Source organism: Actinoplanes regularis, from assembly GCF_900188005.1.
In the GTDB taxonomy this organism is placed as follows: Bacteria; Actinomycetota; Actinomycetes; order Mycobacteriales; family Micromonosporaceae; genus Actinoplanes; species Actinoplanes regularis.
In genome coordinates, this window is record NZ_FZNR01000019.1 from 55,478 (window position 1) to 110,909 (window position 55,432).

Here is a 55,432-nt window from a genome sequence, read left to right on the forward strand (position 1 = left end):
CTGCACCGCGACCGCGACGTGCTGTGGTGGATGGACGCCTCCGGCGTGTGGGACCAGCGCTACGACGAGGTCGACGACCTCACGCGGGCCCGCCGGCTTCCGTCACCGCAGCTCGCCGGCACCCCCGAGCGGGCGACGCTCGACCTGAACGCGCTCACCGGCCTCGGTGTCGAGCTGGTTGGGCGCCTCGCCGCCGTACGCGATGATGTGCTGCTCTTCTCCGGCGGCCTGCGCAACGTCTGTTCCCTCGCCGATCTGAAGATGCGGCGCCTGCTGGCCGGCTTCGACGAGTGGGCCGGCCTGCGACCGGAAGCGGAACTCCCGCCGACCCGGGTCCCGCCCGCCGCGCGTCTGCGGCTCGACCTGGGTCGCGGCGAGATCGCGACGATCGTGTGGGCGACCGGGTTCCGGCCCGACTACAGCTGGCTCGACGTGCCGGTTGTCGACGAGAAGGGCCGGTTGCGCCACGAGGGCGGCGTCGTCGACAGCCCCGGGCTGTACGCGCTCGGCCTGCCGCTGCTGCGCCGCCGTCGCTCGACCTTCCTCAGCGGCATCGAGGACGACGCCCGCGAGGTGATCGGCCACCTCGCCGCGGCTCCGGCGGTCAGAGGGTGATGACGATGCCCACGGCCGCCGGGCGCTTGATGTGGAAGACCCGGGTGAACCAGCCGCCGATGCGCGCGGAGACGTAGCGGCTCTCCATGAGGCGGCGCGCGTTCTCGGTCTCGGTGAGCGGCAGGAGAACGGCGGTGCCCCGCACCGATCGGGCGCCCGGAGCGACCTTGCCGCGGATGTCGCAGGCGGTGACCTCGACCTGCGGGTTGTTGCGGATGCGCTTGACCTTCCACGCGTCGGCGCCCGAGACGGTGGTCAGGGTGTTGCCCTGCACCACGTGCCAGACCGGGGTCGGCACCGGGGTGCCGTCCTTGCGGTAGGTGGTCAGGTTGATCTGCTTGCTGGCGGTGATCTCCGCGGGGACGCTCATGGTCCGATCCTATTGCCGCTAGCCCGATGTGGTGAAATGCTGGCAAATGCCAGTTTCATCCTGGTCTGCTCTGCTGGAACTCCCGACACTTGATCAAGCGCGGTCGCCGCGCCGCCGGTCCGGGTTCGCGGAGGAGATCGAGTGCGAGATTTTTCCTGGAAGAGACTGCGGCGGCCGGTGGCGCTGGCCGCACTCTTCGCCGGAGCGGGCCTCGCCGGCCACGTCCTGGCCGGCCCCGCCCAGCGCGGGGCGGAACCGGGCCCGGAAAGCGTCACCGAACGGGCGCGGCAGATCGATCGGGCGCTGTCGGCGACGCGCCCGCCGCTTCCCGAGGGCATGCCCACCGCCAAGCCGAGGATCGGCAAGCCCTTCGACGCCCTGACCCCCGGCGAGATCGGCTACGCCCGCTGGCTCGCGGTGCGGCACCAGAAGAACCCGGGCCGGCGGGTGGACGGCTCGACCGGCTACGAGTTCCTCGCCGCCGCGGCCTCCGCCGAGCCCGGCGGCCGCAAGGTCGCCGTCACGTCGTACGACTACGCCGCGAACGTGCAGGTGCTGCAGGTCGCCGACCTCGTCACCGGCGCCGTCACCGAGCGCACCGGCGGCGGGGTACAGGCCCCGCCGTCGGGGACGGAACAGATCCACGCGCTGCACCTGCTGCTCACCTCGCCCGCCGGCGCGCCGATCCGGGAGGCCTACCGCAGGTCCACCAACCGGAACCTGACCAGCCCGGCGCAGCTCGACGTGAACGCGGGCGCGCTGCTCAACCCGCCGGCGACCGGCGACGGCGCCGCGTGTGCGGTGGACCGGTGCGTCACGTTCCAGGGCCGGGTCCGCGACGGCGCCTGGCTGTACTTCGGGGACCTCGCCGTCGACCTGACCGCCAGGACCGTCCGGGTCCTGTCATGAGCGAGCTTGCGAGCGAATCGGTTGGCTCAGTTGTTGGCTCATGTCGGCGCCGGAGCGAAGCGGAGGTGGCGGCATGAGCGGGCACGGGATGCGACTGCTCCTCGCGATCGTCCTGGCCACCACCGGCCTGGTCGTGGCGGACCCGGCCGGGCGGACCGCGCATGCCGGCCCAGCCTCCGTCTACTGCTCCGGCGACTCCCTCGTCCACAGGAAGCTCGCCGCCGGCACCGGCTGGCAGATGTGCTGGCACATCGACGACTACAAGGGTCTGGTCCTGGAGAAGGTCGCCTTCCAGGGCCGGAAGGACCCGGCGCCGATCCAGGTGCTCAACTCGATCGCCCCGGTCCAGATGCAGGTGCCCTACGACATCGGCACCGCCGAGTTCGAGGACCTGATCGGCTACGGCTTCGGCCGGCGCGCCAGCGACATGACCGCCGCGGAATGCCCCGGCGGCGAGATCCTCACCGCCCACGGCGGCCACACCGACCTGGACGGGCACTGGGTGGAGAGGGACCAGCCGGTGCTCTGCGTCCGGGAGATGACCAAGGGTCTGGCGTACCGCTCCAAATGGCACACCGCCGCCGAGCAGCCGCTGCTCACCGCGCAGAGCACGGTCCTGATGGTCAGCTTCATCTCGGCGGTCGGCAACTACGAGTACGAGACCAACTACCAGTTCGCCGACAACGGCCAGATCGACGTCGCCCTCGGCGCCACCGGCGAGGTCAACCCGAGCATCTGGACCGACGGGCTCGCCCGCATACAGGCACGCAACTACGGCTGGCCGCTCGGCAGGGGCAACCGCGACTACTCCGGATCGCACTACCACAGCGCCGTCTGGCGGGTGGACTTCGGCATCGGCGGCAAGAACGACCAGAAGATCGAGCAGAGCGACACCATCTGGACCGGCGCGCGCGGCGGCCAGTCCGCGGTCCTCGTGACCCGGCGCACCACGATCCGCAGGGAGTCGCTGCTGAACCTCGCCGGCCGCCGGGCGTGGCGGGTCTACAGCCCGTCCAGCCGCAACGCCGACGGGCATCCGCGCGGCTACGACATCGTCTTCGGCAAGAACGACACCTACCCGGCACATCCCAGTCTGCGCAACGCGCTGGCGTTCACCACCCGCAAGACGTGCGAGCAACTGCCGATGTACAACAACGACGTCTCGTGCGCCAACGAGACGGTGATGGACTACGCGAACGGTGAGCGGCTCGTCCATCCGATCGCCTGGGTGAACGTCGGCTTCCACCACATCGTCCGGGACGAGGACCAGAGCCCCATGCCGGTGCACTGGCAGGGCTTCACCCTGTATCCGCACGACTTCTCCGCCCAGTCCCCGCTGACCCCGCCGAGCCGCGAGCACCGCAACGGCTTCGTCGCGGCCGAGCGGGAGAAGAACGGCGGCGTCACGCCCAGCCTGGGCTCCAGCACCACCCTCGAGCTCGCCGGCGCCACGGTCCCGGCCGGACGCCGTGTCGTCATCAGGGTCGCGGTGCGGCCGGAGGACCCGCGACAGATCGCCGAGGGAGTCCTGACGGTCCGGGACGGCGACCGGGTCGTGGCGATCTCGAACATCAGGAAGACCGACCACGGGCGCCGCACCATCAGACTGCGTGCCCTGCCCGTCGGCCAGCACACGCTGACCGTGGCGTACGGCGGTTCGGCGAGGGTCGACACCAGCACCTCGGCGGCGGCGATCCTGACGGTCGTCGAGCCCGCTCCGTCGGGAGGCCGGCGATGACGGCGCGCGATCTACTCCGGACGGCCGGACGCGATCTTCTCGGCATGGTCGGGTGTGTGGTCCTGCTCGCCGCCCTGCCGGCGTGCGACGCGCCCGCGCCCCGCCCGGCGGCCGTGGCTCCCGGATCCGTCGGCTCGGCCGTGGCGGTGCCGGCGCCGATGCCGGTGGAGCTCGCCTACGTCGCCCACATGGCCGAGCACCACCGGCAGGCGCTGCGCCTGGTGCGGATCCTGCACGAGCGCGGCGGGGTGCCGTACCGGACCGCCAATCTCGCCGACCACATCGCCGCGACGCAGGCCGGTGAGGCCGCCGACATGACGGAGTTCCTGAAAGCGTGGGGGGCGGGGAAGCCGGCGGGGCACGAGCACACGTCCGCCGTACTCTCCGAAGCCCAGATCCGCTCCCTGCGGCGGTCCTCCGGCGCCGCGGCGGGCCGGTTGTTCCTCCAGCTCATGATCGTTCACCATCGGGGCGCGGTCGAGATGTCCACCCAGATGCTCCCGATGGCCGACAACCCCTGGGTGATCAGCCTGGCCCGGCACGTCATCGCCGATCAGCGGGTCGAGATCGGCTCCATGCAACGAATCCTCGACACCCACGAATGACCCGGGCTGGACTCACCGCATCAGTCGTCCGAGTACTTCTTGACCGTGGCGGTGATGATCGATTCTTTCGGAACCTTCGTCCCGGCCTTCGGGTCCTGCGACAACACGACCCAGTTCGAATCGATGACCGGCAGGCGATGTGCGCCGGTGGCGTCTGTGGCGGGAGCGACGATCAGTCCGGCCGCTCGCCACAGGTCCTGAGCGGACTGGTAGTCCAGTCCGACCCCGTTGGGAACCTTGACAGTCGACGCGGCCGCCGGGGCAGGGCTCTTCTTCGCAGGAGCGGCGGAAGGGGAAGCCTGCTCCCGCTGCTCCTTGGCGGGAGTCGTTCGAACCGCGGAGGGGGCGTTCGTGGATTCCTCCGCCGGACCGGCTCCGGAGCCGCATGCCGACGTCAGCGCGAGGCCCAGCGTCGCTACGACGACGACGCCGGCTGTCCTGGCCGCGAAACCAGCTTGGCGACCGCGCATCGGTGCTCCCACGTCCTAGTCGTTGATTCCCGTTCAACGCCCCGATCGGTCGACCGGCGCGGCGAGTTAAGAAGACCGGAGCCGGATCACCCTGTCGATACCCCCGCTGAGTGACTCTCTTTCGTTCCGCTCTGGCGGGACGTGCGACGGCGTCGCTGTCGAGGGCGTCAGCGACGGTACCCGACCCTTCGGGCGCGGGGTGCGAGCGCGTCCGGGCAGCAGGAGCGGAGTGGCGAGCAGCAGAAGACCGGCGATCGCGATCGCGAGCCGCGGGCTGGTGACGGCGGCCAGCAGGCCCCACAGTGCGGTCATCGCGGCGATGACGGCGTTGCTGGTGATCGACCAGGCGGACAGGGTGCGGGTGACCCGCTCCGTCGCCGTCTGGTGAAGGCGGTAGGTGGCGAGCACCGGATTGAACACGCCCACGCAGGCGACCAGCCCGAACTGGACGGTGAGGACGAGGACGAGCCCCGCCGTGCCGGGCCCGACGAAGGCGAGCCCGATCGGCCAGAACGCGCGCAGTGACCCGGCGGCGAGCAGCACCCCGCGCTCTCCGAACCGCGTGACGAGCGGGTGGGCCAATCGTGAGCCGATCAGTCCGCCGACGCACGGCACGCCGAAGGCGAGGCCGTACTGCCAGGGTGCGAATCCGAGCTGGTCGAGCATGAGGACGGCCAGCAGCGGTGCATTCGCCATGATCAGGCCGTTCACCAGGACCGTGTTGAAGAACAGCGGGCGTAACACCGGGTGGGTGCGGAGGTAGCGCCATCCGTCGAACAGGCCACTGTCCCGCCGCTGTGGACGGTCGCTGCGGTCGGGATGCGGCTCCCGCCCTGCGATCGCCCGGATTCCCAGCGCCGAGAGCAGGTAACTCGCCGCGTCGACCACCACGGTCGTCACCGGACCGAACAACCCGATCGCGGCATTGCCGAGCGGCGGTCCGACCACGGTGGCCGTCCAGGTGGTGGCCTCGAAACGGCCGTTCGCGACGAGCAGGTCCGCGCGGGGGATCAGACCTTTCAGGTACGCCCCACTGACCGCCCGGAAGGTGATGTCCGCCGCGGCGGCGACGATCGACACGAGCACCAGCTGGGTGAAGGTGAGCCATCCGAGGGCGAACGCGGCGGGGACGCTGATCAGCGCGGCGAACCGGAGCAGGTCCATCGTCACCATGACCGGCCGCTTGCGGCGGAACTCCACCCACCGGCTGAGCGGGATCGCGACCACCGCCCCGACCGCCGGCCCCGCGGCCGACAGCAGCGACACCTCGATCGGCCTGGCGTGCAGCACCAGGATCGCGGTCAACCGAAACGCGTCGAAGCCGAGCCAGGTGCCGAAGGTGCTGATCGTGAACGCCGCCCAGAGCCATCCGAACGGCCGCCCCAGCGATCTTCCGGTCATCATGCCCCAGCCCTTCGCGATCTCGAACCAGACAACTTCGAGTTGACTGGACGAGATCCAAGCAGGCGGACGAACTGCTAATCAAACAACCGCCACGCCGAAGAGAAACAACCTCGAGTTGTGCGGGTAGGGTCCGCGATGTGGATTTCGACGCCGTACGCACCTTCGTCGCCGTTGCCGAAGCGGGCCAGTTCCAGGAGGCCGCCGCCGAGCTGTCGATCACCCAGCAGGCCGTCTCCAAACGCGTCGCCGCGCTGGAGCGCAACCTCGGTGTGCGACTGTTCGCCCGCACACCGCGCGGCGCTGAACTCACCATCGACGGGCAGGCCCTCCTCCCGCACGCCCGCGAGCTGCTGCGCGCCGCCGAGCGCGCGATCGCGTCGGTACGCCCCGGCCACCGACCGCTACGCGTCGACGTGATCGCCTCCCGCCTCGCCACCTCCGGCCTGATCCGCGGCTTCCACCGGGCGCATCCCGAGATCGAGCTCGACGTGATGAAACTCTTCGACGTCGAGACGGCCGTCGCCGCCCTCCGGTCCGGCGCCATCGACGTGTCCTTCCGCGCCGTCGCCATGCCGGGCCGCCCCCTGCCCGAGGACGTCGAGTCGGTCCGGGTGCTCGACGAGCCGCTCCAGCTGCTCACCGGCCCCGCTCACAGGCTGGCGTCAGCCAGGTCGGTGACCGTCGCCCAACTCGCGGGGCACCGGATCTGGATGCCCGGCATCGCCCCCGGCACCGAGTGGGCCGCCTACTACGACGACCTCGTCGCCGAGTTCGGCCTCACCATCGAGGCGACCGGCCCCAATCTCGGCGCCGACGATCTCCTCGACACCGTCGCCGACACCCCGACGCTGGCCACCTTCATCGGCGAACAGACCCGCCTCGTCTGGCCCACCGGCCACGGCCTGCGCCGGATCCCGGTCACCGACCCGACGCCCGTCTACCCGCACTCGCTCCTCTGGCACCGCGACAATCGCCATCCGGCACTGGCCACCCTCCGCGGCCACCTCGGCGCCAGGCCGGTCGGCCACGACACCGCTCGAACCTGGACACCGAACTGGGCCCGTAACTATTAAGAGTGTTGACAGTTTGCCGTAACATCTATCACGCTCGATGTAATTTTCGAGCAGGGGAGATGTTATGAGACGTTCGTACCGATGGGTGGCGCTGGTCGCGGCCGCCCTGACCGCCACCGCGGGGATCATGACGTCGCCCGCCGTCTCCGCCGAGCCCGTCGGCTCGATCATGGTGGCGTGTGCGGCTCCCGCCTGGGCCGAGGGCACCAGCTACGCCGTCGGTGCCCAGGTGACGTACTCCGGGCGCCTCTATCGGGCCCGGGTCGCGCACACGCCACCGGTCGGCGCCGGATGGAATCCCGTCGCGGCGGCGTCCCTCTGGGAGGATCTCGGCGCCTGCGACGCCACCACGCCGCCTACTACGCCGCCCACCACCGGGCCGACCTCACCGCCACCGGCGACGGCCGGGCTGCCGCATGCCCCGTACGTCGACATGGGCGCGTGGCCGACGCCCAGCCTGCCCGCGATGGTGAGCAGCGGAAATCTCAAGAACGTGACGCTGGCGTTCATCACCGCGTCCGCCTGCAAGGCCATGTGGTTCAACGCTTACGACCCGCGGCAGGGCTGGGCGCGCGACCAGGTTGACGCCGTCCGTGCCGCCGGCGGCGACGTGAAGATCTCGTTCGGTGGCGCGACGGGCATCGAGCTGGCGCAGGCGTGCACCACGGTGTCCGCGTTGCAGGCCGAGTACCAGGCCGTGGTGACCGCGTACCACCTGAAGTACATCGACCTGGACATCGAGGGCAGTGCGACCGCGGACCCCGCCTCGGTGACCCGGCGCTCGCAGGCGCTGGCGGCGCTGCAGCGTGCCAATCCCGGGCTGCGGGTGTCGTTCACGCTGCCGGTGCTGCCGGAAGGTCTGACCGCCGACGGGCTGAACGTGGTCCGCTCGGCGCGCGACGCCGGTGTCACCGTGGATCTGGTCAACGTCATGGCGATGGACTACTACCGCAACGGCGATTACGGCAATTTCGCCGTCGACGCCGCGAACTCGACGTTCAACCAGCTCAAGTCGCTCTACGCCGGTCGTTCCGACGCCGAGCTGTGGAAGATGGTCGGGGTGACTCCGATGCTGGGCGCGAATGACGACGGCCACATCTACGACCAGGCCGACGCCCGGCAGTTGGTCACCTTCGCCCAGAACAAGCACCTCGGGATGTTGAGCTTCTGGGAGCTGGGCCGCGACAAGAACGCTTGCACCGGGGCGTTGTACATGTGCACGAACATCCCCCAGCAGCCGTACGAGTTCAGCCGCATCTTCGCCGCCTACCGGGGCTGAGCCCGCGCTCCTCCGGCCGGCCGGTACCGATGGTGAACCGGCCGGCCACCGGACGGATCAGCCCGAAAGGTCCGGAGCCCTCTATGGCCGGCTCGGACCGGTGCGGATCGTGGGCGTGGCGTCGACGGTCCACGGAAGCGCCGGTCCCATCTGCGGAACCGTCGCCAGCAGGATCGACAGGTCGCCGCCGGTCGACGCTGCCGGCCGCCGGAACGCGAACGTGTGGGTGACGCTGCCACCGGCCGCGGGCGCCGCGACCGTCACGCTGAACGAGTCCGGCTCGGTGGTCACCGCGGGCCAGTCGTCGCCGGTGCGTTCCAGGCCGGTGGGCGGGTAGAACGACAGGGTGACCTTCTCCGGGTGGGTGCCGCCGACGTGGGTGACGGTCACGTCGACGGTTCCGTAGCGGTATCCGCCGGTCGGCTGTCCGAGCACCAGGTCGCCGGTGCTGATCCGGGTGTCGGTCACGTGCGGGTTCGGTGGCATCCGGGTCGGGCCGCTGACCTGTTCGAACCGGTCGCCGCGCAGGGCGTACCCGCGGGTCTGCCAGGTCTGCGGGGTCCGGTCGTCGCAGCAGCGCTGGTAGTCGGCGACCCGCGCGGTGACGACGCCGGAGCCGCTGACCCGGACGCTGTCGTCGCGGAGGTCGCGGACCTGGCCGGTGGTGACGGCCACCCGGCCGAGGGAGACGATGTGGCCGGCGGTGTCGCGGTCGTACGCGACGATCTGTTTGCTGCCGCCCTCGATCAGACAGCCCAGCACGACGATGGTCTCCTCGGCGCCGTCGTGGTCGACGTCGCCGTAGGCGACCGACAGGATGATGACGGATTCCCCGTACGGCGGTCGGCCGTCGGGCACCGCGCGATGCGGGATCGGCACCGAGCCGTCGTCGAAGCGCAGCGGGCCGGACGGGCCCTGGACGTCGTCGGCGGGCCAGGCCGGCACGTCCAGTGTCGCCTCCCGCAGCGTGGCCAGCGGGATGTGTCCGTCAGGCGCGCTCTCCGACGCCGCGGACGCCGCGTGCAGCGGGAGTACGCCGAGCGGCAGGGCCAACGCCAGGGCGGCGAGCAGCGCTAACGATCGCGGGGGAGTTTCCATGGTGCAGACATTCTGCGCCGGAGAGTCCTCCCATGAGCGGATTTGGTGCTGAATTCACCCGTTTCAGGACCCGGTCATCGGGGGCTCGAACTCCTCGAACACCAGCAGCGTCCGGGTGTTCACCACGCCCGGCATGCCCTGGATCTCGTCGAGGACCAACCGGCGCAGATCGGCGTTGTCCTTCGCCCGGACCAGCAGGATCACGTCGAACTCGCCGCCGACCAGCGCGATGTGCACGACGCCGGGCAGCATCCGCAGCCGTTCGCCGACCGGGCGCCAGTCCGCCTGGTGCAGGTTCACCGTGACGTACGCCGACGTGCCCATCCCGGCCGCGACGTGGTCGACGTCGGCGCGGAACCCTTTGATCACATTCGTCTCGCGCAGCCGCTGGACGCGGGCGTACGCGTTGGCGCGGGAGATGTGCAGGGTCTCGGAGAGTTTCCGGATCGGCATGCGCCCGTCACGGCTGAGTTCGGCCAGGATCCGCCGGTCGATGTCGTCGAGTGCGTCGGCCACCTGTCTTCATCTCCCTTCCCGAACGCCCGTTCAGTTGGACGTTTGGCCCTCTGAGGTCGTACCCGGAGCGCAATGTTCTTGATCTTTCTCAGATTATGGAACAGGAGTGTCCTGGGCCACACCATTACCGCATGACGCCTGACTCCCGTCGGCTGCTGCCGTCCGACGCACCTGTGACCCTCATCGACGCCACCGGAGAAGCGGTCGGCGCCGTCCCGGACGACGCGACCCTGCTCCGCTCCCTCGGCGCGCTGATCACCGCGCGCCGGCTCAACGACCAGGCGTACGCGCTGGTCCGGCAGGGCCGGCTGGCCGTCTACCCGTCCTCGCACGGGCAGGAGGCCTGCCAGGTCGCGGCGGCGCAGGTCCTCGACGCGGCGGACTGGCTGTTCCCCACCTACCGCGACACGGTCGCCGCGGTGGTCAAGGGCGTCGATCCGGTCGAGGCGCTGAGCCTGCTCAAGGGCGACTGGCACTGCGGGTACGACCCGTACGAGCACCGGGTCGCGCCGCACGCGACGCCGCTGGCGACCCAGCTGCCGCACGCGGTCGGGGTCGCGCACGCGGCCCGGCTGCGCGGCGAGCCGACCGTCGTCATGGCGATGTGCGGCGACGGCGGCACCAGCGAGGGCGACTTCCACGAGGCGCTCAACTTCGCCGCGGTCTTCCAGGCCCCGGTCGTCTTCTTCGTCCAGAACAACGAGTACGCGATCAGCGTCCCGCTGTCGCGCCAGTCCGCGGCGCCGTCCCTGGCGCACAAGGGCATCGGGTACGGGATCCCCGGTGAACGCGTGGACGGCAACGACATGGCGGCGCTGCTCACCGTGCTCGGCGCGGCCGTGCAGCGGGCGCGGGCCGGGGAGGGGCCGCAGCTGGTCGAGGCGCACACCTACCGGATGCAGGCGCACACCAACGCCGACGACGCGAGCCGGTACCGCGATGAGGCCGACGTCGAGGCCTGGGTGCAGCGCGATCCGATCACCCGGCTGCGGGCCTACCTGCGCGACCGGGGTGCGCTGACCGACGACGTGGACGCGGGGTTCACCGCCGACGCCGAGCGGGCGGCGGCGCACCTGCGCGACGGGCTCAACCAGGACATCGAACCCAACCCCGAAGACCTTTTCGCGTACGTCTACGCGAGCGCGACCCCGCAGCTGAGGGAACAGGCAGCGCTGGTCGCGGATGAACTGAGCCGAGAAGGAGCCCGGTGATGATCGACGTACACGAGAAGCTGTCGATGGCGCAGGCGCTCAACCGGGCGCTGCGCGACGCCATGGCCGACGACCCGTCGGTGGTCCTGTTCGGTGAGGACGTCGGCGCGCTCGGCGGCGTCTTCCGGATCACCGACGGGCTGACCGCCGAGTTCGGCGAGGCGCGCTGCTTCGACACGCCGCTGGCCGAGTCCGGGATCGTCGGTATGGCCGTCGGCATGGCGATGAACGGCATGCGCCCGATCGTGGAGATGCAGTTCGACGCGTTCGCCTACCCGGCGTTCGAGCAGATCGTCAGCCACGTCGCGAAGATGCGTAACCGCACCCGCGGGCGGGTCTCGCTGCCCATGGTGATCCGGGTGCCGTACGCCGGCGGCATCGGCGGCGTCGAGCACCACTGCGACTCCTCGGAGGCGTACTACGCCCACACGCCCGGCCTGCACGTGGTCGCGCCGGCGACCCCGGCCGACGCGTACGCGCTGCTGCGCGAGGCGATCGCCGCCCCCGACCCGGTCGTCTTCCTGGAACCCAAGAAGCTCTACTGGAGCAAGGAGGAGATCGAGTTCCCGGTACGGGCGCCCGGCATCGGCACGGCCGTGGTGCGCCGCGCCGGCACCGACGCCACGCTGATCGCGTACGGCCCGTCCGTACCGGTGGCGCTCGAAGCGGCCGAGGTCGCCGCCTCCGAGGGCCGCAGCCTGCAGGTCGTCGACCTGCGCTCGATCGTGCCGTTCGACGACGAGACCGTCTGCGCGGCGGTCCGCTCCACCGGCCGCGCCGTGGTCGTCGCCGAGTCCGCCGGCTTCGCCGGGGTCGCCGCGGAGATCGCCGCCCGGGTCACCGAACGCTGCTTCACCAGCCTGGCCGCGCCGATCCGCCGGGTGGCCGGGTTCGACATCCCGTACCCGCCGCCGAAGCTCGAGCACTTCCAGCTGCCCGGCGTGGACCGGGTGCTCGACGCCGTCGACGACCTGCAGTGGGAGCAGTGATGATCTTTCGTTTGCCCGACCTCGGCGAGGGACTCACCGAGGCGGTCGTCGTGCAGTGGCTCGTGGCCGAGGGCGACATCGTCGCCGTGGACCAGGGCATCGCCGAGGTCGAGACCGCCAAGGCGGTCGTCGAGGTGCCTTCGCCGTACGCGGGCCGGATCGCCACCCTGCACGCGAGCGCGGGCAGCACGCTCGCGGTCGGCGAACCGCTGATCACCGTGGAGACGGTGGCGGCCGCCGCGGCCGTCGCGGCCGAGGCGTACCGGGAGGAGGAGCAGGCGGGCTCCGGCAACGTCCTCATCGGGTACGGCACCTCGGGCACCGCGGTCACGGCCCGTAAGCGCAGGCCGCGCGCCGCCGCGTCTCCGGCCGCCGTCGTCTCCCCGGCCGCCGTCGCGTCTCCGGCCGCTGTCGTCTCCCCGGCGGCTGCCGTTTCCCCGGCCGCCGTCGCTTCCTCAGCGGCCGTTGCCTCCCCGGCCGCCGTCGCGTCTCCGGCGGCCGCCTCGAACGGGTGCGCCGGAGTGCGTCCGCCGCAGGTCATCTCGCCGCTGGTACGCAATCTGGCCCGCAGCAACGGCGTCGACCTCAGCAGGATCGAGCCGACCGGGCGCGGCGGCGTGATCACCCGCGCCGACGTCGAGCGAGCGCTGACCGAGCCCGCGGCGCCGGTCGCGGGGGAGCGGCGGGTGCCGCTCACCGGATTCCGCAAGGCCGCGGCCACCACGCTGAGCCGCAGCCGCGCCGAGATCCCCGAGGCGACCGTCTGGGTCGATGTGGACGCGACCCGGCTGTGGCAGCTGCGGGAGAGCAACCCCGGCGGGCCCGGGCTGCTCGCCTACCTGGCCCGGTTCGTGGTGGCCGGACTGCGCGAATACCCCGTGCTCAACGCCCGGTTCGACGCCGACCGGCAGGAGATCGTCGAGTTCGACCGGATCGACCTCGGCATCGCGGTGCAGGGCGAGCGGGGCCTGGTGGTGCCGGCGGTGATCGGCGCGGAGACGATGACCACCACCCGTCTCGGCGAGGAGATCCGCCGGCTCACCACGGTCGCCCGTGATGGCCGCGCCACGGCCCGCGAACTGTCGGCGGGCACGTTCACGCTGAACAACTACGGCAGCCTCGGGGTCGACGGCAGCGCCGCGATCATCCCGTACCCGCAGGTCGCGATCCTGGGTTTCGGGCGGATCATCGACCGGCCCTGGGTCGTCGACGGCGAGCTGTGCATTCGCAAGATCACGCAGATGAGCTTCGTCTTCGACCACCGCGTCTGCGACGGCGGCACGGCGGCGGGCTTCATGCGCAGCGTCGCCGACGCCATCGAGAACCCGGCCACGGCGATCGCCCGGATGTGACAGCCGGCCCTGGAGGGCTGCCTCCTCCAGGGCCGGCCTCGGCACAGTTCGCGGGTTACGCGTCCGCCGGTCGCTCAGTGGTGCCGGGATAGACGACTGACCAGGGCCGCGCAGGGCCGATCGCGTCACCGGCCGTCGTGGCCGGGGTGCCGTCCGACAGCACGTCCGCTGCCAGCTCCGCGAAGCTGGACAAGTCCGGGTGGCCGCCGCGGCCGGCGGTTGGCGGATGGGTGCTGGCGCTCGCCAGCCACCGTCCGTGTCTGGTCGCCGTCCCGGCCGCCGCCGGCGGTTGGCGGATGGGTGCTGATGCTCGCCAGCCACCGTCCGCGTCTGGTCGCCGTCCCGGCCGCCGCCTGCGGTCCGGGGTGGACGCTGGCGCTCGCGGCCACCGTCCGTTTCGAGTCGCCGTTTCGAGTCGCCGTTTCGGGTCGCCGTTTCGGCTGCGGCCGGCGGTTGGCGGATGGGTGCTGGCGCTCGCCAGCCACCGTCCGTGTCTGGTCGCCGTTCCGGCCGCCGCCTGTGGCTCGTGGGTGGGCGCTGATGCTCGCCAGCCACCGTCCGCGTCTGGTCGCCGTTCCGGCCGCTGCCTGCGGTCCGGGGGTGGGCGCGTTTGCTTTCCCAGGGGTACGGCGGGATTGCGGAAACTTACGGTCCGGCTGGTGCTGATGGTCGTGTCTCGGCCTGGGATACAGCCGCCAGACCCAGCCGAGCGACTTCGGCTGGGCCACAGCGACGTAACAACCGCGTCGACGCGACCATGACGACCAGCCGGACCCTGACGCGAGCCGACGCCACCGCGAACGCGGAAACTTTGCACGGGACCCCGGGCCGAGCACCGCGCAAACCCGAGATGTCGCCGCAACGGCCCACCTACCAGGACCACCCACCCGCATTCCGGGACGACCCCGCCCCGCCGCCCACCGCGAGCGGCGTGACCGGCCGCAACCCGCCGACCCTCGCCGCCTACTGCGGGCGGCGTGACCGGCTGCAACCCGCCGACCCCCGCCGCCCACTGCGAGCGGCGTGACCGGCTGCAACTCGCCGACCACACCGCATGGCGACCAATCACAGCTATCCACCCGCAAGCAATCCCCGAGAGGCCCGCCTACCGCCGCACCTAAGATCAACTTGAGGTGAGTGGTATTGGAGAGGGCTCGGCTGGCGCTGAGCGATCACCACACACAGCGCCAGCGGGACCGTGAGTTTCCGCGGTCGGTCTTCCTGGTATCGGGCGGCCTCGAAACCACGAGCGGTCTTTGTCAGCCGCAACCCGCCCCGCCCGATGCCCGGACAGCAGTCCATCCGACATCGGGCCTGAGATCAACTCGGGCCGGATGGCCGCTGCGGGTCATCGGCTTGGATCAGCTTGTTCACCCCGGATCGGGTTGGGCGAGCCGGGGGTTGACCCGGGCGGCCGCGGGGCGTGGCGCCGGGGGTCGTAACGGCCTGCCGAACGTGAGGCCGCGCAGGAGGCGGCCGAGGACGAGGCCGATCGGCACCGCGATGAAGATCATGACGATGTCCGAGTCGGCACTGTTGATCGGCGGGTTGTCGGCCAGCGCGGTGAACACGTTACCGAACGGCAGGATGATGAACATGTACATCAGGGGCATCATCATCACCGGCAGGGTGACCGCGCCGACGGCCAGCGCGGCCGGATAGCGCAACCAGTGCTGCCAGGTTCTCGGGCGCGGTCCGGCGAGGACCACGACGGCGAGCAGCAGCAGCGCGGCCAGGACGAAACCCCCGTAGTACCGGGCGTCGTTCGGTTGCGGGTAGCGGTGACGCAGCGCCCAGGGCGCCGCTGCCAGGGCGACCCCGATCGGCGCCGCCACGACGGCACGCAGCACGCTGACGGAGCCGGCCGCGCGTACCGCCGCGACGACGGCGACCGCGGCCAGCATCGAACCGACCGCCGCGCTCCCGAGGTTGAGCGCCGGCTCGGTGTCGGTCGGCGACTCGTTCTGGGTCGCCATGACGGACATGATCGCCGCGACGGTCGCCACGGTCAGCAGAGCCCGCGGACGGGGTACGACCGGGACATCGCCCGCGACGGCGCAGGCGAGGACCGCGACGACGGCCGCGCAGATCGCCAGTCCGACAGTGCCGGAGGTCGGATCGATCCGGTCGAGGCAGATGTCGGCCGCGAGCCACGCACCGCCCCCGAGCAGCACGCCGCGGGTGGCCCGCCGGTCGCCCCGGACGTAGACGAGCAGGAGGAGAATCCCCGCGATCAGCGCGCCCCAGCGCAGCTCCCGAGCCCAGTACGTGTTGTTCTCACCGTAGGCGTCCGGGCCCGTCGGCTCGCTCAGGGGCTGAAGCACCGTCACGCCCAGCGCCCACACCACCGCCGAGGTGGCGGCCAGTGACACCAGCACGACCCGTTCCACGGTCACCCGCCACCACCGGATCGGCTCGGCAGGCGTCAGGGCGGTGTCCGTCTCGGCCTCCGGTTGAGGCTCCGGCCGGTCGTGGACGGCCGGTGTGGACCAGAGCCGGACCGTCGAGCGACCGAACGCGACCGCGCACACGCTCCAGGGCAGCAGCAGGAAGGTGACGTTGACGATGTTGGTGAACAGGTAACTGTGCAGGCCGGGAAGGTCCTGCAGGAGCAGTGTGACGGACGACGGCGCGGCGGCCAGCGGGCCGACAGCCCCGGCCGCGACCCAGGACCAGGCCCGGGCGGGCCGGCCGACGCTCGCCGCCCGTACCTCCCTTGCCGCCAGGGCGCCGGTCGCCGCGGCCCAGCAGACGGTCGTCACCAGGCACAGGACGAGTGTCATCTCGGTCAGCATGGCCAGGACGAACGGGAACAGCGGGGCCAGTGGGAGGACCACGGTGGCGGCGACTCCCAGGCTGCCGGCGGGCCCGGCCTGCGGTGCGCCGCGTGAGCCGGCCCACCGGCCGATCACGACGGCATAGGCGGTCATCAGCGCGGTCGTCACGATGCTGGCCAGCATCCATTGGTTCACGTCGCCGATGGCCTGTTCGGGCAGCAGACCGCCGACGACCGAGCGCATGGCCATCGTGGTGCCCACTCCGAAGGCGCCGGCGACCAGGAGCCGCGACACCGTCCGAAGTGTCGCTCCGGCCCGCATCCACTCCCACCGGCCGCGCGGTGCGCCGCCCTCGTCGATGATCAGTGGAGTGGTCGCGAGGCTCAGTGCGAAGGCCAGGCGCTGCCAGCCGGTGCCGCCCTGCCGTTCCAAGGCGCTGAGCTCGGCTGCCCACTCCTGGGCCATGTCGTCGCGGACGTCGGCCGGCCACCGCCGGGTCGCGGCGCGCAGGCAGGCGGCGATGATCCGGTTCACGAGGCCCATGTCGGCCTCGCCTTCACGCCCGAGCCCGTCGGAGCGTTCCGCTGCCGGTATGCGGCAAGCTCGGTCCGGGCGGTTGTGACGCCGTCCGGGGAGAGGCGGTACCAGCGGCGGGCCGGTCGTCCGGCCGCCACCGGGTCGATCTCCTCCCAGTGCGCGGTGAGCCAGCCGGCCCGCTGTAGACGGATGAGGATCGGATAGACGGTGCCGCTGGGGTAGCCGGTCGCCTGCATGATGTCGAGGCCGTACCGTTCGGCGGCCGGATCGGCGAGAAACGCCTCCAGCACTCCCGCTACGGCGGCCGTCACACGAGGGGATGACGCCATGCGGCAAAACTCTACATAGGGTCGAGGGATTTCGCTACATAGGGTTTCAACTGCGATCCTGGAGAACGTGAGCACTCAGCTCGGCGGTCGCGGCGCGAAGCTGGGCCAGGTTCAGGGCGACCAGGCGTCCGTCGCGCTTGACGATGTGTCCGTCCACCAGGACCGTGTGGACGTTCGCCGGACCGAGTGAGGTCACGACCGCTCCCGCGAGTTCGACGGTGCCGAGCAGGTGCGTCAGGCCGTCGAGCAGGATCAGGTCGGCACGTTTGCCGGCGCTGACGGCGCCGACGGTGTCGCCGAGGCCGATGGCGTGTGCGCTGTCGGCGGTCGCGGCGGCAAGGATTCCGCCCGCCGGGTACATGGCGCCGGTGTGGGCGCGGTGGGAACGCAGGGTGTCACGCATCGGCTCGAACAGGTCCGGCGGAGCGTTGACGGCGACGTCGGTACCGAGGCCGGCTCGGCCGCCCGCGTCCGCGAACCGGCTGTAGGCCGAGGCGCCATGACCCATCGTGCCCTCGACGACCGGGGTCACGGTGACACCGGTACCGGTGTCGGCGAGCAGCTTGGCGTCGTCCGCGGTCATGGCGTTGACGTGCACGAGTTGCAGATGCGGGCCGAGCAGCCCGGCGGCGTGCAGGCGGCGCAGCGCCGAGCCGGGGCCGCCGCCGGCGTGCATGGAGACGACGAGGCCCAACTCCCGGCCGAGTTCGATCTGCCGTACGGCCTCGTCCCAGGGCCCGTAATCGGCGCCGAGGATCGCGAGCGCGCCGGTGACGCGGCCACGGCGGTCCGCCAGGCGCCGTACGTCCCGCTCGTCGTCGGGGTTGCCGTGCGCGACGACGGCGCGGAGGCCGGCCACGGTGTAGGCGTCCAGCACCGCGTCGGTGTGTTCCGGCGTCCGGGTGGTGTTGCTCCAGTCGAAGACCGTGGTGATCCCGGCGTCCAGCGCCTCCGCGGCGCCGAGCAGCGTGGCGAGGTGAGCCTCGTGTGGTCCGTAGGCGCTCAGCGCCCGGCCGAGCACGGCGGTGAAGTAGTCGGGCAGGCTCAGGTCCGCGCCGGTGCCGCGCAGCGGCGCCTGCCAGACGTGGCGGTGCCCGTCCACGAAGCCGGGCGCGACGACCAGCCCGTCCGCGTCGATCACTTCAGTCGCTTCCGGGGCCGGGACGGCACCGACCGCGACGATCTCGCCATCCCGGACGAGGACGTCGGCACGGTGCCCGGAAATCAGATGGCCACCTTTGATCATGAGATTCATCTGCGCCTCCAAAGCTTTCTAAAAAGCTATCTATAAAGCTTTCTGCCGCGCAAGTATGATTCCCGGGTGGGCAGGGACACGGTTGACGAGATCGCCGAGGCGTGGGATCGGGAGTTGCCCGGCGTGGTCGGCGCCGAGCTGGAGCTGGGCAAACGGGCCGCGCGGCTGGCCGCCCTGCTCACCGCGCCCGCCGAGGTGCAACTCGCCCGGCTCGGCCTGACCAAGGCGGAGTACGACATCCTCGCGATCCTCCGGTCGACCGGAGAGCCGTACCGGCTGCGCCCGTCGGTGCTCGCCCAGCGACTCGCGCTGACCTCCGGCGGCACCAGCAACGTGCTGCGCCGCCTGACCACGGCGGATCTGATCGAACGCGACGCCGACCCGTCGGACGCGCGCAGCTCCTGGGTGCGGCTCTCCGCCCGCGGGGTGGCGGTGGCCGAGGAGGCGGTCCGGGCGGCCAGTGCCGCGCAGGCCGCCGCGCTCCGCGACGTGGCGCCGGGTACGGCCCGGGCCGCGATCGATGCCCTTCGGGAGGTGCTGGTCGCGCTCGGCGACACGGTCCAGCCGTAGGCGAGCCGCTTACGCCGGATGGACCCCGCTGAACGCGACCGGTAGGTGGGTGGGACCGCGCAGGATCGGGCTGATCCGGTACGGCGGCGGGTCGGCGATCAGGCGCGGGTCCCGTAGTCGTTTGGCCAGCTGCGTCAGCGCGAGCTGCGCCTCCAGCCGGGCCAGCGGGGCGCCGACGCAGTAGTGGATCCCGCTGCCGAACGCCAGGTGCATGTTGCCGGTGCGGTCGGGGTCGAACCGGTCGGGGTGCGGGATGAATTCCGGGTCGCGGTTGCCCGAGGCGAGGACCAGCACCAGCGGGTGTCCCTTTTTGATCGTCGTGCCGCCGAGCTCGATGTCGGCTACCGCGCTGCGGTTCGGCAGGAAGTGCACCGACGGCTCGTACCGCAGCAATTCCTCGACCAGCCGGATGCTGAAGTCGGGCTCGGTCCGCAGCCGCCGCAACGCCTCCGGATGGCGCAGCAGGGTGAGCCAGCCGTTGGCGATCAGATTGACCGTGGTCTCGTGCCCCGCGATCAGCAACAGCACCAGTGTGGCGAACAGGTCACCGCCCTCCAGACGCCCCTCGGGGCCGTCGTCGGTGACCAAGCCGGAGATCATGTCCGGGCCCGGGTCGCCGCGCCGTTGCTGGGCCAGGTCGAACATATACGCGGCGAGCTGTTTGAACGCGTCGGTCCGTGCCCGCCAGCGCTCGGGCGTCGGATCGCCGAACGCGTTCACGATCGGCTCGACCCACGCCTGGAAGCGCGGCGCGTCCTCGGGCGGCACCCCCAGTAGTTCGGTGATCACCTCGACCGGGAACGGGTACGCGATGGTGTCGACGATGTCGGCGTCGTCCTTGCCGGCCAGGCCGTCGACGAGCCTGGTGACGATGGCTTCGAGGGTGGGCGTGAGCTCGTCGATCAGGTCGGGCCGGTGCGGCGGGCCGAACTGGCGCATCGTGATGCGGCGCAGCGTGTCGTGCCGGGGCGGATCGGTGCGGATCAGGGCGTTCGGCAGTTCGCCGGGCGCGTCCGGGGGCGGGGCCTTGTCGGCGTACTCCGGCAGCAGGTTGGATGGGTCGGAGCTGATCCGGGGGTCGTGCAGCAGTGCGTCGATCTCGCGGAAACCACCGACCACGAACGTTCCGTCGGCCTCCTGCCACACCGGCTGGGCGCGCAGCTTCTCGTACAGCGGCCACGGGTCGGCCCGGTTGGCGTAGTCGACGATCTGCTCGAACGGGCTGGCCGCGGTCATGACCGGCTCCCCGATGCCGCCGGGGAGGAGTGGATCAGAGTGGCCTGGCGCTCGCTGGGATCGTGGCCGGTGACGACGACGGTCGCGTCGCGCGCGGGCAACACCCGCTCGGGGAACTCGGCCGGGACCGGCGAGCCGTCGACCGGCGGGTCGGTCACGTCGTACGGCAGGGGGAACGGCGCCGCCTGTTCGATCAACCGGTGGTAATGGTCGAGCCATCTGCCGTGGTTCCAGCTCACCGCACCGACGAGCCGGCCCTTGTAGCCGTATGCCGCGACGAACCGCCGGTTCTGCACGGAGCCCTGGGTGACGGCGATCTGGTCGGCGATCGGCGGCACCCCCACCGACTTGATGTTGTTGCCGAACTGCACGGACCAGAAGACCGGGATCTCGAGGTGCGGCCAGCGATCGGTCTTGTCGCTGATCATGTTGTGGGCGGCGACCCGGGCCTGGGTCACCGCGTTGCCCCAGTGCTCCATCGCCAGGAACTGGTAGCCGAACACCGGCTGTGGTTGCCGGGCCACATCGCCGGCCACGAACACGTCCTCGGTGACCAGGCCCGAAGCGTCGAAGGCGCGGCATCCGGCGTCGCAGGCCAGCCCCCACATCCCGACCGCGAGGCCGGAGCCCTCCAGCCATTCGACGTTGCGGATCCCGCCCAGCGCGACCACGGCCACGTCGACGTCGATGGTCGTTCCGTCCGACAGCAGCGCGCGGCGCAGTCGCCCCTGCTCGCCCTGCAACGAGGCGACTCTCGTGCTGGTGCGCAGGTCGACACCGTGCTCGCGCATGATCTCCGCCGAGATCCGGCCGATCACGCCGCCCAGCGCGCCGATCAGAGGGCTGGGCCCGGCTTCGGCCACCGTCACCGGGACGCCCAGTTCGGCGCAGACCGACGCCAGCTCGGAGCCGGTGAATCCGGCACCGATGATCAATACCCGGCGCGGGCCGGCGTTCAGGCGCTCGCGCAGTACGGCGGCATCGGCCCGGGTACGGACCGTGAACACCCCGTCCAGATCGGCCTCGGCCGCCACCGGCCAGGGGCGGGCCCGTACGCCGGTGGCGACGAGCAGGCGGTCGAACGCGACGTCCGTGCCGTCGGAGAGGCTCACTGTGTTGTGTTTCAGGTCGAGCGCGGTGGCGGCGACGCCGAGCCGCCAGTCGGCGTCGATGTCACGACGGCGGGGCAGCGTGGTGTCGGTCGAGGACGCCCAGCCGGTCTGCACCTGCTTGGACAGCGGCGGCCGATCGTAGGGCTCCGCCGGCTCGTCACCGATCATGGTCAGTGAGCCGGTGAAGCCCTCTTCGCGGAGCGTCTCGGCGGCCGTGAGCCCGGCCAGTGAGGCGCCGACGACGACGATGCGGCCTTCGCCGCGTGCCCGATCGCCCCCGCTGGTCCGCGCCGGTTCGATCGGCGGCACGGGCACGTCGTCGGCCAGGTCGACCCGGAGCGCCTGCACCGGGCAGGCGGCCGCCGCGCGCAGCACCTTCACCCGCTGCTCGTCGGAGGGGACCGGGTCGAACAGCAGTGCCTCGTCGCCGACCATCCTGAAGACCTCGGGGGCCAGGAACGCGCACTGCGCATACCCCTGACATCTGGTCAGGTCCACTACTACGCGCATGATTCCAGTCTTCCCGTCAGGGGCGACCGATCACTGCGAATCGGGCAACATGTGCCGGCTCAGCCGGGGAAAAGCCGGTCGAGGTGGGCATCCAGTACGGCCAGCGCCTGCTCCGCGGTGTACTGCCCGCTGACCAGGTAGAGGCCCAGTCCTTCCATGAGCGCGAGCAGACCGCCCGCGGCCTCGTCGGCGCCGGGGCCGGGGAGCAGGGAGGCGACGAACGACCGCAGCTGGGCGGTGTCGTCGCGCAGCGCGGCGGCGGCCGCCGGGCGTACCGCGGCGTAGGCGAGGAAGGCCAGCGCCACCTTGGCGGTGTCGCCGCTCTGCTCGTCGAGCGGCAGCAGGGCGGCGATGAACGTACGGATCAGCAGCCGCGGCGGCGGCTCGGCGCCCAGCCGGGTGACCGCCGCGGTGACCCGGACCTCGCCACGGTCGCGCACGACGGCCATCGCGAACGCCATCATCTCGTCCTTGGTGGCGAAGTAGTGCTGCACCATGCCCGCCGAGACGCCGGCCTCCGCCGCCACGTGCCGCAGACTGACCGCCTCCAGCCCGCGCTCCGCGGCGACGCGCATCAGGGCGTCGGCGATCAGCGTCCGGCGTTGCAGATGGTCGACCTTCTTCGGCATGGCACAGATGGTGTCATTCAGGCCGCTGTGACGGCTTCCGGGCCGCGCGGGAAGCCGTCCGCGTCGTCCGCGTACAGCCGGATCTCGTCGACGGGCTCGCCCGAACCGTTCGGCAGCGGGAACGTCATCGGGCGGCGCAGCCGTACGTCGATGCTGGTCTGCTTGCCGACCCCGACGTTCAGCACCCGGCGCTCGCCGTCCTGCTCGAACTGCACGGACCTGTTGGTGGGCAGCGAGCGGTAGCACTTGCGGACGGATTCGACGTCGTCCCACGCCACGGTGAAGTCGACGGACGCGCCGTGGCGCACCCGGATGCCGCCGGCGCCGACGACGTGCGGGTGGATGGTCATGGTGGCCAGGAAGCCGAGCATCCAGAGCAGGCCCCAGACGCCGAGCACCAGCACGATCCAGCGGGCCGGCCGCCACGGCACCACGTTGGTGACGATCAGGTCGAAGACCGGGACCTCGATCGCGGACAGGACGATGAAAACCATCAGGATCGGCTTGATCACGCCGACGTATCCGAACGGTTCGTGGCCCGGCGTCGATACGCGGTGCCGGCCCCGCAGCCAGAGGTACATGCTGCGCCAGGTGGCCCGCTCCATCTCGGCCGCCCGCTGGAGCAGGGTGCCGGCGCTGCTGCGGGCGGGTGTACTCGTCTCGCTCATGGTCGTCCTGTCCGGGGGCATCACAATGCAACTGTATGGCAAAAGCGTAGCGCTTTTACGATGCAACTGCAATGTTTCATCGTGGGCTCGGTCGGCCCGACGCTCCATCGGCATTCCGTACCGCTGTCATGAGCAAGCGCCAGAAGGCGTCGACGTCCAGGTCCACCGCGACGTCCGCGTTCGGGCTCCGCGCGGTACGGCGATGGAGATCCACAACGGTCGCGCCGCGGGTGAGGGCCCCGCTCAACTCCACGGCGACCGGGGCCGCCACCGTCCGGACGATCGACGGATCGATGACCCGTGCCACCGCGACCGGATCGTGCACCGGCGGATGCTCGAAGCCGAACACCCGGTGGTACGTGCTCGCGAAGTACGTCATCAGCTCCGCGCAGATGCCGCCCAGCCGGGTGCCCATCGCGTGGAACTCGGCGATGATCTCCGTGGTCGCCAGGGCCCGGTGCGTGACGTTCAACCCGATCATCGTGATCGGCAGCCCGGAGCGCAGCACGATGTCGGCCGCCTCCGGGTCGGTGACGATGTTGAACTCGCCGTACGGCGTCGTGTTGCCCCGCTCGGTCGAGCCACCCATGAAGACGATGCGGCGCACCTGCGACGTGACCTCGGGATGCCCGCGCAGGAGCAGGGCGACGTTGGTCAGCGGCCCGGTGGCGATCAGGGTGACCGGCTCGGCGGAGCCGGTGATCAGCCGTCGCGTCAACTCGACCGCGTGCACGCCGGAGACCTCGGGAACCGGCACGTCGAGGTCCGGTCCGTCGAGCCCGGACAGGCCGTGGATGTCCTCGGCGACGGTGAGGTCGCCGAGCAGTGGCCGGTCGCAGCCGGCCGCGACCGGAACGCCGGTGATGCCGGCCAGGGCGAGGATCCGCAGGGCGTTGCGCGTCGTCTTCTCGAGGGTCTGGTTGCCGGCGACGGTGGTGACGCCGAGCAGGCGCAGCCGGGGGTCACCCGCGGCGAGCAGTAGGGCCAGTGCGTCGTCGTGTCCCGGGTCGCAGTCGACGATCACCGGGCGGGCGGTGGGTTCCCTCACCCGGACGACGATAGTTTCCGCGGCTTGTAAAGTGACCTTCTTGAATCCGTGGGAGCGCTCCCGTAATCTTCGGGCGACGTCCGGCGCCCCCGGACCGCACCCTCATCGCCCCCTTGGTCGCCGATGACCTCTCGGGGAAACGCCGTACCACTTTCCCGGCATTGACGTCGTCCGAGAGGAATCAGCAAATGAAAATGGCCCGATGGTGGCGGTCGGCGGGAACCGTTCTCGCCGCCGCCCTGATGTCCGCCGGGATCACCGTGGCCGGCGTCGGACCCGCGTCCGCGAGCGCCGCTCCACCAGCCCCGACCGTGGCAGCGGGCTACGCGCACACCTGCGCGATCCGTTCCGGCGGGGCGCTGTGGTGCTGGGGTAGCAACGGCCGGGGCCAGGTCGGTGACGGCACCACCACGAACCGGACCATCCCCACCCGGGTCGGAGATGCCACCACCTGGACCACCATCGACGCCGGGACCAGCCACACCTGCGCCGTCCGTACGGACGGGACACTGTGGTGCTGGGGCAGCAACAACCGGGGTCAGCTCGGCGACGGCACCACCACCAACCGCAGCGCTCCGGTCCGGGTCGGAACCGGAACCACCTGGGTCGTCGTCAGCGCCGGCGACGCGCACACCTGCGCGGTCCGTACCGACGGAACGCTCTGGTGCTGGGGTTTCAACCGCCTGGGGCAGCTGGGTGACGGCGCCGTCGTCTACACCGCCACCAGCCCGCTGCAGGTCGGCACGGCGACCAACTGGGCGAGCGTCGCGACCGGCTTCGCGCACACCTGCGCGACCCGCACCGACGGCACCCTGTGGTGCTGGGGCGACAGCACGGCCGGCCAGCTCGGCCTCGGCATCCTGAGCTACCAGACGACCCCCGCCCGGGTCGGCACCGCGACGACCTGGGCCGCCGTGACGGCCGGCTACACCTTCACCTGCGCGGTCCGCACCGACGGCACCCTGTGGTGCTGGGGCGACAACGGGTACGGACAGCTCGGTGTCGCCGGCACGTACCAGACCGCACCGATCCAGGTCGGCAGCACGGCCACCTGGACCGGCGTCAGCGCGGGCTTCGACACCGCCTGCGGGACCCGCTCCGACGGAAGCCTCTGGTGCTGGGGCAACAACACCGCCGGACAGGTGGGCGACGGCACCACCACCCACCGGTCCACCCCGACCCGGGTCGGCAGCGCCACCACCTGGACGAGCAACGCCGCGACCGGCTACCACAACTGCGTCCTGCGCACCGACGGCGGCCTGTGGTGCTGGGGCAACAACGCCGCCGGCGAGTTGGGCGACGGCACGACCACCCAGCGGTCCGCCCCGCAGCAGGTGACCCTGCCGAGCTGAGGCACGGGACGCGCCCGCCGGCACCGGCCGGCGGGCGCGCCTGGCGGATCACAGGCCGAACGCGCCACCCTCGACGAGGATCAGCAGGCCGATGCCGATGAGCACGATCGGCAGCAGGATGTGACCCCACCTCGACAACGCCTCGGCGATCACCGGCCGGGTGGCGAAGAACCGCCCCGCGGCACACCACACCGCGACCCCGATCAGGAACACCGACACGTAGACGACCATGCCGCCGGCCCCGGCCACGGCGAAGACCGGCACGTACACGCCGATGTTGTCGCCACCGTTGGCCAGCGTCACCGCCGCGACCTGCAGGATGCCGGGCCCACCGGCCGCGGCGGGTTCCGCGGTGTCGTCCTCACCGTCGCGGCGGCCGCGCCATACCCGCCAGGCCGCCCGCAGACCCAGGAAGAGCGGAACCAGTCCCAGGTACGGGATGGCCTGATCCGGCAGCAGCCCGGCGCCGAACGCCCCGGCGATCGAGGCGACCAGGATCGCCAGAAAGCCCAGATACTGTCCGAGTACGACACGCAGCACGCCGAGTCGGCCCGCGCCGGCGGCCTGACCGAAGAACAACGCCAGGATCAGGATGTCGTCGATGTTCGTCACCGCGAACATCCCCACGGCCTGACCGACCAACCCCAGATCCACTCCAGCCTCCACCATCCGAGTCGGCATACCCTAGTCGGCGCTCGGCGGGCGGACGTCGCGCCCGGTGCTGAGTGCGGGAAACCAGGTGATGTCCACGGGGGTGCCGTCGTCGCTGTTGGCCATGTCCGCGACTCGCTTCGCCGCACCGCGCGTAGCAGAGCCAGCTGTGGCGGCGGCCGCTGTCGAAGCCCAGAAACTCGAAGCCGTGAATCGTGCCGGGCGGGGCCGCCGTGGTCCAGTCCTTTCCGGCGGTGCTCCAGCGGAAGCCGGCCAGTACGCAGGTCTCGGTGCCCGTCACCTGATCATCGTCGGTCGGGTCGGCGCCGCGAGGTGTCCGGGGGCTAGCCTGCCCTCTATGGCGAACGCTGAGCTGGAGGAGCTGATCGTCGCAGACGCCGAGGCGCTGCGCGCGTGGTTGCTGGATCACCACACCACCTCGGCCGGGGTGTGGCTCGCCCTGACCAGGAAGGGTGGCACCGTCACCACACTGACCTGGCAGCAGGCGGTCGACGAAGCCTTGTGTGCCGGTTGGATCGACGGACAGGCCCGCAAGGGCGATGCGGAGACGTCGTGGATCCGGTTCACCCCGCGCCGGTCTCGCAGTTCCTGGTCGCGGCGCAATGTCGAACATGTCGCCAGGCTGGAGGAGCAGGGGCGGATGCTGCCCGCGGGCCGCGCCGCCGTGGAGGCCGCGAAGGCGGACGGGCGGTGGGCAGCCGCCTACGCGCCGCCCTCGGAAGCCGAGGTGCCCGACGATCTCAAGGCCGCGATCGCCGCCGAACCGGCCGCCCAGGCCATGTTCGCCGTCCTCACCAAGAGCAACCGCTTCGCGTTGATCTACCGCGTCAACGCCGTCAAACGGGCCGAGACCCGCGAGCGGAAGATCGGCGAGTTCGTCGCGATGCTGGCCCGCCACGAGACGATCCACCCCCAGAAGGCCAGACCGCAGCCCAGCCCCCAGTGAGCCGGTCAGCGGCGTGCGACCAGGTCGCGTACCTCGGTCCGGGAGGAGACGCCCAGTTTGCGCAGGATGTTCGAGACGTGGACGGCGGCCGTCTTCGGGGAGATGTAGAGGCGCCGGGCCAGCTCCGTGTTGGTCAGCCCGTCACTGATCAGCACCGCCACCTCCCGCTCCCGGGGCGTCAGGGCGGCCGGGCCGCTGATCGCGGGCGCCGCGTCGACGGGCGTGATCCCCAGCCGGGCGCGGACCTGGTCGAGTTCGGTGACCCGCCAGCCACCCCAGCCGGCGAGCAGGGTCGCGGCCGCCGCCAGTTGCTCGGTGGCCTCTACCCGCCGGTCGGCCGCGAGCAGGCAGCGGGCGGCGTGCACGCGTACGGTGCCGCGGGTCTCCGGGCCGAGGATGTGGGCGTCGGTGATGGACAGGTAGCCGGCCAGCGCCTCGGCGTGCCGGCCGTGCGCCTCCGCGAGCTGGGCGTCGATGAGGGTCCGGTGGGCGTCCCAGACGTTGGCGTCGAGCAGTTCGGCGCCCATCAGGTCGAGCCGGTCCGCCGGCAGGCCGAGCTCGATCGCGGCGGAGATCAGGTCGTGGGCGTGCTCACCGCTGCGCCACGTCTGTTCCCGTACGACCGCGATGACGTCGTCCAGGGCCGCTTCGGCGCGCGGGAGGTCGCCGAGGCGGCAGGCGAGGTGGAACGTCAGGCCGGGGATCGTGATGGGCAGGTTGCTCGGTAGCGGTGTCAGGTCGGTGATGAGCTGCTCGACCCGGCCCAGCTCGCCCGCCTCCAGGTAGAGGCCGGCGAGGAAGACGCCGTGGTAGTCGGCCCAGCGGCCGCTGCGCTGATAGCCGCGGTTCTGCTCGCGGCCCTCCTCCAGCGCCGCGATCGCGGCGTGCAGGTCACCGGCCCGCTGGGCGAGCCGGGCCCGGCCCTGGAAGTACGTACCGACGGCGAGCGACTCGAAGCCGGCCCGCTCCGCGTCGACCCGCATCCGTTCCAGGATCTCGGCGTGCTCGACCGGGGAGGTGGGCGGCTCGCCGTGGACGAGGACGTTGAGGGCGCGGGCGGCCAGCACCCACTCGCCCGCGTTCTCCGCCTCGTCGACCAGGCTGGAGAGGATCTTGCGGCCCTCGGCCGCGGTCCGCGGGCGCTCGGCGAGCGTCGAGCCCTTCTCGACCAGGGCGGCCAGGCGGACGGCCGGCAGGTCGAACTCGTCGGCCAGCGCCAGGGCGTGATCGGACCAGAGCAGCGCGGCGTCGAGCTCATCGCGCAGGTAGGACGACTGCGCGATCGCGGTCATCGCCCGGGCCTGATCGGCGCCGGGCGGGAGCTGAGCGATCAGGGTCTCGATGTCCTGGGTCAGGGCGCGCATCTCGCCGGTGTCACGGGACTCCCACGCGATGCGGACCAGCAGGTACAGCGATTCGGCCCGATCGGTCGTGGTGCCGGCGAGGTCCCGCCAGCGCCGGCCGTGCCGCAGCGCGTCGTCGAGCAGCCCGGCCAGCCAGGCCGCCCGGGCGGCGCAGGAGAGCAGACCGGGGTCGTCGGGGACCTCGTCGAGCCCCATCTCCGCCAGTTGCAGCGCCTGGTAGGCGGAGCCGATGGAGAGGTAGAGGGCGGCGCCGTGGCGGGCGGCGGCGATCATGTCGTCGTAGCGGCCGGCGCCGCAGGCGTGATGCGCCACCATGGCCGGGTCGGAGGCGCCACTGTTCAGCAGCACGTCGAGCGCCGCCTCGTGCAGCCGCCGGCGCTGCCGGCCGAGCAGCCGGCCGCCGATCGCCTCCCGGACCAGCGCGTGCCGGAACGCGAACTCGTCCTCACCGGACTCGACCAGGACGCCGCGGGTGACCAGGTCGCGCAGCACCGTGATCAGCTCGTCCTCGCCGGTGCCGGTCACGTTGGCGAGCAGGTCGAACGGGATCCGGTGGCCGAGCACGGTGGCCGCCTCGACGATCCGGTGGCTGACCGGATCCAGATCGTCGACCTGGCGGCGCAGCACGTCGGCGAGGCTCCAGGGCAGGGGCTGCTCGACGAGCGCTTCCACGTCGTACCCGGGAAGGGCACGTAGTAGTTCTTCCAGAAAGAACGGATTTCCGCCGGTACGAAGGTGGAGCGCCGTCGCGGCGCGCAGCGGCGCCGGGGCGCCGGTCGCGGCCGTCAGCAGCGCCGCGGTCTGCACGGGGGTCAGCCGATTGAGCCGCACGTGGGTGACGGTGTGCCGGCGCTCCAGCCGGGCCAGCAGCCCGGCCACCGGCTGCCGGCGGGTCACCTCGTCCGGCCGGTACGTCCCGAGCAGCAGCCGCGGCCCGTGCTGGTCGGCGATCCGCTCGAAGAGCGCGGCGCTCTCCGAGTCTGCCCAGTGCAGGTCCTCGAAGAGGATGACCGCGGGGGCGTCGCCGATCAGCTCGGCCAGCACGGCCAGGCCGGTGTGCAGCCGCTCGACCGGGCTGCGCCGGGGGTCGGCGAGGGCGGCCAACTGCTCCTCGTCGACCTCCGGGCGGCCGTCGAGCGCGTCCAGGAGAACCTCGTACGGCCGGGACAGCGAGCCGGGCTCCGCCTGACCGATCAGGACCACGGTCTCCGGCGGCACGGTCGCCAGCAGCTCCTGCACCAGCCGGGTCTTCCCGATGCCCGGTTCGCCGGCGATGATCGCGACGGCCGGCTCACGCGCCGAGGCGAGCCGTGCCAACCGGCGCAGCTCGCTCTCCCGCCCGATCATCACCGGGCTGGCACCGCCACGGAGGGTTCGCACGACGCCAGGGTACCGGTGGGGTGTCCGCGTACGGCGGTGGCCTTCTTCGATCGGCGCAGCCGCAGGACGCTTGCCAGCAGGCGCTCGCGGTCGGCCTCGGCGATCAGCTCGCGCCGGCGGTCGTTCGCGAGGGTCAGCATCAGTTCCGGGTGCATCATCATGGCTTGTCTCCTTGTTCGCCGTCGATGGATGAATCATCGATCGGCGGGGGAGCGGCCACATCGGAAGCGTTTACCTATCTTCGCTGGTCAGCATGGTTTAGAGGCGGTGCTCAGGGCGTCTAGGTATACCTATCCACGCCGGCTGTCGATTACTTCCGGGGGCGTTCGTAGTCCTAATGAGAGACCGGCGCAGGGCCGGTCCGTGCCGCACCGGAGGATTTGCGATGACCGCCGTACGTACCGATGCCCCGACCGCCGCCTTCCCGATCCGCCGGATGCTCCTCGCCGGTCTCGCCGCCATCGCCGTGGCCGGCGCGGCCACCTCCGCCGCCGCGGCCGGTGGTCGCGCGGCGGGGATCAGCCTCGACGTTTCGGGTGAGTCCATCCCGGTGGCCGGGTTCGCGATGCTGACCGCGGTGTTTTCGCTGGTCGGCCTGGTGATCGCCGCGGTTCTGGCCCGTTTCGCCCGGCATCCGCGCCGGGTCTTCGTGCGAATCACCGTGGCGCTGACCGTGCTGTCGCTGGTGCCGGACCTCATCGCGGACGCCGCACCGGCCACCAAGGTGCTGCTGATGGCGACGCACCTGATCGCCGCGGCGATCGTCATCCCCGTCGTCGCGCGCCGGCTGTCCGCCTGATCCGCCGGCCGGTGCTCCCGGTGCGGAAAGGTACCCGGGCCAGGGTCGACCGGCCCTACTGCGGAACCCGGGTGCGGATCATGGTGGAGGCACGCCCGTCGGACAGCACGGACGATGACATCGAGGAGGCGACCGTGACCGTCATTGATCTGGTCCTCGAGCCGCAGGTGCGCGCCTACGGCGAGGTCACGCCGGAGGCCGAGGATTACGCCCGCGAGAAGGTGATGGTGGCGCTGCGGCATGCGCCGGCCCCGGTGCTGCGTGTCCGGCTGACGATGGATGGCGCGGCTTACGGCGACCGTATCGACGCGCATGTCGATCTCAGCGGGTTCGGCGTCCACGTGCACGCCGTCGGGGAGACGATGCAGGAGGCGACCGACCGGCTGCAGGAGCGGCTGCGCTCGCGTCTGCATCACCTGACCCGCCGTCCCGCGCAGGGAGCCCGGCGCCGGGTCGCGTGACTCCGGGCCGGCGGAGGCGACGAGGGGGTCCGGGGCGAGGACTCGCACCGGCCCCCCGGCAATTGATGATTGGCGATATGGTGGCGCGATGCGACTCGCCGCATCGATCGCCGTCATCGCCGTCCTTCTCACGCCCTCGGTGGCTGCCGCCGCGCCGTCGACCGATCCGCCCGGCACGCAGCCGGTTCATGATTACGCGCAGGCCATCCGGGAGCAGGTCTGGGTGCAGACCGGGGTCGACAGCGACTCCGACGGCAAGCCCGACCGCGTCGCCGTGCGGATCATCCGGCCCGCGACCACCGAACGGGTGCCGGTGATCTTCCAGGCGAGTCCGTACTACGCCGGGCTCAACGACGTACCCAATCATGACGACATCGACCGTGGTGGCGCCGCGAGTGCCGCGCGGGCCGTGACCGCCGACCGCGCCGCGGAGATCTACTTCGGGGGTTACCTGGACAACTACTTCGTGCCGCGCGGCTACGCGGTGGTCTTCGCGGACAGTCTCGGCACCGGCGGCTCGGACGGCTGCCCGACCACGGGCGGGCGCAACGAGACGCTCGGCATGAAGGCGGTCGTCGACTGGCTGAACGGCCGGGCCAAGGCGTTCGACGCGGACGGCGGGCAGGTGCGGGCCGGCTGGTCGACCGGGCGGACCGGGATGATCGGCGTGTCCTACAACGGCACGCTGCCGAACGCGGTCGCCTCGACCGGGGTGCGGGGCCTGGAGACGATCGTGCCGATCGCCGGGATCTCCAGCTGGTACGACTATTACCGGGGCAACGGCGGGGTGGTCGCGCCCGGCGGTTACCAGGGCGAGGACGCCGACGTGCTGGCCCGGGCCGTGCTGACCAGGGCGAACCCGGAGGTCTGCGCGGGTGTCATGGACGACCTGGAGCGGGAGCAGGACCGGGAGACCGGTGACTACAGCGCGTTCTGGGCCGAGCGTGACTACACCCGCGACGTGGACAAGGTGCGGGCCAGTGTCCTGCTGGTGCACGGGCTGCACGACGACAACGTTCGCACCCTGCAGGCCGGGCAGTGGTGGGACGCGCTCGCTGCGCGGCACGTCCCGCGGAAGATCTGGCTGCACCAGGCGGGGCACACCGACCCGTTCAACATCCGCAGGGACGTGTGGCTGTCGACGCTGCACCGCTGGTTCGACTACTGGCTGTACCGGATCGACACCGGGATCATGCGGGAGCCGATGGCCGACGTCGAGGTCGCCCCGAACCGGTGGGAGACGGCGCGGACCTGGCCGATTCCGGACAGCCGGCCGGTGTCGCTGCGGCTGGGCGACGGGCCGCGGCAGACGTTCGTCGACAACCCGGCACGCACCGCGGACGATCTGGCGGCCGACGAGACGGCGGCGGATCCGAACCGCTTCTCCCACGTTTCCGCGCCGCTGACCCGCGAGACCCGGGTCTCCGGGACGCCGCGGATCACCGTGCGCGCTGACCTGGCCGGTGACTCGCCGTATCTGACCGCGCTGCTGGTCGACTACGGTCCGGCCGAACGGTTCGCCGGGGTGCGGACGCTCGCCGTGCAGGACTGTGTCGGCCCCGGCATCACGGGCGATCCGGGCTGCTTCAACCGGCGGGAGTACGTGACGGCCAGCACGCCGTACGAGATCGTGACCCGTGGCTGGCTGGACGTTCGTAACCGCTTCTCACCGGCGCGGACCGCACCGGTCCAGGCCGGCCGGGCGTACACGTTCCGGTGGGAGCTGCAGACGACCGACCACGTGTTCGCCGCCGGTCACCGGATCGGTGTGGTGATCATCTCCACCGACCGGGACCACACGCTGCGCTATCCGGCTGGCACTACGATCGGTGTCCACCCGGCCTTCTCGAAGCTGGACCTGCGCCTGACGCCGGGCCGCTGAAAAGCCGCGAACCCCAACTTCAACCCCTTTCTTCCGGTACGACCGGTGGAGCCCCGCGACCAGGCCTTTCGGCCGAGCCCCGGGGCGGTCCCGCGCGGGATCGTCACGTGACTCGGCTTGTGGCCTGGTCGCGGGGCTCCGTCGGTCGTACCGGAGAAATAGGGTGAAGAGGGACCAAAGGTGACCGGGAGCTGGAACTATGAAGCCGAAGGCGACGTGGGTCTCCGCTTGTTCTGTTCTGAGACGGTTCGCCCAGGTAGACGGAGAACACATTTTACCTATCGGATTAGTGGGTTAAGGTGATCATCTTCCGAGTCCACCGGTAACCCTCCGGAGCAATGTGATGTCTGTGCCGACACCGTCCGATCCGAATCAGTCCGACGAGCCGCGCCTGCCGGCCCGCCAGCGCAGCCGCTGGCCGTGGATCGCGGCGGCGGCCGCGGTCGTCGTCGCGGCGGGGGTGACCATCGCGATCACCACGGGCGGTGACGAGGGTGGCGACGACAAGGCCCAGACCGTGCGGATCGGGGTCGTCGACGCGTCGCAGCCGTACTGGAAGACCTACACCGACCTCGCCGCGAAGCAGCTGAACGTCACCGTGACACTGGTCAACTTCACCGACTACAGCCAGCCCAACCCGGCGCTGCGGCAGAACCAGATCGACCTCAACCAGTTCCAGCACATCCAGTACCTCGCGGACTACAACGTCACCGCGAAGGACGACCTCCAGCCGATCGGTGCCACCGCGGTCTACCCGCTGCCGCTGTACTCGCTGAAGTACAAGTCGCCGGCGGAGCTGCCGGCGAACGCCAAGGTCGCCATCCCCAACGACGCGATCAACCAGGCGCGCGGCCTGCTGATCCTGCAGTCGGCCGGGCTGATCACGCTGAAGAACGGCGGCAGCGCCTTCTCCGGCACCGCCGACATCGAGACCAAGAAGGTCGACGTGGTGGCGCTGGACGCGTCGCAGACCGCCGGCGCTCTGCAGAGCGGCTCCGTGGCGGCGGCGATCGTCAACAACAACTACGCGACCAGCGCGAAGCTGCCCCAGACGGCGGTCGTGTTCAAGGACGATCCGGCCAGCACCAGCGCGGCGCCGTACGTGAACATCTTCGTCGCCCGGGCCGCTGACAAGGACAACGTGACGTACCTGAAGCTCGCCGAGCTCTACCACGACCCGGCCGTGGAGAAGGGCGTCCAGGAGGCCAACGCCGGCGCCGCGGTGCTGCGCACGGTGCCGCCGGCCGAGCTGCAGTCGCTGCTCAAGACGGTGCAGGACCAGGCCGTGGCCGCGGGCAAGTAGAGCCGGCGCGCACGTGTCACACGTACGTCTGAGCCAGGTCACCAAGTCGTTCACCCGGGGCCGCAACGGGCCCCGGGTGGTCGCCCTCGACGATGTCAGCCTCGAGGTCGCCAAGGGCGAGGTGTTCGGCGTCATCGGCCACTCCGGCGCCGGCAAGAGCACGCTGATCCGGCTGATCAACGGCCTGGAGACGCCGACCAGCGGCCAGGTGCACGTCGGCGACCACGAGATCACCGCCCTGTCCGAACGCGACCTGCGCGGGGTCCGCCAGGACATCGGCATGATCTTCCAGCAGTTCAACCTGTTCCGGTCGCGCACGATCGCCGGCAACGTCGCCTACCCGCTCAAGGTGGCCGGCGTCGCGAAGGCGGAGCGGGACCGGCGGGTGGCCCGGCTGCTCGACTTCGTCGGGCTCCTCGACCGCGCGCACGACCACCCGGAGCAGCTGTCCGGCGGGCAGAAGCAGCGGGTCGGCATCGCCCGCGCGCTGGCCACCGAGCCCTCGCTGCTGCTGGCGGACGAGGCCACCAGCGCGCTCGACCCGAAAACCACGGCCGAGGTCCTCGACCTGCTCAGCCGGGTGAACCGGGAGCTGGGCGTCACCATCGTGCTGATCACCCACGAGCTCGACGTGATCCGGGCGGTGGCCGGCCGGGTCGCGGTCATGGACGGCGGAAGGATCGCGGAGACCGGCACGGTGTACGACGTCTTCGCCCATCCCCGCAGCACCGCGGCGGCCGACTTCGTGCGTGGCGCCCTGCGCGACCGGCCGTCACCGGAGACCGTGGCGCGGCTGCGCCGCACCCACAGCGGGCGGATCGTCACCGTCGGGGTCCAGGACCGCACCGGTTTCCAGACCGCGCTGGCCAGGACGTTCCTGGAGCACGGCGTGGCCGCGGGCGTCATCTTCGGCGGCGTCGGCGAGCTGCAGGAGCGGGCGGTCGGCAGCCTCACCTTCGAGCTGACCGGCCCGGCCGAGGGGATCGACGCGGCGCTGGCCACCCTGCGGGCCGACGGCGTCGACCTGACCGAGGAGGAGGGCTGACGTGGACGAGTTCCTCACCAACCTGCCGGAGTTCCGTGCGGCGATCTGGCAGACGTTCTACATGGTCGGCATCTCGGTGGTGCTCGGCGGCCTGCTGGGCCTGGCCCTGGGCCTGGTGCTGTACGCGACCCGCCCGGGCAGCCTGATGTCGAACCGGGCCGTGTTCGTCGGCGTCAACATCCTGGTCAACGTGGTGCGGCCGATCCCATTCGTGATCTTCCTGATGGCGATCCAGCCGCTGATGAAGGCCATGATCGGCACGACCATCGGCACCGACGCGGTCACCTTCGCCCTGACGCTCGCGGCGGCGTTCGCGGTCAGCCGGGTCATCGAGCAGACCCTGATCGCGGTCGACCCGGGCGTCGTCGAGGCGGCCCGCGCCGCCGGCGCCCGGCCGCTGAGCATCCTGCTGACCGTCGTCGTCCCCGAGGCGCTCGGCCCGGTGATCCTCGGCTACACGTTCATCTTCGTCGCGGTGGTGGACATGTCGGCCCAGGCGGGGCTCTTCGGCGGCGGCGGGCTGGGCTCCTTCGCGATCACCCACGGTTCGCAGCGTTACAACTGGGTGGTCGTCTACATCACGGTCGCGGTCATCATTCTGATCGTGCAGGCGGGGCAGTTCGCCGGTAACGCGCTGGCCCGTCGCGCGTTGCGCCGCTGACGGTCAGGTCTCGGCCTTCCGGGCCCGGAAGGCGACCATGTTCATCCGGTTCCCGCAGCGGACGGTGCAGAAGCGCTTGGACCCGTTGCGGGACAGGTCGACGAAGAGGCCGGTGCAGTCGTCGGCCGCGCAGACCCGCAGGCGACCCATCTCGTTCATCCGGATGACGTCGATCAGGGCGAGCGCGGCCTCGACCCGGATCCGCTCGGCCAGCGGAGCGTCCGGCTCGGTGGCGTGCATGTGCCAGTCGGAGTCGTCGTGCCGGGTCAGGTAGGGCAGGGCGCGGGCCTCGCGCAGCATGCGGTTGACGACCTCGACCGCCTCGTCGCGCCCGAGCGTCCAGACCTCCCGGATCTGCGCGCGGGCCTTGCGGACCTCGCGCACCTCGGCCTCGTCGCGGTCGATGCGGCCGGTGAACGTGTTGTGCCTCAGCAGCTCCTCCAGGTGGGCGACGGTGGCGAGCTCGTCCGTGCCGGAGCGGGACGCGCCCGGCTCGGTGTTCGCGAGCACGACCGCGAATTCGAGCGCCTCCTCGGTGTCAGGGGCAAAAAGCAATTTGACTCCTCACTTGACCCACCTTAGCGTCAGGGGCATATCCAACTTAGCCCATGACTGAGGAGCCGTCGTGAAGCTCACCCCGCAGTCCGCCGGGCTGGTCGCCGCAGTGACGTCGGCCGCTTCGTTCAGCACGTCCGGAGCGTTCGTCAAGCCGCTGCTGGAGGCCGGCTGGTCACCGGCCGCCGCGGTCACCGCCCGGGCGTTCAGCGCGGGTCTCCTCCTGCTGCCGGTCGTCCTGCTCTCGCTGCGCGGCCGGTGGCACGCGGTGTGGCGGGGCCGCTGGCGGCTGCTCGCCATGGGCCTGCTCGCGGTCGCGATCACCCAACTGGCCTACTTCGCGGCGATCCGGCGCGTCCCGGTCGCCACCGCCCTGCTCATCGAGTTCCTGGCGCCCCTGCTGCTGGTGCTCTGGGTCTGGGTGACCAGCCGGCGCCTGCCACGACCGGCGGTGCTGCTCGGCTCGGTCCTCGCGATCGGCGGTCTGATCCTGGTGATCGGCCCGGGCGCGCTGCAGGCCGTCGACCCGGTCGGCCTCGCGCTGGCCTTCGTCGCCGCCATCGGATGCGCCGTCTACTTCGCTGTCGCGGGTCGCCCCACCGACGGCCTTCCGCCCGTCGCGCTGGCCGGCATCGGTCTCCTGATCGGCGGCGTCGTTCTCGGGCTGACCGGCGTGACCGGCCTGGTCCCGATGAAGGCGGTCCTCGGCGACGTGACCCTGTTCGGCTCGTCGGTGCCGTGGTGGGTGCCGCTGACCGTGGTCTCGGTCTTCGGCACCGCGATCGCGTACGCCACCGGCATCTTCGGATCGAACCGGCTCGGCTCCCGGCTCGGCTCGTTCGTCGGCCTGCTCGAGGTGGTGTTCGCCTCCATCCTCGCCTGGCTGGTCGTGGGGGAGCAGCTCACCCCGCTGCAGATGCTCGGCGGCGTGCTGATCCTCGCCGGCATCGCCGCCGTCCCGGCCGAGACGCCGCCCCCGGTCCCGTCGGAAGCGGCCGAGCCCGCGATCCGTCCCGAGTTCGTCGTCACACCCGCGGGACAAGACCCCCTGATCGGGTGAAATGCTGTTGACTGAGCAAGCATCTGTCTGAACCTTGGAGGAACGATGCGTACCGTCAACGCAATCGCCGCGACCTCGGCAACCGCCCCGCTGGTGCGGACCACCGTCGAGCGTCGCGATCCGGGGCCGCGGGACGTCCTGATCGAGATCCGGTACGCCGGGATCTGCCACTCCGACATCCACACCGTGCGTGGCGAGTGGGGTGAGGTCGCCTACCCGCTCACCGTCGGTCACGAGATCGTCGGGCACGTCGTCGAGGTCGGCGCCGAGGTCACCAAGCACGGGATCGGTGACCGGGTCGGCGTCGGCTGCATGGTCAACTCCTGCCGGGAGTGTGAGAACTGCCGGGCCGGGCTGGAGCAGTACTGCACCGGCGGCAACGTCGGCACGTACGCGAGCGTCGACCGGGACGGCACCATCACCCAGGGCGGCTACTCGACGCACGTCGTCGTCGACGAGGACTTCGTGCTGCGCGTGCCGGAGAACATCCCGATCGAGGCCGTCGCGCCGCTGCTCTGCGCGGGTATCACCACGTACTCGCCGCTCGCGCACTGGAACGCGGGTCCCGGCAAGAAGGTCGCCGTCATCGGCATGGGCGGCCTGGGCCACATGGCCGTCAAGATCGCCGCTGCGATGGGCGCCGAGGTCACCGTCCTGTCGCAGACGCTCAGCAAGAAGGACGACGGGCTGGCGTTCGGCGCCGAGAACTACTACGCGACCAGCGACCCGGCGACCTTCGAGGCCCTGGCGAACACCTTCGACCTGATCATCAACACGGTCAGCGCGCAGACCGACATCAACGCGTACCTGCGGCTGCTGCGCCTCGACGGGACCCTGGTCAGCGTGGGTGCCCCGCCGGAGCCGCTGCCGGTGCGGGCGTTCGTGCTGTTCGGTGCCCGGCGCTCGTTCGCCGGTTCGAGCATCGGTGGCATCGCCGAGACCCAGGAGATGCTGGACTTCTGCGCGGAGAAGGGGATCGCGCCGGAGATCGAGCTCATCGACGCCGACGCGGTGAACGAGGCGTACGAGCGGGTGGTCGCCTCCGACGTGCGGTACCGGTTCGTGATCGACATCGATTCCCTGCGCTGATCGCCGAGCGTGAGCGCCCGTCCCCGGGCGCTCACGCGGCGTCCCCGGGTGCGCGCAACCCGGGGACGCCGGTCGGAACCGTGCTCGGTCAGTGGTGGTCGCCCTCGTGCGGGTTGATCGCCATCACCTCACCGGGCATCACCACGAACGGCCGCATCATGCCCTCGTCCTCGTGCTCCAGCAGATGGCAGTGGTAGACGTAGCGGCCCGTGCCACCCTCGAACCGCCCTGCGACGGTGACCAGCTGATTGCCGTCGACCCGGATGGTGTCCTTCCAGCCCTGCTCGTTCGGATCGAGTGTGCCGGCGTGGTCGAAGGTGGCGATCGCGTTGTCGGGATCGGCGAGGTTGATCGAGTAGATGTCGCGGCGGATCGCCTGGAATCGGACCAGGTGGATGTGCATCGGGTGCATGATGCCCGGCGTGGCCAGGTTGATGAAGTTCCATGCTTCCCAGGCGCCCGCCTCGACCATGAAGTTGAGTGTGCCGTTGAAGCTGGTCGAGATCCGCTCGAACACCCGCGTCCCGTTGTCGGGGTCGGTGATCGTGACGGTCGGCTCGGTCGCGTCCGCGACGCTCGGGATCTGGCGCAGCTCCCACATCTCGGGATGCGGTCTGGTCGGACCCGGCATGGTCAGCGCGATCCACCGGTGCCCGTGATCCGCCGGAAGGGTGTCGTGGGTGATCCGGGTGAACGAGGTGGAGGTCCGGGACGGCAGCGTGAACCAGTCCCATACCGGGAAGACACCCACCCGGAACTGCATGACCGGCGTCGGTGGCGCCGGCGGCGCCAATGGTGTCCCCAACGTGTTCAGCAGACGCAGCTTCTTCCCCCGCTGCCCGCTGAAATCGATCAGGATGTCGGCCCGCTCCGCCGAAGCCAGGGTCAGCTGGGTGAGGGGGATCGGTTCGGGCAGCAGTCCGCTGTCGGTCCCGATCTGGTACATCGCGCCGGTCACCGGCGCTCCGTCCTTGTCCACCAGGGCCAGCTGGTAGGTGCGGGCGTTGGAGGCGTTGAGCACCCGGAAGCGGTACCAGCGCGGCTCGACGTCCAGGTACGGCCAGATCACGCCGTTGACCAGCGTGTACGGTCCGGCGAACGGCAGGGTCACATCGGCGTTGGTACTACCTGGCGCCCCTACCACTTTGTGCAGCAACTGCCCGGTCAGCTGACCGGTCGCGTCGGTGTCCAGGTTGCGGTCGGCGATGATCAGCGGCACCTCGTGCGAGCCGTCCGGCAGATGCAGCGCGTCCTCCTCCGCGTCGCGGATCAGGTACATGCCGGCCAGCCCGGTCATCACGTTCCACCGGGTGATGTCCATGGCGTGGTCGTGGTACCACAGTGCGGTGGACGCCTGGTCGTTCAGGTATTCGGCCAGTTGGGCGTCGCCGGGCGAGATCCCGTTCTCCGGCCAGCCGTCGCTGCCACCGTCGACATGCGCGCCGTGCAGGTGCACCACCGTCCACGGCGGAAGCGCGGCGACCTCCGGGATCGGCGTGGCGCCCTCACGTCCGGGACGGTCGCTCGGTGACGGATCGCCGGGGTTCGGTGCGTCCACCTTCACCGCGACCACCGGGAATCTGCCGCTCAGATCGTTGCGCCAGGCCACCCGGAGCCGCTGACCACGACGGACCTCGATGGTCGGTCCTGGGGAGACGCCCTCGTAGGCCCAGAGCAGGGTAGGCGGCAACGAGGAGTGCAGACGGGTCCACACCGGTCGCGCGGAGATGGTCAGCAGACTTGCGGAATCGGTGCCGGGCCGCCGCATCGGCGGAATCCGTAGTGGATCGACATATGGCACCAGACTGGTGACCGCGGACAGGGGTAGCGTGGATGTCATCGATGTCCCCTTTCGGTGTCTCGACGCCGGCCATGCCGTTCGGGGGTCGTGGCATTTGGGGAGCAAAATGGACTGCCTGGCCATGTGAGCCCCGTGGTAGGCGAATCCGGCCGACTCATCGATGGCAACACGCCACTTCGGTCATAGCCAGTCTTTGGTCTCGATCGGGTCGTTCATCCGCCTGTTCGGGTGCGGCGCTTACCACGTACGAAAAGGGCGTCGCGCATCGGCGGATCAGATTCTTGTCCGCCGATGCGGGTCCGCTGCGCCCCGACGTCACGCTGGTCCGGGCGGGTATCTTTACGACCGGTCGGTCTTTTTGTTAAGGTCAGGGCATGAGGCAGGACGGCAGACTGGCACGCGGGGAGCGCACCCGCACCGCGGTGCTCGATCAGGCGCTGGTCCTGGCCACCGTCTCCGGGCTCGACGGGCTGTCGCTGAGCCAGGTCGCCGATGCGCTCGGGGTCAGCAAGTCAGGGCTCTTCGCGCACTGGCGCTCCAAACTTCAGCTGCAGCTCGCGGTCATCGATCACGCTCGGCAGCAGTGGACCGACCTGGTGATTCGTCCCGCTCTCGCCGAGCCGGCCGGGGTCCGGCGGCTCTGGGCGGCGCACGATCGCCGGCTCGCCTTCTACGAGGCGGGGACGCTGCCCGGCGGCTGCTTCTTCGGCAACGCGCACTTCGAGTTCAACGCGCGACCGGGGGTGATCCGCGACCGCCTGGCCGAGGAGCAGAGCGCGTGGATGACGTTCCTGACCGGGGTCGCCACCGAGGCGCTCGACCTGGGCGAGCTACGGGCCGGGACGGATCCGGCGCAGCTGGCCTACCTGATCGAGGCGCTGGGGGTGTGCACCGTCATGCGGCCCGAGCCCGCGAGTTTCCGGTACGCGCGGCTGGCGCTGCACGCTCATCTTCGTACCGTCGCAATTGATCCCGATAATCTTCCGGAGCCGAAATGACAACCGCGACCCAAACCCTTTCCATCGCCTTCGGCGACACCGTCCGGATGCCGATCCATTTCGACGATCTGGACGCGATGGGAGTTCTGCACAACTCCCGGTACGCCGTTCTGGTCGAGCGCGCGACCGCCCTCTGGTGGACCGAGCACGGCGTCTCGTTCTCCGGCGGCCGACCCACCACACCGGACGCTTTCAATGTCGTCCGTGAATACGGAATCACGTTTCACCGGCCGGTCACCGGCACCGGCGACATCACCGTGCATTTCTGGATCGACCGGCTCGGCACCAGCAGCGCGGAGTACGGATTCCGGGTCACCTCGCTCGACGGCGCGACCGTCTTCGCCGAGGGGCGCCGGGTGAACGTCCGCGTCGATCGGGCCACGATGCGTCCGGCACCGTGGACCGACCAGGGCCGGCGCATCGCGGCCACGCTGCTGCGACCGGACAGTGCGTCCTGATCCGCTGGTCAGACGACTCGCACGGTCGCCTGGACGCGGGTGCGGCGACTGAAGCCACGTGAGGGAGGCCGGGTGCTTCCCGCACGGGTGACGACCTCCGCGCTGGAGATCCCGGTGTCCGACTTCGTGCGGTTGACGGTGCGGCGCAGGGTCGGGTGCCGGGTCTCCCAGGCCTCGCGGACCTTGGAGGGCAGGTGCAGGTCCCGCCAGACCTTGCGCAGCATCGACGGGTTGATCAGATCCTGCACCTCGTTGCAGCCGGCGGCCTCGCAGAGGACCTGTTCGTAGGCGTGCCGAAGCTGGGCGGGGTCATCGAGATCGTATCGACGGCTGCTGGCGTGCCCGCAGGCCATGTGGTGCGGCACCTCGAGGACACCGACGCTGTGGCCGTGCAGGTCGTCGATCCGGTCGGGGACGGCTGGGGCCCGGGTTCCGGCGCTACGGATCTTGCGGCCGTCCCGGGTGGCGACGTATGACATCTCCTCAGGCTAGGCGCGCCGACGGCGGCTCCCCCCGATCTCCCCGCGACCGGTGACGCGGGTCCGTTGGAGTGCCTGGTGAGACGGCCCCGGCGGGGTGTCGCCGCCGGGGCCGCACCGGGTCAGCGGTTGATCATCCGCTGCATCTGCTCCGGGTAGCGGTCGCCCTGGACCTGGATCCGGGCGGCGGCCTCGGTGATCTCGGTGAGATCCTCGGCGGTCAGCGCGAGGTCGGCGGCGGCGACGTTCTCCGCGAGCCGGCCGGTGTTGCGGGTGCCGGGAATCGGGACGATCCACGGCTTCCGGGCCAGCAGCCAGGCCAGCGCGACCTGACCGGGCTTGGCGCCCCGGCGGGCGGCGACCGCGGTGAGCAGGTCGACCAGGGCCTGGTTCGCCGCGCGCGCGGCGGGTGCGAAGCGCGGCAGGCTGCTGCGGATGTCGCCCGGGGTGAACTCGGTGCTCTGGTCGATCTTGCCGGTGAGGAAACCGCGGCCGAGCGGGCTGAACGGCACGAATCCGATGCCCAGCTCCTCCAGGACCGGCAGGATCTCCGCCTCCGGCTCCCGCCACCACAACGAGTACTCACTCTGCAGGGCGGTCACCGGCTGGACCGCGTGCGCCCGCCGGATGATCTCGACGCCGGCCTCGGAGAGACCGAAGTGCCGCACCTTCCCTGCCGCGATCAGCTCCCCGACGGTGCCGGCGACGTCCTCGATCGGGACCTGCGGGTCGACCCGGTGCTGGTAGAACAGGTCGATCGTCTCGACCCCGAGCCGCTTGAGCGAGGCGTCGGCGACCTGCCGGATGTGCTCGGGCCGGCTGTCCAGGCCGCCGCTCTGCCGGACGCCGCCGTCGATGGCGAAGCCGAACTTCGTCGCGATGACGACCCGGTCCCGGTACGGCGCGAGCGCCGCCCCGACGACCTCCTCGTTCACGAACGGGCCGTACACCTCGGCGGTGTCGAACAGGGTGACGCCGGCCTCGACGGCGGCACGGATGACGGCGACGCCGTCGGCGTGCGAGGCGGCCGGCCCGAGACCGTGGCTGATGCCCATGCAGCCGAGCCCGAGCGCGGAAACCTCGAGACCATTACCCAGGGTGCGGGTGTGCATTGTCGTCAGGTCCTTTCGGTTCTACTGTCTACCGTCCCGACGCTACGTCACCGGCGGCCACGACTTGATCGCGAACGGCGCGGAGCATGGCGCCGAGCAGGAATTTCCGCACACTGAGACCCATGACACAACTCACCGATGTGCTCATCGTCGGCGCCGGGATCTCCGGGATCAACGCCGCCTACCGCATCCGTCAGGCCCGCCCCGACCTGACGGTGACGATTCTCGAGGCCCGCGACACGATGGCCGGCACCTGGGACCTGTTCCGCTATCCCGGGGTGCGCTCGGACTCCGACATCTTCACCCTGGCGTTCCCGTTCCGCCCCTGGCAGGGCCGGGACGCGATCGTCGGTGGCGAGGAGATCCGCGAATACGTCCTCCGGACGGCGCGCGAGACCGGGATCGACCAGCTCATCCGGTACGGAACCCGGGTCACCTCGGCGGACTGGAACTCCGCCGAGGGCCGGTGGCACGTCGACGGGTACTCCGCCCGCTTCCTCGTGCTCTGCACCGGCTACTACGACTACGAGAACCCGCACGACCCGGAGATCCCCGGGACCTCCGACTTCGCCGGGGAGATCGTGCACCCGCAGCTCTGGCCCGAGGACCTGGATTACACCGGCCGCCGGGTCGTCGTCGTCGGCTCCGGCGCGACCGCCGTCACCGTGGTCCCCGCGATGGCTGGGCGGGCCGAGCACGTCACCATGCTGCAGCGGACCCCGACGTACGTCCTCGCGCGACCCCGCCGCGACGTCGTCGCCAACGCTCTGCGGAAACTTCTTCCGGCCGGTACGGCCCATCGGGTCGCCCGCGCCAAGAACATCCTGGGCCAGTGGCTGCTCTACCGCCTGTGCCGCCGCTACCCCGACCGGATGCGCGCGCTGTTGCGCAAGGGCGTCGTCGCCACCACCGGATCCGCCGAGATCGCCGACCGCGACTTCGCCCCGCCCTACGCCCCGTGGGACCAGCGGCTCTGCATCGCCCCCGACGGCGACCTGTTCACCGCGATCAGGAACGGCTCGGCGTCCGTGGTCACGGCGAGCATCGATCGGTTCGTACCGGAAGGGGTCCGCCTCGAGGACGGCCGCGTCCTGCCCGCCGACCTCGTCGTCACCGCGACCGGCCTGCGCCTCAAACTCCTCGGCGGCATCGACGTACGCCGCGACGGCGCGCCCGTCGACCTGTCCGAAACGGTCACCTGGCACGGCACGATGCTCAGCGGCCTGCCCAACCTGGCCGTCTGCATCGGCTACATCAACCTGTCCTGGACGGTACGGGCCGACATGACCGCCCGGCTGATCGCCCGCATCCTCGGCCACCTGGGCGAGGCCGGCATGGACGTCGTCGAGCCGGTCGCCCCGGCGGACCTCGGCGAACTGGCCCCGTTCATGGACATGCAGTCCGGATACCTGCGCCGCTCCGCGCACCTGATGCCCCGCGCGGCCGGGCACTACCCCTGGTCGATCCGGCAGGACGTGATGGCCGACGCCCGCGCCACCAACCACGCCGACCTGACCGACGGCCTGTGCTGGTCCAAGGTGTCCCAGGGCGTGCGGGCGTGAGAGCCGTCGTCGTACACCAGACCGAGCTGTCGGTGACCGAGGTCCCCGACCCGCGGCCCGGCCGCGGCCAGGTTCTGCTCAAGGTGCTCCGCACCGGCATCTGCGGCTCCGACCTGCACGTCCGGGCGGACGCCGACGGCAGCGCGGACATCGCCGCCGAGGTCGGCTACGACCACTTCATGCGCCGATCACATTCGGTCGTGCTCGGCCACGAATTCGTCGGCGAGATCGTCTCCTACGGCCCGGGCTGCCGGGCCCGCCGGCCACCCGGCGCCCACGTGGTCGCGCTGCCGCTGCTGCGTGTCGACGGCGAGGTCCACATGATCGGTCTCTCCGAGGCGGCCCCCGGCGGCTACGCCGAATACGTCCTGGCCGACGAGGACGCGCTCCTGCCGGTGCCGAAGGGGCTCGACCCGGACCTGGCCGCGCTGACCGAACCGCTGGCCGTCGCCCACCACGCGGTCCGGATGGGCACGGTCCGCCGCGGGGACCCGGCGGTCGTCGTCGGCTGCGGACCGATCGGCCTCGCCGTAATCCTGATGCTCAAAGCCTTCGGCGTACGACATGTCGTGGCCAGTGACTACTCACCCGCCCGCCGCGCACTCGCCGAGCGCTGCGGCGCGGACGTGGTCGTCGACCCCGCGGTCCGGACCCCGTGGGCCGAGCTCGCCGGCCGCAAAGGCGTGATCACCAGCGCCCCGGCGTACTACGGCACCGGCCTGGAAACCCTGCACGCCCTGCGCCGTAGCCCTCTGATGCCGTGGCGGCGGATCATCCGGGCCGCCAAACGCCTCGGGGTCGCCCCGCGCGGCCCGGTCGTCTTCGAATGCGTCGGCGTTCCCGGCGTCATCGAGCAGATCGTCTCCGCGGCCCCGTTCCTGTCCACGATCGTCGTGGTCGGCGTCTGCATGCGGCCCGACACCTTCCGCCCCACCATGGCCAGCAACAAGGAGCTGCAACTGCGCTTCTCGTTCTGCTACGACCCGGCCGACTTCGACGAGACGCTGCACATGATCGCTCGCGGGCGGATCGACGCCCGGCCCCTCATCACCGGCGTCGTCGGCCTCGACGGCGTCCCGGACGCCTTCGACGAACTCACCGCGGGCCGGCAGGCCAAGATCCTCATCGACCCCGCCCGGTCATGATCCAGGTCTGTCCGTTCGGCCGATAGCGACAACCACTCCGCACTCGTCGTGCACCGGAAGGGGGAACGGACGACCGTGACGATGGTTCTCGGCTCGGGAAGACCGGAGCCTGCACCCGTCGTCGAAGGGAACCGCCATGACCGAGCTGTCCGCCACCATCACCCCGGCGCTCAGCGTGGCCCGGCCACGTCCCGCCGTGCCCTGGGCGCAGGCCGGCCTCCCGCGAGTTCGGGTGGAGGTCACCGAGGACCCGATCTACCCGTACGTACTGCAGGTCGGTGACCTCGCCGCCACGCCGATACCGATGACGGTGCCCGCCGTGGGCGCCCTGCGCGACGCGTTGACCGCGGCGCTGACCCAGGCCGTACCGGGGAAGTCGGAGGACTTCGTCGCGGACTGGGCCAGGACGCACGGGGCCGCGATCGTGTCACCGACCGTGGAAGGGTAGGTATCGCCATGAACACCGCGACCGTGGAACACCCCGTGGTCCCGGCACCGTCCGCCGGAGCCACCCAGCGGTACGCCACGCCGACCGGCGCGCCGTGTCCGTACACCCTGCGTTCCGACGGCTCGGTCGACGGCGACGGTGCCTGCCGTGGTTGCGGAGCCTGCCTGCTCGGTGCGGGCTGGGAAGCCTGAGTCCGTCTCCTTCTATGCTTTCCGGTCATGAGCCTTCTGGACCGGAACGCCGGGAATCCGCCGTGGTGAGCCGTCTCGTGACACCCCGGACGATCCTGCGCGAGTGGCAAGAGGACGACCTCGACGCGTTCGCGAGGATAACCGCGCAGCCGGAGGTCATGCGCTGGATCCGCGACGGCCGGACGCTGGACCGTGCCGGCACGGCCGAACGGATCGGCGCGTTTCAACAGCACTGGGCGGAGCACGGTTTCGGACTGTTCGCTCTCGTCCTGCGGGAGACCGGTGAACTGGCGGGGTTCACCGGTCTCGCCGTGCCGACCTTCCTGCCCGAGATCATGCCGGCCGTGGAGATCGGCTGGCGGCTCGGCCGGGAACACTGGGGGCGGGGCCTCGCGACCGAGGCGGCGCGGGCCGTCGTCGACCACGCGCGCGCCGATCTCGGCCTGAAGCGGCTGGTCAGCATCCATCAGGTCGGCAACGACGCCTCCGCCCGCGTAATGATCAAAATCGGCATGCACCTCGACCGCGAGACCGTCTCACCGGACAACGGGCGATCCGTCCGGGTCTACGCCATGGACCTCGCCGACTCATGATTTTGCCGCGTCCCGGGCGAGTTTCAGGGCCTCCCTGCTCTTCTCGAAGCGGGGATGGCCGGCGCCGAGGACGCGTTCGACGTCGGAGATGACCCGCTCGAACAGGTCGATGGACTCGTCGAGCCGTCCGGCCGAGCGGTACACGTCCGCCAGTTCGGCGCGGGAATACAGCGTGTGCGGGTGGTCCGGACCCAGCACCCGTGTCCGGACGGCGATGACGTGCTGGAGCAGGTCGATCGCCTCGGCTGTACGGCCCGCCGACCGGTAGGTGGCGGCGAGATTCGCGCGTGAGCCGACCGTGTCCGGATGTTCCGCACCCAATACCCGGTCGCAGTCGACGACCAGCCGCTGGAACATGTCGATGGCCTCGTCCAGCCGTCCGGCGGAGTGGTATGCGGCGGCGAGGTAGTCCCGTGAGCCGAGAGTGTCCGGATGACCTGTTCGCACGGAATCGGCGAGGACCTGTTCGAACAGGTCGACGGCCTCCGCCAGACGGCCCGCCGACTCGTAGGCGTGTGCCAGATCCCGGCGGACGACCAGGGTGTAGGGGTGGTCGTCGCCCCGCGTCCGGGCCTGGTCGGCGACGACCCGTTCCAGCAGGCCGACGGCTTCGTCCAGACGGCCCGCCGACTCGTAGGCGAGAGCGAGGCTGCCGCGGGTCGTGATCGTGTCCGGGTGATCGGCGCCCTGTGCTTGCTCCAGGCCGGTGAGAGTGGCCTCCAGCAGGGGCACGGCACGGCCGAGATCGCCCACCTCGTGCAGGGCGACGCCCGCCCACGCGACCAGGGTGAGCAGGGACGACGACGGGTCCGCGGTGTGCTTGCGCAAGGCGAGGACGTGGGCGACGAGCTCGACGAGTTCGCTGCGCCGCCGTGCGACCCGTTGCAACGGCGGCTCTCCGGTGAGCGTCCCGAGCATCCCGGTCGCAGCGGCGAGTGCGGCGATACCGGATCTGCCCGCCTGGTGGCGGACCACTCGCGCGGTCAGCCGGTGCACCGACACCACGACGCGGTCCACCTCGCCGTCGTGGACCTCGCCGCTCAGGGTGATCAGCGTTCCGTCGGTGAGCAGGCCGAGCGCGCGGTCGAGCCCGTTCCGCAACCTCAGGGCCGGCGCCGCCCGGCGCAGCAGGACGCGGCTGACGCCGTCCGGGGAGAGCAGGGACAGCAACGTCAGCAGCCGGACGGCGTCGCCGCCGCGGTCGATGCGGCGCAGTGCGGCGATGCTGAGCCGGGTGGCCTTGATGACCCCGGGGTGGTCCGCACCGGCCGGCCGGCGCAGCGCCTCCCGCAGGTCCGGTCCGTCCAGCGCCGTGAGGTACTGCCGGTAGGAGATCCGGCCGCGCCGGATGTAGGCGGCGGCCTGGGCCAGTCCCAGCGGCAGCCGGCCGAGCTGCCGGGCCACCTCGTCCGCGTCGGCGCCGCCGGGCAGCCCGGTCGCCTGGTGCAGGAACGCCTGGCACTGCGAGCGCGTGAACATCCCCACCGGTACGACCGTGACGCCGGGCATGCTCGCGAAATCGAGCCGATTGCTGGTGATGAGCACCTTCGCCGAGCCGGCCACCGGCAGGTGCCCGGCGAGCGAGTCGGGACCGTCCACGTTGTCAAAGATGAGCAACAGTCGCTGACGGCTGTCGTTCTCGAGCCAGCCACGCAGCGCCCGCGCGGCGGCCTCGGGCCCGCGTTCGGCGTCGTCGACCAGCCCGAGCTCGCCTGCCAGCAGCGCCATGCCCGGCACCGGGCCGCCCTCCGCGTTGATCCAGGCCACCAGGTCGAAGCTGGCGGCGCGCCGACGGGCGTACGCCGCGGCCAGCTGCGATTTCCCCGCGCCACGCGTACCCGTCAGCACCACCAGCGCCGCCCGGTTCCGGCGGCCGAGCGCCCGGCGCAGCGTGGCCTCCTCGGCTGACCGGGCCTGCACGTGCCACGCAGGCCGCGGAATCGCGCCGAAGACGCGCCGCCCGGATCCGACGGCGTGCGGCGTCACCCTCGTGGCGGACCGTTGCCGGAGGACCTCGACGGCGACCGACAACACGACGAGCAGAGCGGCCGCCGCCCACACCGTGGCCGGCCACCATCGCCACGAGACCTCCAAGGTGTCGGTGGCGAGGTTCCCGACCAGGGCGAAGGCCGCGGTCAGCACGATGACGGTGCCCGGCGACGGTGTCCACCGGCGGTGACGGCGATTCATCTGGCGAACTCCGGCCGGATCCTGGATCAGGGTGGCGATTCGGTGATCGGTACTCGGGATCGAAGAAATCAGGGCTTTCGCCGCGAACGGTAAGGGTGTCGAGCCGCCCCCTGGCCCGTCGGCGCGATCGGTTCCCAGTCCGCCTGCTGCCAGGCGCGGCGGAGCAGGTCGGTGAGTCCCTGATCCTCGGGGAGGAACATCTCGTCGATCGCGGCGATCGGCTGTGCCGGACAGTGTGAATTGGTTGCGGCGGCGCCTGTCATCCGGTCCAGCGAATCGCGCGTCACGCGGCGGGTCGTGTCGGGAACGCCGAGCCGGCGCAGGCCGAGCCGGAGTACCTGCATGGTGATGCCGGCCAGGAGAGGACCCTCGGGCCAGACGACCTCGGCACCGTCCCAGAAGGCGATGTTCCACGCCGAGCCCTCACGCAAGGAGCCGTCCGGCGCGGTGAGGAGCGCGTCGTCGAAGCCGGCCTCGCGAGCCCGCAGGCGATGGTAGGCCAGGCCCAGCGTCGCCAGGTGCTTGAGCTCGGGGAGTTCTCGCTCGTACTGAACGGTCCGGACCCGCAGGGGTGGGCGGGCCGCGTCCTCGACCGGCTCGGAGACGGACACCATGATGTCGGTGCCGGCCCTGCTGGCCGGGTCCGGAAGGACGGTGACCTGGACCGTGGCATCGTCCAGGTCACCCAGCGCATGGTCGACGAGGGTCCTGACCCGGTCACCTGACGGCGGGGCGGCAGCCGGGAAGAGCACGGCGGAGCTTTCGCTCAATCGGCGCAGGTGGAGGGAGAGGCCGGCGACCGCCCCGTCACGCACCTGCATGGAGGTGTAGTGACCGTAGTTCCATGTGGCTGCCCGATGCACCGCTTCGACCGTCGCGGACTCGCCGTTGATCTCCACACGTATCACCGCGCAATGGTGGCACGCGGCGCGGACAGCCGCGTTGGCGAACGCCTCGCTTGAGTCCTCAGCGCGGCCTCGAGCGTCGCCGCCCGGCCGCCGTCCTGCGGTGTTCGCCGTCGACTTTGGTCTGGTGGGAATAGCCCGATGGCAGCTGTGGCCGCCGGTATGAGACCGGGAGAGTTCGATTCGTGCCGGTCCTGATGGGGGTTGGCGCCGAATGGGCGAGGCCCGCGTTTCGAGCCGGGAGGACGAGCAGGTGGACAGTCGTGCCGCGGCAGGACCGGACGCATCCGAGCAGGTGACCGAGCCGCGGCGGCGATGGCGTGGCTGGGTGCCGGCGGTCGCGTTGTTGGTGCTTGCTCCGTGGACCGCCGAATGTTCCTGGGGCGGGTTCGCCGTCGCCGACTATCCGATGGTGATTCTGTTTCTGGGGCCGCTTTACGGTGGCGCCGCGGTGCTCATCCGGGAGACTTCTCGCCGTACGGGCGGTGGCTGGCCGGTCATCGTGCTGCTTGCCGCGGCGTTCGGTGTCGTGCAGGCGGCCCTGGTGGACCAGTCGTTGTTCAACCCCGGCTTTCTCGACGACACCGAGTTCGCCGACCTGGCACCGGGAGCGAACGCGACCCTGGTGCCGGTGTTCGGGTTCAGTGTCGAGCAGGCGATCACCTATGTCGGCAACCACGTCCTGCTGAGCATCTGCGCACCGATCATGCTGGTGGAGGCGGTCGTGCGGCCGCCGTATCGCGACCGGCCGTGGCTGGGCGGGCGCGGGCTGCTGGGCCTCGGCGTGCTGTACCTGCTCGGTAGCCTGATGATCTTCTCGGACGACGAGGACGGGCGAAAGGGCTTCCTGCTCGCCCCGGCTCAGGCGGGGCTCGCGGTGGCAGTGGTGCTCCTGTTGGTCGGCGCGGCGATGCTGCCACGGTGGCGGCGCACGTTGCGGCGGCGCGTGGGTTTCGTTCCGCATCCGCTGCTGTTCGGGCTGCTCGTTCTCGGTGTCCACCTGGGTCTGTGGTTCGTCTCCGGCCGGCCCGGCGTCGGTGCGTGGGTCGTGGCCGGTGGAACCGTCCTGATGCTGGTCGGGGTCTGGTCCCGGCGCGCCGGTTGGATGCGGCGGCATGTCGTGACCGGCTGGTCCGCCGGCCTGATCGCCGCCGCGGCCGGGGCTTTCCTCGCTCCCGCCTACCGGCCGGTGTCGGCGCAGGCGGCGCTCGTCAGCGACGTGACCGTCGGCGTGTTGACGGCAGCGCTGGTGATCGCGGCGTACCGGCGGGCTCGTGCCGCGGACCTCGAGCAGGCGAAGTGACCGACGGTTTTGTGCCGAGGATTTCGAGTGGGCGGAGCAGGGCGGGGGAGGGATCAGCGGCTTTAGAACGAGAAGCCGAAGCGGACGGTGCCACCGCTGGTCAGGACCGTGGTCACGGTCAATCTGTGCCCGGTGGGGGCGGCGGCCAAAGCCAGCCGATCGGAGACCGGCTGCACCGGCGTGGCGATGCCGTTGATGGCCATGGACCATTTCCGTACGGCGGATTCCGCGCAGAGGTGGATCAGCCTCGTGTCGCCGACCGGGGGCTCGGGGCGCACGCGCAGGGTTCGCCCACCGCTCGACAGAGCCTGCGACAGCCGGTCCGGGCAGGGGCCGGCCCGTTCGTGCTCGTCGAGCGGCACCCCGGTGACGAGCAGGGTCGTGGCGAGCATCAGCAGCAGCCCGGCCGGCACCCAGCCCCGGACCCGGAGGTGTTCCTGCCGCGGCACGGGGCGGCGGCGACGCGTGGTGACGATCAAGGTGCCGCCATGGTGTCGAACCCGGAAGGGAGAGCTCAGGCTTTCTCCCTTGGGGTTGAGTCTTCCGCGTTCCTCGGTCATCTGTCCCCCGTTTTCTGTTTCCGCAGGTAGGTCGTCCGACAAGACCGAAAAGTTCCGTAGCGTGACGTCCGTGCGAAATATCGGCTGCGGGCCGGCGCCCGGCTGTCTACGCTGCGCGCCATGGCCAGTCAGCTGTACGCGCTCAGCATCGCCGCCGACCAGCCGGAGCGGCTCGCCTTCTTCTGGGGCGAGCTTCTCGGTCGGGAGATCGCCGCCGACACCGACCTGCTGCCGGGCGACGACCCCGGGTTCCGGATCCGCTTCGAGCCCGGCCGGGCGCCGAGGACCGGCCGGAACCTGATGCATTTCGATCTGACGAGTACGTCGTGGGAGCACCAGGAGCGGACCGTCGCCCGGGCGCTGGAGCTCGGCGGCCGGCACCTCGACATCGGTCAGCTCCCGGAGGAGGACCACGTGGTGCTCGCCGATCCGGAGGGCAACGAGTTCTGCGTCATCGAGCCGGGTAACAACTTCCTCGCCGGCTGCGGCTTCGTCGGGGCGCTGTCCTGCGACGGCACCCAGGCGCTCGGCTACTTCTGGAGTGCCGCCCTGGACTGGCCCCTGGTCTGGGATCAGGACCAGGAAACCGCGATCCGGTCACCGCGCGGCGGCTCGAAGATCACCTGGGGTGGCCCGCCGCTGATGCCGAGGACCGGCACCGACCGGCTGCGCCTCGACCTGATCGTGCCGGACGACGAGGCCCGGCAGTCCGAGATCGAGCGCCTGGTCGCCCTCGGGGCGACGATCGAGGACGACGGCCGGCTCCTCGACCCGGACGGCAACGAGTTCCGCCTGCTGACCGTTGTGTGACGCGTCGCGCACGATGCGAGATCCGGGTGCCGGCCGGTCCTAGGATCATGGGGTGCCCAGGCTGGACCGCATCGCGCTGATCTCCGACGTCCACGGCAACCTGACCGCGCTGGAAGCGGTGCTGGCCGACATCGACGCCCGCGGCATCGAACAGATCTACAACCTTGGCGATTACGTCGGCAAGGGCCCGCGTGGGCGTGAGGTGGTCGACCTGTGCCGGCGGCGGTGCGCGGTCAACATCCTCGGCAACTGGGACGATTTCCTGCCCGACCCGGCCCGGACCTACGACACCGAGGGGATGCGCTGGTGGCTGGCGCAGCTCGGGGAGGGGCAGGGGGAGTGGCTGCGCGGCCTGCCGTTCTGTCATGACTTCTGGCTCAGCGGGCGGCGGGTCCGGCTCTTCCACGCGTCCGCGTCGAGCGTGCACAACCGGGTGCGGTTCGACCACGACGAGGCGGAGTTCCTCGGCATGTTCGCCAACACCCCGGCGACCGGTTCCGGCCCCGAGCCGGTCGTCGTCGGGTACGGCGACACCCACGACCCGTTCTACGAGGTCGGTACGGACGGTCGCACCCTGTTCAACACCGGTTCGGTCGGCAACGCGATGGAGGACGCCACTCCGGTCTACGTCATTCTCGAAGGAGTTCTCGGCGCCGAGACGCCCGCGTCGTTCTCCGTCCAGTTCGTCCGCGTGCCGTACGACGTCGAGGCCGAGCTGGCCGAGGCCGCCCGCCTGGGCATGCCCGAACTGGCCGAGTACACCTCGGAGCTGCGCCACGGGATCTACCGCGGCAGGATGCACGACCCGGCCGGCCCGCCCTATCACCGGCGGGGAGGTTGACAAACCTCGCCGCGTTATCGAATATCGATACATCGACTATCGATATGGGGGCACGGATGAGGCTCATCGACAACCTGCGCCGGCCTGACTGGCTGGACGAGCTGCACAGCCTGCTGCTGTTCGCGGTGACCGGGACCGGTCTCGCCGTCGTCGGCGGTGTGATCGCGACGCTGTCCGGCCGGGCGCTCGAGGTGGACGTCGCGAGCGACGGAGCGTTGCGTCCCGACGCGCTGGTCGGCGCGCCGCCCGGGGTGAGCCTCGGCAACGTCCTGCACCTGCGGGTCGAGGATCCGGACGGCGCCCAGCTGACCTGGGCGATCCTGACGACGCTGCCCCGGCAGCTGCTGATCCTGGCGGCGCTGGTGCTGCTGTGGCGCTCGGTCGGCCGCGCACGCCGCGAAGATCCGTTCGGGCCGGGGATGGCCGGCGGGTTCCGGCGGCTCGGCCTGCTGCTGGTCGTCGGCGGCCCGGTGGTCTGGGTGGTGGAGTTCGTCGCCCGGTTCGCGCTCAGCGGCACCGCCGGGGTCGGCGGGACGTACGCGAGCATGGACTTCCTGGTGCCGTTCGCGTGGCTGTTCTGCGGCTTCGGAGCGTTCGCGATCGGCGAGGTCCTGCGTCGCGGGCGGATGCTGCGCGCCGAACTCGACGGGGTGGTGTGATGCCGCCGGAGGACGACCACCGGGTCGAGGTGCACCTCGACAAGCTGCTGGCCGAGCGGGGGATCACGCTGACCGAGCTGGCCGACCGGGTCGGCATCACCCTGGCGAACCTCTCCGTCCTCAAGAACGGGCGGGCGCGGGCGGTTCGGTTCAGCACCCTCACCGCCCTGTGCGACGTGCTGCGATGCCAGCCCGGCGAGCTGTTCACCGTGCGCCGGGAGGAACGGCCGCCGGGTCCGTGACGGTGCGGCTCGCCGCGACCAGCCTGAAGAGGCGGCCGGCGAGGCGGTGTGAACGATCTTGAGGCTGTTGCGGTCCTCAGGTGTTGGCGCCGCGGGCGGCGACCGGCCAGCGGTCGACCTCGGTGCCGCCCGAGACGACGATCAGCTCGTCGGCCAGGTTGACGGTGGCGCAGACGTGGTTCGGGACCACCCGGAGGACCTCGCCGAGGTGTGGGACCGGAGCGCCGTCGGGAAGCACCACCGTGGCGTGGTGTTCGGAGAGGGCG

Annotated in this window: 57 protein-coding genes (2 of these 57 cut by a window edge); 33 read left to right on the forward strand and 24 right to left on the reverse strand. The window is 71.0% G+C overall.

Annotated elements, in window-relative coordinates; genetic code table 11:
• Positions 1 to 615, forward strand: the 3' portion of a protein-coding gene (locus CHC09_RS34505; RefSeq protein WP_203833323.1) for an NAD(P)-binding domain-containing protein. It extends 594 nt beyond the left edge of the window; 615 of the gene's 1,209 nt are visible here — the last part of the coding sequence; its start codon lies beyond the left edge, outside the window; the stop codon is at positions 613 to 615.
• Here the strand turns inward: CHC09_RS34505 and CHC09_RS34510 are convergent.
• A complete protein-coding gene (locus tag CHC09_RS34510; protein ID WP_089297454.1) occupies positions 605 to 985 on the reverse strand; it encodes a PPOX class F420-dependent oxidoreductase in 381 nt (126 codons plus the stop codon). The two genes, CHC09_RS34505 and CHC09_RS34510, sit on opposite strands and share 11 nt — an antisense overlap.
• A gap of 141 nt (positions 986 to 1,126) precedes the next feature.
• On the opposite strand from CHC09_RS34510, the gene CHC09_RS34515 reads away from it, so the two are divergent.
• The 3 genes from CHC09_RS34515 (at position 1,127) to CHC09_RS34525 (ending at position 4,237) form a co-directional block, all read left to right on the forward strand.
• Positions 1,127 to 1,894 (forward strand): hypothetical protein, encoded by a 768-nt coding sequence (locus CHC09_RS34515; RefSeq protein ID WP_143232770.1) that lies wholly within the window; start codon positions 1,127 to 1,129, stop codon positions 1,892 to 1,894.
• Positions 1,895 to 1,967: 73 nt separating this feature from the next.
• The gene (locus CHC09_RS34520; RefSeq protein ID WP_179277410.1) at positions 1,968 to 3,632 is read left to right on the forward strand and encodes a copper amine oxidase; all 1,665 of its coding nucleotides are present in this window, start codon (positions 1,968 to 1,970) and stop codon (positions 3,630 to 3,632) included.
• Positions 3,629 to 4,237 (forward strand): DUF305 domain-containing protein, encoded by a 609-nt coding sequence (locus CHC09_RS34525; protein WP_089297457.1) that lies wholly within the window; start codon positions 3,629 to 3,631, stop codon positions 4,235 to 4,237. The genes CHC09_RS34520 and CHC09_RS34525 overlap by 4 nt, the downstream gene beginning before the upstream one ends.
• Positions 4,238 to 4,257: 20 nt before the next feature.
• Here CHC09_RS34525 and CHC09_RS34530 read toward each other — a convergent pair whose 3' ends face one another.
• Both CHC09_RS34530 and CHC09_RS34535 read right to left on the reverse strand, forming a co-directional pair.
• The gene (locus CHC09_RS34530) at positions 4,258 to 4,707 is read right to left on the reverse strand and encodes a PASTA domain-containing protein (protein WP_089297458.1); all 450 of its coding nucleotides are present in this window, start codon (positions 4,705 to 4,707) and stop codon (positions 4,258 to 4,260) included.
• Between the two features lie 66 nt (positions 4,708 to 4,773).
• On the reverse strand, positions 4,774 to 6,111 hold the full coding sequence (locus CHC09_RS34535) for an MFS transporter (RefSeq protein WP_089297459.1): 1,338 nt from the start codon (positions 6,109 to 6,111) through the stop codon (positions 4,774 to 4,776).
• Positions 6,112 to 6,248: 137 nt separating this feature from the next.
• Between CHC09_RS34535 and CHC09_RS34540 the strand changes: the two genes are divergently transcribed.
• Together CHC09_RS34540 and CHC09_RS34545 are read left to right on the forward strand one after the other, a co-directional pair.
• Entirely contained in the window at positions 6,249 to 7,184 is a 936-nt protein-coding gene (locus CHC09_RS34540) for a LysR family transcriptional regulator (RefSeq protein WP_089297460.1), read from the forward strand.
• Between the two features lie 64 nt (positions 7,185 to 7,248).
• The gene (locus CHC09_RS34545; RefSeq protein ID WP_089297461.1) at positions 7,249 to 8,463 is read left to right on the forward strand and encodes a carbohydrate-binding protein; all 1,215 of its coding nucleotides are present in this window, start codon (positions 7,249 to 7,251) and stop codon (positions 8,461 to 8,463) included.
• Positions 8,464 to 8,544: 81 nt separating this feature from the next.
• On the opposite strand, the gene CHC09_RS34550 is transcribed toward CHC09_RS34545, so the two are convergent.
• Together CHC09_RS34550 and CHC09_RS34555 are read right to left on the reverse strand one after the other, a co-directional pair.
• On the reverse strand, positions 8,545 to 9,561 hold the full coding sequence (locus CHC09_RS34550) for a hypothetical protein (RefSeq protein WP_143232772.1): 1,017 nt from the start codon (positions 9,559 to 9,561) through the stop codon (positions 8,545 to 8,547).
• A gap of 63 nt (positions 9,562 to 9,624) precedes the next feature.
• A complete protein-coding gene (locus tag CHC09_RS34555) occupies positions 9,625 to 10,077 on the reverse strand; it encodes an Lrp/AsnC family transcriptional regulator (RefSeq protein ID WP_089297463.1) in 453 nt (150 codons plus the stop codon).
• A 131-nt stretch (positions 10,078 to 10,208) separates the two neighbouring features.
• Between CHC09_RS34555 and CHC09_RS34560 the strand changes: the two genes are divergently transcribed.
• The 4 genes from CHC09_RS34560 (at position 10,209) to CHC09_RS45680 (ending at position 14,656) form a co-directional block, all read left to right on the forward strand.
• Positions 10,209 to 11,288 (forward strand): thiamine pyrophosphate-dependent dehydrogenase E1 component subunit alpha, encoded by a 1,080-nt coding sequence (locus CHC09_RS34560; protein ID WP_089297464.1) that lies wholly within the window; start codon positions 10,209 to 10,211, stop codon positions 11,286 to 11,288.
• A complete protein-coding gene (locus tag CHC09_RS34565; protein ID WP_089297465.1) occupies positions 11,288 to 12,277 on the forward strand; it encodes an alpha-ketoacid dehydrogenase subunit beta in 990 nt (329 codons plus the stop codon). Before CHC09_RS34560 ends, CHC09_RS34565 begins: the two co-directional genes overlap by 1 nt.
• Positions 12,277 to 13,629 (forward strand): dihydrolipoamide acetyltransferase family protein, encoded by a 1,353-nt coding sequence (locus CHC09_RS34570; RefSeq protein ID WP_089297466.1) that lies wholly within the window; start codon positions 12,277 to 12,279, stop codon positions 13,627 to 13,629. Before CHC09_RS34565 ends, CHC09_RS34570 begins: the two co-directional genes overlap by 1 nt.
• A gap of 757 nt (positions 13,630 to 14,386) precedes the next feature.
• Positions 14,387 to 14,656: a hypothetical protein gene (locus tag CHC09_RS45680; RefSeq protein WP_143232773.1), complete on the forward strand. Its 270-nt coding sequence runs from the start codon at positions 14,387 to 14,389 to the stop codon at positions 14,654 to 14,656.
• Positions 14,657 to 14,999: 343 nt separating this feature from the next.
• Here the strand turns inward: CHC09_RS45680 and CHC09_RS34575 are convergent, their stop codons facing one another.
• Genes CHC09_RS34575 through CHC09_RS34585 form a run of 3 tightly spaced genes read right to left on the reverse strand, consistent with a single transcriptional unit; the run spans position 15,000 to position 18,527 of the window.
• Positions 15,000 to 16,949, reverse strand: a complete 1,950-nt coding sequence (locus CHC09_RS34575; protein WP_089297467.1) for a hypothetical protein — start codon at positions 16,947 to 16,949, stop codon at positions 15,000 to 15,002.
• Complete coding sequence (locus CHC09_RS34580) at positions 16,937 to 17,272, reverse strand: PadR family transcriptional regulator (protein WP_089297468.1); 336 nt, start codon at positions 17,270 to 17,272, stop codon at positions 16,937 to 16,939. Before CHC09_RS34580 ends, CHC09_RS34575 begins: the two co-directional genes overlap by 13 nt.
• Before the next feature lie 46 nt (positions 17,273 to 17,318).
• Positions 17,319 to 18,527 (reverse strand): amidohydrolase family protein, encoded by a 1,209-nt coding sequence (locus CHC09_RS34585; RefSeq protein ID WP_089297469.1) that lies wholly within the window; start codon positions 18,525 to 18,527, stop codon positions 17,319 to 17,321.
• A gap of 66 nt (positions 18,528 to 18,593) precedes the next feature.
• Here CHC09_RS34585 and CHC09_RS34590 point away from each other — a divergent pair, with 66 nt between their 5' ends.
• Positions 18,594 to 19,097: a MarR family winged helix-turn-helix transcriptional regulator gene (locus tag CHC09_RS34590; RefSeq protein ID WP_089297470.1), complete on the forward strand. Its 504-nt coding sequence runs from the start codon at positions 18,594 to 18,596 to the stop codon at positions 19,095 to 19,097.
• 9 nt (positions 19,098 to 19,106) lie between these two features.
• On the opposite strand, the gene CHC09_RS34595 is transcribed toward CHC09_RS34590, so the two are convergent.
• The 5 genes from CHC09_RS34595 to CHC09_RS34615 form a co-directional block, all read right to left on the reverse strand.
• Positions 19,107 to 20,333 carry a cytochrome P450 gene (locus tag CHC09_RS34595; protein WP_089297471.1) on the reverse strand — a complete coding sequence of 409 codons (1,227 nt, stop codon included), beginning with the start codon at positions 20,331 to 20,333 and terminating at the stop codon, positions 19,107 to 19,109.
• Positions 20,330 to 21,955, reverse strand: coding sequence for an FAD-dependent oxidoreductase (locus CHC09_RS34600; RefSeq protein WP_089297472.1), 1,626 nt, complete (start codon positions 21,953 to 21,955; stop codon positions 20,330 to 20,332). Before CHC09_RS34600 ends, CHC09_RS34595 begins: the two co-directional genes overlap by 4 nt.
• Before the next feature lie 59 nt (positions 21,956 to 22,014).
• A complete protein-coding gene (locus CHC09_RS34605) occupies positions 22,015 to 22,584 on the reverse strand; it encodes a TetR/AcrR family transcriptional regulator (protein WP_089297473.1) in 570 nt (189 codons plus the stop codon).
• A 17-nt stretch (positions 22,585 to 22,601) separates the two neighbouring features.
• Positions 22,602 to 23,252, reverse strand: a complete 651-nt coding sequence (locus tag CHC09_RS34610) for a hypothetical protein (RefSeq protein WP_089297474.1) — start codon at positions 23,250 to 23,252, stop codon at positions 22,602 to 22,604.
• 76 nt (positions 23,253 to 23,328) lie between these two features.
• Entirely contained in the window at positions 23,329 to 24,300 is a 972-nt protein-coding gene (locus CHC09_RS34615) for a nucleoside hydrolase (protein ID WP_239138700.1), read from the reverse strand.
• A 188-nt stretch (positions 24,301 to 24,488) separates the two neighbouring features.
• Between CHC09_RS34615 and CHC09_RS34620 the strand changes: the two genes are divergently transcribed.
• Entirely contained in the window at positions 24,489 to 25,652 is a 1,164-nt protein-coding gene (locus tag CHC09_RS34620; RefSeq protein WP_089297475.1) for an RCC1 domain-containing protein, read from the forward strand.
• 48 nt (positions 25,653 to 25,700) lie between these two features.
• On the opposite strand, the gene CHC09_RS34625 is transcribed toward CHC09_RS34620, so the two are convergent.
• Positions 25,701 to 26,306, reverse strand: coding sequence for a cadmium resistance transporter (locus CHC09_RS34625; RefSeq protein ID WP_089297476.1), 606 nt, complete (start codon positions 26,304 to 26,306; stop codon positions 25,701 to 25,703).
• 355 nt (positions 26,307 to 26,661) lie between these two features.
• Between CHC09_RS34625 and CHC09_RS34630 the strand changes: the two genes are divergently transcribed.
• Positions 26,662 to 27,270 (forward strand): YdeI/OmpD-associated family protein, encoded by a 609-nt coding sequence (locus CHC09_RS34630; RefSeq protein WP_089297477.1) that lies wholly within the window; start codon positions 26,662 to 26,664, stop codon positions 27,268 to 27,270.
• Positions 27,271 to 27,275: 5 nt separating this feature from the next.
• On the opposite strand, the gene CHC09_RS34635 is transcribed toward CHC09_RS34630, so the two are convergent.
• Both CHC09_RS34635 and CHC09_RS34640 read right to left on the reverse strand, forming a co-directional pair.
• Positions 27,276 to 30,014, reverse strand: a complete 2,739-nt coding sequence (locus tag CHC09_RS34635) for an ATP-binding protein (protein WP_239138699.1) — start codon at positions 30,012 to 30,014, stop codon at positions 27,276 to 27,278.
• Complete coding sequence (locus tag CHC09_RS34640) at positions 29,981 to 30,175, reverse strand: hypothetical protein (RefSeq protein ID WP_089297479.1); 195 nt, start codon at positions 30,173 to 30,175, stop codon at positions 29,981 to 29,983. Before CHC09_RS34640 ends, CHC09_RS34635 begins: the two co-directional genes overlap by 34 nt.
• A gap of 224 nt (positions 30,176 to 30,399) precedes the next feature.
• Here CHC09_RS34640 and CHC09_RS34645 point away from each other — a divergent pair, with 224 nt between their 5' ends.
• From CHC09_RS34645 to CHC09_RS34670, 6 genes are all read left to right on the forward strand, one after another.
• Entirely contained in the window at positions 30,400 to 30,813 is a 414-nt protein-coding gene (locus tag CHC09_RS34645) for a DUF6069 family protein (protein WP_089297480.1), read from the forward strand.
• A gap of 71 nt (positions 30,814 to 30,884) precedes the next feature.
• Positions 30,885 to 31,274 carry an HPF/RaiA family ribosome-associated protein gene (locus CHC09_RS34650; RefSeq protein WP_143232774.1) on the forward strand — a complete coding sequence of 130 codons (390 nt, stop codon included), beginning with the start codon at positions 30,885 to 30,887 and terminating at the stop codon, positions 31,272 to 31,274.
• 88 nt (positions 31,275 to 31,362) lie between these two features.
• A complete protein-coding gene (locus tag CHC09_RS34655; RefSeq protein WP_089297482.1) occupies positions 31,363 to 33,156 on the forward strand; it encodes a Xaa-Pro dipeptidyl-peptidase in 1,794 nt (597 codons plus the stop codon).
• A gap of 343 nt (positions 33,157 to 33,499) precedes the next feature.
• Entirely contained in the window at positions 33,500 to 34,459 is a 960-nt protein-coding gene (locus CHC09_RS34660; protein ID WP_089297483.1) for a MetQ/NlpA family ABC transporter substrate-binding protein, read from the forward strand.
• 13 nt (positions 34,460 to 34,472) lie between these two features.
• On the forward strand, positions 34,473 to 35,504 hold the full coding sequence (locus tag CHC09_RS34665; RefSeq protein WP_089297484.1) for a methionine ABC transporter ATP-binding protein: 1,032 nt from the start codon (positions 34,473 to 34,475) through the stop codon (positions 35,502 to 35,504).
• 1 nt (position 35,505) lies between these two features.
• The gene (locus CHC09_RS34670; RefSeq protein ID WP_089297485.1) at positions 35,506 to 36,165 is read left to right on the forward strand and encodes a methionine ABC transporter permease; all 660 of its coding nucleotides are present in this window, start codon (positions 35,506 to 35,508) and stop codon (positions 36,163 to 36,165) included.
• Between the two features lie 3 nt (positions 36,166 to 36,168).
• Here CHC09_RS34670 and CHC09_RS34675 read toward each other — a convergent pair whose 3' ends face one another.
• A complete protein-coding gene (locus CHC09_RS34675) occupies positions 36,169 to 36,720 on the reverse strand; it encodes a CGNR zinc finger domain-containing protein (RefSeq protein ID WP_089297486.1) in 552 nt (183 codons plus the stop codon).
• A 70-nt stretch (positions 36,721 to 36,790) separates the two neighbouring features.
• Here CHC09_RS34675 and CHC09_RS34680 point away from each other — a divergent pair, with 70 nt between their 5' ends.
• Positions 36,791 to 37,780, forward strand: a complete 990-nt coding sequence (locus CHC09_RS34680; protein WP_089297487.1) for an EamA family transporter — start codon at positions 36,791 to 36,793, stop codon at positions 37,778 to 37,780.
• Between the two features lie 45 nt (positions 37,781 to 37,825).
• A complete protein-coding gene (locus CHC09_RS34685) occupies positions 37,826 to 38,869 on the forward strand; it encodes an NAD(P)-dependent alcohol dehydrogenase (RefSeq protein WP_089297488.1) in 1,044 nt (347 codons plus the stop codon).
• A gap of 88 nt (positions 38,870 to 38,957) precedes the next feature.
• Here CHC09_RS34685 and CHC09_RS34690 read toward each other — a convergent pair whose 3' ends face one another.
• Positions 38,958 to 40,709 (reverse strand): multicopper oxidase family protein, encoded by a 1,752-nt coding sequence (locus tag CHC09_RS34690; RefSeq protein ID WP_089297489.1) that lies wholly within the window; start codon positions 40,707 to 40,709, stop codon positions 38,958 to 38,960.
• Positions 40,710 to 41,044: 335 nt separating this feature from the next.
• Here CHC09_RS34690 and CHC09_RS34695 point away from each other — a divergent pair, with 335 nt between their 5' ends.
• Positions 41,045 to 41,668: a TetR/AcrR family transcriptional regulator gene (locus CHC09_RS34695; RefSeq protein ID WP_089297490.1), complete on the forward strand. Its 624-nt coding sequence runs from the start codon at positions 41,045 to 41,047 to the stop codon at positions 41,666 to 41,668.
• Positions 41,665 to 42,126: an acyl-CoA thioesterase gene (locus CHC09_RS34700; RefSeq protein ID WP_089297491.1), complete on the forward strand. Its 462-nt coding sequence runs from the start codon at positions 41,665 to 41,667 to the stop codon at positions 42,124 to 42,126. The genes CHC09_RS34695 and CHC09_RS34700 overlap by 4 nt, the downstream gene beginning before the upstream one ends.
• Before the next feature lie 8 nt (positions 42,127 to 42,134).
• On the opposite strand, the gene CHC09_RS34705 is transcribed toward CHC09_RS34700, so the two are convergent.
• Positions 42,135 to 42,605, reverse strand: a complete 471-nt coding sequence (locus tag CHC09_RS34705) for a hypothetical protein (RefSeq protein ID WP_089297492.1) — start codon at positions 42,603 to 42,605, stop codon at positions 42,135 to 42,137.
• 122 nt (positions 42,606 to 42,727) lie between these two features.
• The gene (locus CHC09_RS34710) at positions 42,728 to 43,717 is read right to left on the reverse strand and encodes an aldo/keto reductase (protein WP_089297493.1); all 990 of its coding nucleotides are present in this window, start codon (positions 43,715 to 43,717) and stop codon (positions 42,728 to 42,730) included.
• Between the two features lie 122 nt (positions 43,718 to 43,839).
• Here CHC09_RS34710 and CHC09_RS34715 point away from each other — a divergent pair, with 122 nt between their 5' ends.
• The 5 genes from CHC09_RS34715 to CHC09_RS34735 all read left to right on the forward strand — a co-directional run bounded on the left by CHC09_RS34715 (position 43,840) and on the right by CHC09_RS34735 (position 47,656).
• Complete coding sequence (locus CHC09_RS34715) at positions 43,840 to 45,279, forward strand: flavin-containing monooxygenase (RefSeq protein ID WP_089297494.1); 1,440 nt, start codon at positions 43,840 to 43,842, stop codon at positions 45,277 to 45,279.
• Positions 45,276 to 46,424, forward strand: coding sequence for a zinc-binding dehydrogenase (locus CHC09_RS34720; protein WP_089297495.1), 1,149 nt, complete (start codon positions 45,276 to 45,278; stop codon positions 46,422 to 46,424). Before CHC09_RS34715 ends, CHC09_RS34720 begins: the two co-directional genes overlap by 4 nt.
• A 136-nt stretch (positions 46,425 to 46,560) precedes the next feature.
• Positions 46,561 to 46,872, forward strand: coding sequence for a hypothetical protein (locus CHC09_RS34725; protein ID WP_089297496.1), 312 nt, complete (start codon positions 46,561 to 46,563; stop codon positions 46,870 to 46,872).
• A gap of 8 nt (positions 46,873 to 46,880) precedes the next feature.
• Complete coding sequence (locus CHC09_RS34730) at positions 46,881 to 47,063, forward strand: hypothetical protein (protein WP_089297497.1); 183 nt, start codon at positions 46,881 to 46,883, stop codon at positions 47,061 to 47,063.
• A 65-nt stretch (positions 47,064 to 47,128) separates the two neighbouring features.
• Complete coding sequence (locus CHC09_RS34735) at positions 47,129 to 47,656, forward strand: GNAT family N-acetyltransferase (protein WP_239138698.1); 528 nt, start codon at positions 47,129 to 47,131, stop codon at positions 47,654 to 47,656.
• On the opposite strand, the gene CHC09_RS34740 is transcribed toward CHC09_RS34735, so the two are convergent.
• Together CHC09_RS34740 and CHC09_RS34745 are read right to left on the reverse strand one after the other, a co-directional pair.
• Positions 47,651 to 49,846: a tetratricopeptide repeat protein gene (locus CHC09_RS34740; RefSeq protein ID WP_089297499.1), complete on the reverse strand. Its 2,196-nt coding sequence runs from the start codon at positions 49,844 to 49,846 to the stop codon at positions 47,651 to 47,653. The genes CHC09_RS34735 and CHC09_RS34740 overlap by 6 nt on opposite strands.
• A 68-nt stretch (positions 49,847 to 49,914) precedes the next feature.
• Complete coding sequence (locus CHC09_RS34745) at positions 49,915 to 50,754, reverse strand: aminotransferase class IV (RefSeq protein WP_179277411.1); 840 nt, start codon at positions 50,752 to 50,754, stop codon at positions 49,915 to 49,917.
• A 211-nt stretch (positions 50,755 to 50,965) separates the two neighbouring features.
• Between CHC09_RS34745 and CHC09_RS34750 the strand changes: the two genes are divergently transcribed.
• The gene (locus CHC09_RS34750; protein WP_089297501.1) at positions 50,966 to 52,054 is read left to right on the forward strand and encodes a hypothetical protein; all 1,089 of its coding nucleotides are present in this window, start codon (positions 50,966 to 50,968) and stop codon (positions 52,052 to 52,054) included.
• A gap of 62 nt (positions 52,055 to 52,116) precedes the next feature.
• Here CHC09_RS34750 and CHC09_RS34755 read toward each other — a convergent pair whose 3' ends face one another.
• Positions 52,117 to 52,533 carry a hypothetical protein gene (locus CHC09_RS34755; protein ID WP_143232775.1) on the reverse strand — a complete coding sequence of 139 codons (417 nt, stop codon included), beginning with the start codon at positions 52,531 to 52,533 and terminating at the stop codon, positions 52,117 to 52,119.
• Positions 52,534 to 52,734: 201 nt separating this feature from the next.
• Between CHC09_RS34755 and CHC09_RS34760 the strand changes: the two genes are divergently transcribed.
• From CHC09_RS34760 to CHC09_RS34775, 4 genes are read left to right on the forward strand one after another with little or no spacing between them, the layout of a single operon-like run.
• Positions 52,735 to 53,424, forward strand: a complete 690-nt coding sequence (locus CHC09_RS34760; protein ID WP_089297503.1) for a VOC family protein — start codon at positions 52,735 to 52,737, stop codon at positions 53,422 to 53,424.
• A 52-nt stretch (positions 53,425 to 53,476) separates the two neighbouring features.
• Positions 53,477 to 54,265, forward strand: a complete 789-nt coding sequence (locus CHC09_RS34765) for a metallophosphoesterase family protein (protein WP_089297504.1) — start codon at positions 53,477 to 53,479, stop codon at positions 54,263 to 54,265.
• A 56-nt stretch (positions 54,266 to 54,321) separates the two neighbouring features.
• Positions 54,322 to 54,924, forward strand: a complete 603-nt coding sequence (locus CHC09_RS34770) for a DUF2975 domain-containing protein (protein ID WP_179277412.1) — start codon at positions 54,322 to 54,324, stop codon at positions 54,922 to 54,924.
• Entirely contained in the window at positions 54,924 to 55,166 is a 243-nt protein-coding gene (locus CHC09_RS34775; protein ID WP_089297506.1) for a helix-turn-helix domain-containing protein, read from the forward strand. Before CHC09_RS34770 ends, CHC09_RS34775 begins: the two co-directional genes overlap by 1 nt.
• A gap of 76 nt (positions 55,167 to 55,242) precedes the next feature.
• Here the strand turns inward: CHC09_RS34775 and CHC09_RS34780 are convergent, their stop codons facing one another.
• Positions 55,243 to 55,432, reverse strand: the 3' portion of a protein-coding gene (locus CHC09_RS34780) for an alanine racemase (protein WP_089297507.1). 869 nt of this gene lie beyond the right edge of the window; the window shows 190 of its 1,059 coding nt (coding positions 870-1,059); its start codon lies beyond the right edge, outside the window; its stop codon occupies positions 55,243 to 55,245.

Bases quoted from the DNA above. Each gene is read 5' to 3' on its own strand.
- CHC09_RS34610 (WP_089297474.1), bottom strand. From the start codon at position 23,252: ATGAGCGAGACGAGTACACCCGCCCGCAGCAGCGCCGGCACCCTGCTC.
- CHC09_RS34550 (WP_143232772.1), bottom strand. From the start codon at position 9,561: ATGGAAACTCCCCCGCGATCGTTAGCGCTGCTCGCCGCCCTGGCGTTG.
- CHC09_RS34585 (WP_089297469.1), bottom strand. From the start codon at position 18,527: ATGAATCTCATGATCAAAGGTGGCCATCTGATTTCCGGGCACCGTGCC.
- CHC09_RS45680 (WP_143232773.1), top strand. From the start codon at position 14,387: ATGACGACCAGCCGGACCCTGACGCGAGCCGACGCCACCGCGAACGCG.
- CHC09_RS34565 (WP_089297465.1), top strand. From the start codon at position 11,288: ATGATCGACGTACACGAGAAGCTGTCGATGGCGCAGGCGCTCAACCGG.
- CHC09_RS34510 (WP_089297454.1), bottom strand. From the start codon at position 985: ATGAGCGTCCCCGCGGAGATCACCGCCAGCAAGCAGATCAACCTGACC.
- CHC09_RS34775 (WP_089297506.1), top strand. From the start codon at position 54,924: ATGCCGCCGGAGGACGACCACCGGGTCGAGGTGCACCTCGACAAGCTG.
- CHC09_RS34700 (WP_089297491.1), top strand. From the start codon at position 41,665: ATGACAACCGCGACCCAAACCCTTTCCATCGCCTTCGGCGACACCGTC.
- CHC09_RS34770 (WP_179277412.1), top strand. From the start codon at position 54,322: ATGAGGCTCATCGACAACCTGCGCCGGCCTGACTGGCTGGACGAGCTG.
- CHC09_RS34725 (WP_089297496.1), top strand. From the start codon at position 46,561: ATGACCGAGCTGTCCGCCACCATCACCCCGGCGCTCAGCGTGGCCCGG.
- CHC09_RS34645 (WP_089297480.1), top strand. From the start codon at position 30,400: ATGACCGCCGTACGTACCGATGCCCCGACCGCCGCCTTCCCGATCCGC.
- CHC09_RS34750 (WP_089297501.1), top strand. From the start codon at position 50,966: ATGGGCGAGGCCCGCGTTTCGAGCCGGGAGGACGAGCAGGTGGACAGT.
- CHC09_RS34705 (WP_089297492.1), bottom strand. From the start codon at position 42,605: ATGTCATACGTCGCCACCCGGGACGGCCGCAAGATCCGTAGCGCCGGA.
- CHC09_RS34715 (WP_089297494.1), top strand. From the start codon at position 43,840: ATGACACAACTCACCGATGTGCTCATCGTCGGCGCCGGGATCTCCGGG.
- CHC09_RS34570 (WP_089297466.1), top strand. From the start codon at position 12,277: ATGATCTTTCGTTTGCCCGACCTCGGCGAGGGACTCACCGAGGCGGTC.
- CHC09_RS34525 (WP_089297457.1), top strand. From the start codon at position 3,629: ATGACGGCGCGCGATCTACTCCGGACGGCCGGACGCGATCTTCTCGGC.
- CHC09_RS34695 (WP_089297490.1), top strand. From the start codon at position 41,045: ATGAGGCAGGACGGCAGACTGGCACGCGGGGAGCGCACCCGCACCGCG.
- CHC09_RS34580 (WP_089297468.1), bottom strand. From the start codon at position 17,272: ATGGCGTCATCCCCTCGTGTGACGGCCGCCGTAGCGGGAGTGCTGGAG.
- CHC09_RS34660 (WP_089297483.1), top strand. From the start codon at position 33,500: ATGTCTGTGCCGACACCGTCCGATCCGAATCAGTCCGACGAGCCGCGC.
- CHC09_RS34605 (WP_089297473.1), bottom strand. From the start codon at position 22,584: ATGCCGAAGAAGGTCGACCATCTGCAACGCCGGACGCTGATCGCCGAC.
- CHC09_RS34530 (WP_089297458.1), bottom strand. From the start codon at position 4,707: ATGCGCGGTCGCCAAGCTGGTTTCGCGGCCAGGACAGCCGGCGTCGTC.
- CHC09_RS34535 (WP_089297459.1), bottom strand. From the start codon at position 6,111: ATGATGACCGGAAGATCGCTGGGGCGGCCGTTCGGATGGCTCTGGGCG.
- CHC09_RS34740 (WP_089297499.1), bottom strand. From the start codon at position 49,846: ATGAATCGCCGTCACCGCCGGTGGACACCGTCGCCGGGCACCGTCATC.
- CHC09_RS34620 (WP_089297475.1), top strand. From the start codon at position 24,489: ATGAAAATGGCCCGATGGTGGCGGTCGGCGGGAACCGTTCTCGCCGCC.
- CHC09_RS34560 (WP_089297464.1), top strand. From the start codon at position 10,209: ATGACGCCTGACTCCCGTCGGCTGCTGCCGTCCGACGCACCTGTGACC.
- CHC09_RS34760 (WP_089297503.1), top strand. From the start codon at position 52,735: ATGGCCAGTCAGCTGTACGCGCTCAGCATCGCCGCCGACCAGCCGGAG.
- CHC09_RS34545 (WP_089297461.1), top strand. From the start codon at position 7,249: ATGAGACGTTCGTACCGATGGGTGGCGCTGGTCGCGGCCGCCCTGACC.
- CHC09_RS34575 (WP_089297467.1), bottom strand. From the start codon at position 16,949: ATGGGCCTCGTGAACCGGATCATCGCCGCCTGCCTGCGCGCCGCGACC.
- CHC09_RS34710 (WP_089297493.1), bottom strand. From the start codon at position 43,717: ATGCACACCCGCACCCTGGGTAATGGTCTCGAGGTTTCCGCGCTCGGG.
- CHC09_RS34630 (WP_089297477.1), top strand. From the start codon at position 26,662: ATGGCGAACGCTGAGCTGGAGGAGCTGATCGTCGCAGACGCCGAGGCG.
- CHC09_RS34655 (WP_089297482.1), top strand. From the start codon at position 31,363: ATGCGACTCGCCGCATCGATCGCCGTCATCGCCGTCCTTCTCACGCCC.
- CHC09_RS34595 (WP_089297471.1), bottom strand. From the start codon at position 20,333: ATGACCGCGGCCAGCCCGTTCGAGCAGATCGTCGACTACGCCAACCGG.
- CHC09_RS34520 (WP_179277410.1), top strand. From the start codon at position 1,968: ATGAGCGGGCACGGGATGCGACTGCTCCTCGCGATCGTCCTGGCCACC.
- CHC09_RS34730 (WP_089297497.1), top strand. From the start codon at position 46,881: ATGAACACCGCGACCGTGGAACACCCCGTGGTCCCGGCACCGTCCGCC.
- CHC09_RS34690 (WP_089297489.1), bottom strand. From the start codon at position 40,709: ATGACATCCACGCTACCCCTGTCCGCGGTCACCAGTCTGGTGCCATAT.
- CHC09_RS34600 (WP_089297472.1), bottom strand. From the start codon at position 21,955: ATGCGCGTAGTAGTGGACCTGACCAGATGTCAGGGGTATGCGCAGTGC.
- CHC09_RS34685 (WP_089297488.1), top strand. From the start codon at position 37,826: ATGCGTACCGTCAACGCAATCGCCGCGACCTCGGCAACCGCCCCGCTG.
- CHC09_RS34640 (WP_089297479.1), bottom strand. From the start codon at position 30,175: ATGATGATGCACCCGGAACTGATGCTGACCCTCGCGAACGACCGCCGG.